Here is a 54,236-nt window from a genome sequence, read left to right on the forward strand (position 1 = left end):
GGGATCAGCCGGCCGGTCACGTCCACGATCCGGATCAGTCCCTCGTAGAAGGCTGGTCGGTCGGGGCGATAGGACTGCACGACCGGCTGGTAGGCCAGAAGGCCGTCGCCCCGCCTGACCGCATCCTCGACGGTGGCGATCGTCAGGGCGGACTGCCGGTCGACCGTGAAGTCGATTGGCGAGGTGCGCGGCCCGCGCCCGGATGGGGCGCCGCCGCGGGTTGCCGGATCGTCGTTTCGGGACACGCTGTCCTCCTTTCATTCGTCACTGATCCCTGACCAGAATGCTCTAAGATCAGGTAAATGCGTCCGGAAATGCGAGGATGAGGTTAACGGATGATGACCGACGATGCGCCCGTGCGCTGCCCCTGGTGCGGCACCGACCCGCTGTACACCGCGTATCACGACACCGAATGGGGGGTGGCGGAACGCGACCCGCGGGCGCTGTTCGAAAAGCTGGTGCTCGACGGGTTTCAGGCCGGGCTGAGCTGGATTACAATAATGAGAAAGCGGGATAATTTTCGGCGCGTCTTTGACGGGTTCGACCCCGAAAGGCTGGCCTGCTGGACCGATGCCGACGTCGCGCGGGCGCTGGCCGATCCCGGCATCGTGCGCCATCGCGGCAAGATCGAGGCGGCGGTGGGGAATGCGCGCGCGTTCCTCGCCGTGGAAGATCGCGAAAGTTTTTCCGATTTCCTGTGGCGCTTCACCGGCGGCGAGCCGATCGTGAACCGGTTCGCCACCCAGTCCGACGTGCCGACCGAGACGGTAGAATCGCGCGCCATGTCCAAGGCGCTGCGGGCCGCGGGGTTCCGCTTTTGCGGCCCCGTCATCACCTATGCGTTCATGGAGGCGACGGGCATTGTCAACGACCACCTGACCTCGTGCCACCGGCACGGGCAGGCATGAGCGTCACTTTGCGCGCAGCTGGTCCACCACCGCCAGCGCGGCGGGCGACGCCCAGTCGGCGTCGCCGATCATGCGCGCGACCTCGTTGCCTTCGGCGTCGATCAGGATCGTGACGGGCATCGCCAGAACACCCATGCCGCGCGCCAAGGCCATCCGCTCGTCCGTCAGCATGGGCAGGTTCTTCACCCCGGTCTCGTCCATGAACTTGCGGATCGCGGGCGGCGGGTTGCGCCCGGCGGCGATGGTCAGGACGGCGAAGTCCTCGCCGCCGCGCTGCGCCTGAAGCGCGTCGAGCGACGGCATCTCCTCGCGGCAGGGGGCGCACCACGTCGCCCAGAAGTTCACCAGCAGCGCCTTGCCCTTCCAGTCGGCAAGGCTGACCTGCTTGCCCGCCGCGTCGGTGAACTGCACGTCCGGCACGGGTTGAACGGCGTCGGTCAGCTTGGTCAGCCCGGCGTCGCGGGCCGCCTGCCAGTCCACCGGACCGGCGGCCGCGGGCAGGGCCCCGGCCACGTTTGCAGCGACAAGGAGCGACGTATAAAGGGCGATGGACCGCAGCAGCATGTGACCTCCGGCAAAGGACGAACCGATGACCGACGCGCCCAGCACCCCCACGACAGCCGATGCCAACAGCATGTGGGGCGGGCGCTTCGCCTCGGGGCCGGACGCGATCATGGAGGCGATAAACGCCTCGATCGGGTTCGACCAACGAATGAGCGCCCAGGATATCCAGGGCAGCCGGGCCCACGCGGCGATGCTGGCCGCGCAAGGCATCATCAGCCCTACCGATGCCGAGGCGATCGGGAAAGGGCTGCTCACCGTCTTGTCAGAAATCGAGCGCGGAGAGTTCGCGTTCAGGACCTCGCTCGAGGACATCCACATGAATGTCGAGGCGCGGCTGAAGGAAGTGGTGGGCGAGCCCGCCGGCCGGCTGCACACCGCGCGGTCGAGGAACGACCAAGTGGCGACCGACTTCCGCCTGTGGGTGCGCGATCAGTGCGATGCGGCGATCGGTGGTTTGCAGGCGCTGGTCGCGGCGCTGGTGGCGCAGGCGGATGCCGGCGCCGACTGGGTGATGCCGGGCTTCACCCACCTGCAGACCGCGCAGCCGGTGACGTGGGGCCATCACATGATGGCCTATGTCGAGATGTGCGGCCGCGACCTGTCGCGTTTCCGGGATGCCCGCGCGCGGATGAACGAATCGCCCCTGGGTTCGGCGGCGCTTGCGGGCACGGGCTTCCCGATCGACCGGCATGCCACGGCGGCCGCGCTGGGGTTCGACCGGCCGACGGCCAATTCGCTCGACGCCGTCAGCGACCGCGACTTCGCGCTGGAGTTCCTTGCCGCCGCCAGCATCTGCGCCATGCACCTGTCGCGTCTGGCCGAGGAACTGGTGATCTGGTCCTCGGCGCAGTTCCGGTTCGTCGCCATGTCGGATCGCTGGTCCACCGGGTCCAGCATCATGCCGCAAAAGCGCAACCCCGACGCGGCCGAGCTGATCCGGGCCAAGATCGGCCGCGTTCTGGGGGCGACGGTGGCGCTGTTCACGGTGATGAAGGGCCTGCCGCTCGCCTATTCAAAGGACATGCAGGAAGACAAGGAGCAGGTGTTCGACGCCGCCGACACGCTGATGCTGGCGCTGGCGGCGATGACCGGGATGATCGGCGACCTGACCGTCAACCGCGACCGGCTTCAGGCTGCGGCGTCGAGCGGCTTTTCCACCGCGACCGATCTGGCCGACTGGCTGGTGCGCGAGGCGGGGCTGCCGTTCCGCGACGCCCATCACGCCACCGGTGCGCTGGTCGCGGCGGCCGAGGCGCGGGGCGTGGACCTGCCCGACCTGAGCCTTGCCGAGATGCAGGCGGTTAACCCGGCGATAACGGATGCGGTCTATGACGTGCTGGGGGTGCATAACTCGGTTGCGTCGCGGATGTCCTATGGCGGGACCGCGCCCGATCAGGTGCGCGCGCAGGTGAAGCGGTGGCAGGAAATCATGGGGGAATGGGCATGACATTCGGGGCGACGATGCGAAAAGGGGCGGCGCTGGTCGCGGCCGGCGCGCTGGTGGCGGGCCTCGGCGCCTGTGGCGTCGACGGGCCGCCGCGCGCGCCGGGGCGGATGTCGGGCGCGGCGGCGAACCAGCCCCCGCGCGCACCGGTGACGCCCGGCCAGACGGTCTCGTCCGAGCCGTTGCCGGTGACGGTTTCGGGCTACGCGACCGTCGGCGCATCCTACGGCGCCTGACGGTGGGGGGCGTCCCGCAGGGCGCCTGCCTGGCGGATCACGTTCTCGCTTGGCCGCAACGTGGCGGTTCACAAATCCGCGGGGTCGCGGCAAGATTGTCGCACAAGGTGCGCCACAGAATGCGCCCGATCGTTGAGGAGAGCAGGATGGACGTGATCGCAACCCGGGGCACCGCAGGGGCCCGCATCAATCGACCCGCGCTCGCGCGGCTGGGCGTCGTCGTCGCACTCGGCGCGCTGTCGGCCTGCGGCGGCGGGGGCAGCGGCAAGGGCAGCTCGATGGAGGAGATCCCGGTCGTGTCGGACAAGGTCTATGTCTACAACCCGAACGCCCGCCACGCGCCGGTGTCGCTGTCAGGTTCCGACCTGATCGGATTGGAGCCGCGTGTTCGCTGACCCCATCCTTTCGGGGCTCACCCCACTCAGGCTGGCTTGGCTGGCGCTGGCGCTTATCGGCGCGGGCGTCTCGGTCGCCTATGGCCCGGGGCTGCCGAAAGGGCAGGGCGCGGTTGCGGGCGCCACGCTGGCGCTGTGGTGCGGGGTGGAAACCACCGTGCGCCGGAACTGGGCGGCGCTTCTGGCGCTGCCCGCGCTGGCGCTGGGGATCGGCTGCGCGCTGCCGTTTTATCTGTTCCTGCGCTCGGCCAGGATCGGCTGATGGACCACTTCAACTATCTCAACGACGAACTTCACGCCGAAGGCGTCCCCCTGTCGCGGATCGCGGCAGAGGTGGGCACGCCCGTCTACGTCTATTCCGCCGCGACCCTCACCCGGCATTTCCTGATGTTCCGGCAGGCGCTCGACTGGACCGGCCACCTGATCTGCTTTGCGGTCAAGGCGAACTCGAACCTCGCGGTGCTCAAGCTGCTGGGCGATCTGGGCGCGGGCATGGACGTGGTGTCGGGCGGCGAATACGCGCGGGCGCGGGCGGCGGGCGTGCCGGGCGAGCGGATCGTCTTCTCCGGCGTGGGCAAGACCCGGGCCGAGATGCGGCAGGTGATCGAGGGCGGGATCCGCCAGGTCAACGTTGAAAGCGAGCCCGAGCTCGCCGCCCTGTCCGAGGTCGCGACAACCCTTGGCGCCACGGTCCCGATCGCCGTTCGCGTGAACCCCGACGTGGACGCAAGGACCCACGCCAAGATCGCCACCGGCAAGTCCGAGAACAAGTTCGGCATCCCCATCGCCCGCGCGCGCGAGGTCTATGCGATGGCCGCGCGGCTGCCGGGCCTGCAGGTCGTCGGCATCGACATGCATATCGGCAGCCAGCTGACCGATCTCGACCCCTACCGGCAGGCCTACGCCAAGATGGCCGAACTGTGCCGGGCGCTGCGGGGCGACGGGCACGCGATCATGCGGCTGGACATGGGCGGCGGGCTTGGCATCCCCTACCGCCGCGACAACACGGCCCCGCCGCTGCCGTTGGAATACGGGCAGGTGATCCGCGACGCCGTGGGCGATCTGGGCTGCGAGATCGAGATCGAGCCGGGCCGCAACATCGTCGGGAACGCCGGCGTCCTTTTGTCCGAGGTGGTGTTCCTGAAGCATGGCGAGGGCCGGGATTTCCTGATCCTGGACGCGGCCATGAACGACCTGATCCGCCCGGCGATGTATGACGCGCACCACGACATCGTGCCCGTCGCCCGGCCCGAGGTCGGGGCGCCGGTCGCGCCCGTGGACGTGGTGGGCCCGGTCTGCGAAACCGGCGACACCTTCGCGCGCGGGGTCGATCTGCCCCGGCTCGGCGCGGGCGATCTGGTGGCGTTCCGGTCGGCCGGGGCCTACGGCGCGGTGATGGCGTCCGAATACAACTCCCGCCCGCTGGTGCCCGAGGTGCTGGTCGCGGGCGACCGCTACGCCGTGATCCGTCCGCGCCCCACCATTGACGAGATGCTGGCGCGCGACGCGATACCGCCATGGCTCTGACCCCGCGCGCGCCCTTGTCGTCGGAACCGGGACGCGCGCGCCGGGCGGTTGGCCTGACGCTCGCCGGGCTGTGGTGGGAAGGGGCGCTGCGCGCGTTCTGGCCCGCGCTCACGGTGCTGTCGCTGGGCCTGGCACCGCTGGCGCTGGGGGTGCTGGGACTGCTGCCGCCGCGGGTGGCGGTGGGCGTCGCGGCGGTGTGGGCGCTTGCGCTTTGCGCCGCCGCCGCATGGGGCATCGCGCGGTTTCGCCGCCCGCAGCGCGCATCCGCCCGCGCGCGGGTCGATGCGACCCTGCCGGGCGCGCCGTTGTCGGCGCTGGCCGACCGCATGGCGTTGGGCACGGACGACGAGGGCGCGCAGGCGCTGTGGCGCGCGCATCTGGCGCGCATGCACGCGGCCGCATCCGCCGCCTGCGCGGTCCCGCCCGACGCGGGCCTGACCCGGCGCGACCCTTTCGCGCTGCGGCTCATCGGGATGACCGCGCTGGCGATGGCGATCCTGTTTGGCGGCACCGCGCAGATGGGGCAGGGCTGGGCCGCGCTCGCCTCGACCTGGCGCCCGGCGCAGGTGACGCCGCAGCCCCCGCCCGAAGCCGGCCCGGGGTGGGAGGGGTGGGCCACGCCCCCCGCCTATACCCGCCGCCCGACCGTCTATCTGAACGCCGTCCCCCAGGGCGGCACGGTCGAACTGCCCGAGGGGTCGAAGGTCAGCCTGCGGCTTTACGGCAGCGGCGCGGTTGTGGCGCAGGACATCGGCGCGGCGGTGGCGGGTCCCGAAGCCGACCCCGACGCACCCGAGTTCATGGCCGAGCGTGACGGCACGCTGACCGTCGCCGGCCGGTCGCTGGATATCCGCGTGCTGCCCGACGATGCGCCGCAGGTGGCGGCGGGCCGCACGCCCGAACGCCGGGCCGACGGCAAACTGGTGCAGGACTTCACCGCCAGTGACGACAACGGGATCGAAAGCGGGCAGGCGGTGGTCACGCTCGACCTCGCCGCGACCGACCGCCGCTTTGGTCTAGCCGTCAATCCCGAGCCGCGCGACCCGGTCACGCTGGACCTGCCGCTGCCGGGCGCGGGCCAGCGCCGCGACGTGCGCGGGCGGCTCAACACCGATCTTTCGCGCCACCCCTGGGCCAACCTGCCCGTGACGATCGTTTACCGCGTGACAGACGGCATCGGCCAGACCGCCGAGACCGCGCCGCAGCGCCTCGCCCTGCCCGGGCGCCGCTTCTTCGACCCGACCGCCGCCGCGCTGATCGAGCTGCGCCGCGACCTTTTGTGGTCGCGCGAGAACGCGGCCAACACGGCGCGGCTGCTTCGCACGATCGTCTGGCAGCCCGCCGGGGCCGAACCCGACATCGCGCCCGAAACCGCGGCGGTGCTTGCCGCGACGGTCGCCTCGCTCGAGGCGGGGACGCCCGATCCCGCCACCCGCGACAAGCAGGCCGAGGCGCTGTGGACGCTGGCCGTGCAGCTTGAGGATGGCGGGCTCGACGACGCGCTGCGCCAGATGCAGCAGGCGCAGGAGCGCCTGTCCGAGGCGATCCGCAACGGCGCGAGCCGGGACGAGATCCAGAAGCTGATGGACGAGCTGAAGGCCGCGACCGACGCCTATACCGACATGCTGGCCGAGCGTGGCGAGGACCCGGCGCAGCGCTTCGACCGTTCGCCGCAGGAAGGGCGCACGATTACCGGCGACCAGATCCAGCAGATGATGGACGAGATCCAGCGCCTGATGAACGAGGGCCGGATGGCCGAGGCCCAGGAGCTGCTGGAGCAGTTCAACCGGATGATGGAAAGCCTGCAGGTCACCCAGTCGGAAGGCGAGGGGGGCGGCCCGGGATCGCGGCCGATGGAGCGGCTGGGCGAGGCGCTGCGCGAGCAGCAGGACCTTGCCGACGAGGCGATGCGGCAGGCGCAGGACAATCCGTTCGGCGGTGTGGGCGATCACGGCGGCGAGGGTCAGCAGGGCGGCGAGGGCGAACAGGGCGGGTCGGACGAGGGCGCGCCTTCTGACGGGCAAGGGGCCGGGCAACCGTCGGGCGGCGACGGCGCGACCCCGGGCGAACCCCGCGGCGGGGCGGCGCAGGGTGGCGGGCAGGGATCGCTTGCCGACCGCCAGCGGGCGCTGCGCGACGAGATCGCGCGCCAGCGCGGGCTGCTGCCGGGGCGGGGCACGCCCGAGGGCGGGGCGGCGGGCGATCGGCTCGACGATGCCGCGCGGGCGATGGATGAGGCCGAGGAGGCCTTGCGACAGGGCGACCCCGCCGCCTCGCTCGACAGCCAGGCCGATGCGATCGAGGCGATGCGTGAGGGGATGCGGGCGCTGGCCGACCTGCAGCGTTCGCAGGGGCGCGGCCTTCAGGGCGAGCCGGGCGAGAACGCAGAAGCGCAGGGCGAAGGCGACACCGGCCGCCCCGGCGAGGGCCGGGGCGACGGCACGGCGCAACTCGCCCCGCCGGGCACCGACCCCTTGGGCCGCGACATGGCCGGAAACGGCGGATCAATCACCACCGGCGATCCGCTGGCTGACGGCGGCGACCCGAACCGCCACGCCCGCGACCTGCAAGACGAGATCCGCCGCCGCAGCGGTGAACAGGACCGCCCCCGCGACGAGCGCGACTATCTGGGGCGGCTGCTGGATCGGTTCTGAGGGTGCTGCCGGTCGATACAGCGGCAAAGCGAACGCTGCGGCCTCAACGGGTCTTGCGCGGCGCGGACTGGAACCTGCGGACGGTGGGCCCATTGATCCCCTCCCGCGACCGACCATTCGGCAGGCCGCCGCAAACCAGCAGAGTGTTCCTGCTTCGCCATCCGATGCGGGCCCGCGCCACCGGCAGGCCGGTCCGAAGGTTCAGCCGTGAGATAACGGAAGCTGTGGCGTCCCTGCGGACACCTTTGCATCGACCGTCAGCCGCAACAAACGGCTGCAGCATGTGCCTGCGTGACCCCGTCGCTCATTGCCGGACCTAATGCGCTGACCATCGACGCATCACTTCTGCCGTGGCGTTCCAGCGGCAGGCGCCCGATCCGCGACACGCGCATCAACCGCCGTGCCTCAGCGCCGCAGTCCGTCGATCAGGCCGTCGGCGCGCGATTGCAGCCACGCGCGGCCCTCGTCCGCCTGTTCGCGCAGGTCCATCAGCGTCGCGCCGAACGCGCCCTGATCCGCCATTCGCGGCGCCAGCGCATAAAACGCAAGCGCCAGCAGCGCGACCATCAACGCCAGAGCGAAGCCGCTGTCGTAGGCCCCGCGCCGGTCGCCGCGGCGCCGGGCACGCGCTTCCGGCGGGACCGCATAGGGGATCGCGGCAGTCCGGGCGGGTGCAGGAGCGAGCGGCGCGGGGTGCTGGTTCGGCGGCGTGATGAGGGCTGACTCATCGTGGAAGGTCCCCTCGCGGAACAAGTGCGCCGCAGCGATGCCGGGCACGACAGGGGCGGGGTCGTCGCGATCCAGCGGGTCGGACTGGGGGTCGTTCCGTCCCGGTTCCCGCTCGTGATGGCCGCTGTGGTCACCCGCAAGCGTCTCGTGGTCGTGCAGCAGCACGTCGTCGGCTGACGCGTCGGTGTCGGTCAGCGCGGGCGGTGCCACGGCATCGTTCCGGCGCGCGTCGACTGCCGGGTGTCCGATAGGGTCCTCGGCCCCAGGCCGGTCGGCGGGGAGGGCGTCGGGCCGGTCCGGGGTGGGGTGGGTCAGAGTGGTGGCGGGCCACAGCGCGTCGTCCTCGTCACCGAACAGGTCGGGGCCGGACCGGGGCAGGATGCGGGTCGCCGCGTCCGTCGCCAGGTCGGCGCCGGGGGCGGGCAGGGGCGGCGGGGAATAGTCGGGGTCGTCGCCCGCACCGGCATCTTCGCCGCCGGTGCCATCCTCAAGCTCCTCACCCGCGCCCAGGTCGCGGCGGCGGGCCGAGATTTCGCGCCCCGCTTCCTCGCGCAGGATCGACAGGATCGATTCGCTGAGCGGCCGGTTCAACGGCGGTCGGTCGGTCGCGTCGAACGGCTGCGGGACATCCTCGCCATCACCCTGCCCGCCAGCAGCCCCCGCGTTCGGGAACGTCCCGCCCGGGGGCGTGGGGACCAGCCGCAGCGGCTCCGCCTCGGCCTCGGGCGCCTGCCGCCAGCTTTCGCCGCAGGCGGAACATTCCACGACGCGTCCGGCGGCGGGGATCTGGGATCCGTCGATCTCGTATTGCGCGCCGCAGCGCGGGCAGGTCAGCCGCATCCGTCCCTCGTCCCTTGGGGCCAGAACCGCCCGGCCCAGCCTCCGCAAGGCAACCATAAACCCGGCCATGCCGACGACAACGGCCCGGCCGCGCTTTCTGGCATTCGCCGCCGGGACGTTCTATCAACGCCCGGTCCGGTCGCCAAGAAGCCGCACCCGCAAGGGTATCGCCAAGGCCCGCGGACCGCGGCGCAAAGGAGAAACGCGTGATCGACATGCAGGACGTGAGCTTCGGCTATGGCGGCGGGGCAGAGCTGTTCCGCGGCCTGTCGCTGAACCTTCCGCCGGGCTCGTTCCACTTCCTGACCGGGCCGTCGGGGTCGGGCAAGACCACGGTCCTGCGGATGGCCTATGCCGATCTTCTGCCCCGGGGCGGCACCGTGACCGCGTTCGGTCAGAACGTCGCCGCGCTGGACCGCGACGGGATCGCCGCGCTGCGCCGCCGGGTGGGGGTCGTCCACCAGGACACGCAGTTCCTCAACCATCTGCCGGTGGCCGAAAACGTCGCCCTGCCGCTGACCGTGTCGGGGCAGCCGATCGACCTGCCGGCGATCCGCGACCTTCTGTCGTGGGTCCAGCTTGCGCCCCAGGCGCGCGCCCTGCCGCCGTCCCTGTCGGGCGGCGAACGCCAGCGCGCGGCGCTGGCGCGCGCGGTGATCCTGTCGCCCGACGTGATCCTTGCCGACGAACCCACCGGCAACCTCGACTGGGAGATGTCGATGCGGCTTCTGCAATTGCTGGTCGAGCTGAACCGCTCGGGCAAGACGGTTCTGCTGGCGACCCACGATCTGAACCTGATCCGGGCGGCGAAAAGTCACGTCCAGGCGCGGGTGCTGCGGATCGCGGGCAAGCGGCTTCAAGCGGCGGGGGCGGACCTGTGAAGATGCCGTTCCGCAAGATGTCGGCGCGACTGCCGATCGGACCGGTGCGCGGGCTGACGCTCGCCACCCTGTGGCGCGGCCTGACCAGCCGCGAGGGGGGGATGGCCGACCGGATCGTGCCGCCCACCGGCCACACCGCGACGCTGACGCTGTTCAGCGCGGGCGTCATGGCGTTTCTTGCCGTGTTCGCGCTGGCGCTGGCGCTGGCGACCGGCCGTCTGGCCGACCGCTGGGCCGAGGGGCTGGCGCAGACCGCGACGGTGCGCGTGACCGCCCCGGCCGAGGCGCTGGAGGCGCGGACCGCCGCCGCGCTTCAGGTCCTGACCACGACGCCCGGCGTCGGCTCGGCCCGCTCGCTGGCCCCCGAAGAGGTCGAGGCGCTACTCGCCCCCTGGTTCGGCCCCGACATGCCGGTGGACGCCCTGCCGATCCCGCGCCTGATCGAGGTGGCGATGGACAGCGGCGGCATCGACCACGAGGCGCTGCAACTGCGGCTCGAGGCCGAGGCGCCCGGCGCCGTGCTGGACGATCACACCGCCTGGCGCCGCCCGCTGGTGACGGCGGCAAGCCGGCTGCGGACGCTCGGTTGGCTGTCGCTGATCCTGATCGGGGCCGTTTCCACCGCCATGATCACGCTCGCCGCGACGGCGGCGCTGGCCGCGAACGGGCAGGTGATCCAGGTGCTGCGGCTGATCGGCGCGCGCGACATCACCATCGCCACCGCCTTCGTGCGCCGCTTCACCCGCCGCGCGGCGCTGGGCGCGGCGGCCGGCACCGTCGCGGGTATGCTCGCGATCGCGGCGCTGCCCGACATGAGCGCCGCCGGCGGGTTCCTGACCGGGCTCGGGTTCCAGGGCTGGGGCTGGCTCTGGCCGCTGCTGATCCCGCCGGTCGCGGGCGCGGTCGGGTTCTTCGCCACCCGCCGCGCCGCGCTGCGGATGCTGCGCGAGGTGCGCTGATGGCCGGATACGCACCCGAGGATCGGCGTTTCGACACACGCGAGGCACCCGGCGGCACCGCGCCCGTCATGCGCGACGTGGCTGACCCCGCCTATCGCCCCGGAACGCTGCCGGGTCTTTGGTGGCTGCGGACCGCCGCCTACTACCTGCACGTGTCGCTCGCGACGCTGCTGATCGGCATCTGGGGATTGCCCAAGGCCATGCGGCGCGGGCGGACCGGCGCGCTCGAGGTGTCGCAGGTCTGGATCGACTACATGCTGCGCGCGGCGCGCCTGCATTTCGGGGTCCGGGTCGAGGTGCGGGGCACGCCGCCCGACTTCGACTGCATCGTGGCGGCCAAGCATCAAAGCTTCCTCGACATCCTCGCGATCGCCCAGGCCTGCCCGCAACGCGCCTTCATCATGAAGCGCGAGATCATGCGGGTGCCGATCATGGGCTGGTTCGCGCGCGAGGTCGGATCGGTCCCGATCGACCGCGCCCGTGGCCCCGCGGCGCGCGCCGCGATGGTCGCGGCCGTGCAGGAGGCGATGAAGCGCGGGCTCGGCCAGCTCATCATCTATCCCGAGGGGACGCGCACGGTCCCGGGCGAGCGGCGGCCGTGGAAGGGGGGCGTGGTCACGCTGTACGCGGCATCCGACCTGCCGTGCCAGCCCGTCGCCACCAACGCGGGCATGTTCTGGCCCAAGGGCGGGATGCGCGTCCGGCCCGGCGTCGCGGTGATCGAGTTCCTGGACCCGGTGCCCCCTGGCCTGCCCGCATCGGCGCTGCTGCCGCGCGTCGAGCCCACGGTCGAGAACGCATCCGACCGCCTGATGTCGGCCGCGGGTCTCGCCATTCCGCCGCGCTGAGCGCGGGCGGCGGTCAGTTCCGGCAGATGCGGACGGCGGGGTCGAGGCGCTTGTACTCGGCGGCCGAGATCTTGGTCATCGACAGCGAATGGCGCCATTCGTCCTGCCACTTCCGCAGGATGCCGGCGCGGTAGTACTGCGCCATCATTTCGTCCACGATCGGCGGCACGATCTGGGTGCCGGGGATGCGCGGGGCGTGGAACCCGACGGTCGCGCCGGGGCCAAGGCAGGCGTTCGGCAGCGTGATGTAGATCGTGCAGGCCGACCGGCAATATCCGCGCACCTCGACCGGCCGGCCGGACGCGGCAAGTTTGTCGCGGCGCGAGATCGCCTGCATGACGTTGCCGCCCTTGTTGTTCATGATGACGATCGGCTCGGCGGCGACCGCCGTCGGCATGAACTGGTTCGGCACCGGCGAATGCGGGATATGCGGCGGGATCGGCCCCGGATTGCCCGAAGGCGCGGGCATCGTTTCTGGCGACATGTCAGGCGCCGGGGCGCAGGCCGCAAGTGCCAGCATCGCCGCAATGATCAGGGACAGGGTGCGCTTCATCCCCGCAGTCTGCCGCAGCCGCGCCACGATGCAACCCCGCACCGACCACGATCAAGCGAGCGGCGCTTTGCGTCCGGCCCGCCGCGCGCTATATCCGCCCCCATGACCCAGACCCTGGCCCAGAATCCCCCGCTTTTGCGTCCCGATCTTGCGCGCGCGGCCGTTCCCGCCGACGCGCGCCGCGACGGCCAACCGACCATCGGCATGGTCAGCCTTGGCTGCCCCAAGGCGCTGGTGGACAGCGAGCGCATCCTGACGCGGCTGCGGGCCGAAGGCTATGCGATCAGCCCCGACTATCAGGGCGCGGATGCGGTGATCGTGAACACCTGCGGCTTTCTCGACAGCGCCAAGGCCGAAAGCCTCGACGCGATCGGCGAGGCGCTGGTTGAAAACGGGCGCGTGATCGTGACCGGCTGCCTGGGGGCGGAACCCGACTACATCACCGGCGCGCATCCCAAGGTGCTGGCCGTAACCGGGCCGCACCAGTACGAGCAGGTGCTGGACGCGGTTCACGCCGCCGTGCCGCCCGCGCCCGATCCATTCGTGGACCTGCTGCCCGCGTCCTCGGTGCAGCTGACCCCGCGCCACTACGCCTATCTCAAGATTTCCGAGGGCTGCAATCACCGCTGCAAGTTCTGCATCATCCCCGACATGCGCGGCCGCCTCGTCAGCCGCCCGGCCCATGCGGTCGTGCGCGAGGCGGAAAAGCTGGTGCAGGCCGGCGTGCGCGAGCTGCTGGTGATCTCGCAGGACACCTCGGCTTACGGGCTGGACCGCCGGCACGAGACCGAACGCGGCCACCGCGCCCACATTACCGACCTCGCCCGCGACCTCGGCTCGCTTGGGGCGTGGGTGCGGCTGCACTATGTCTATCCCTATCCGCATGTCCGCGACCTGATCCCGCTGATGGCTGACACGGCGGCGGCGGGCGCGGGGGTGCTGCCCTATCTCGACATTCCGTTCCAGCACGCGCACCCCGACGTGCTGAAGCGCATGGCCCGCCCCGCCGCGTCTGCCCGGACGCTCGACGAGATCGCGGCATGGCGCGCGGCCTGCCCGGACATCACCCTTCGCTCGACCTTCATCGTCGGCTACCCCGGCGAGACTGAGGCGGAGTTCCAATACCTCCTCGACTGGCTCGACGAGGCGCAGCTGGATCGCGTCGGCTGCTTCAAGTACGAAAACGTCAGGGGCGCGCGCGCCAACGACCTGCCGGACCATGTGCCCGACGAGGTGAAGCAGGACCGCTGGGACCGCTTCATGGAAAAGTCGCAGGTGATCTCGGCGGCGAAGCTCGCGGCCAAGGTCGGGACGCGCCAGCAGGTGATCGTGGACAGCGTGGACGCGGACGGCGCGACCTGCCGCACCATGGCCGACGCGCCCGAGATCGACGGCAACCTGTTCATCGACAAAGGGTTCGAGGCGATGAAGCCGGGTGACCTGGTGACGGTGACGGTGGATGAGGCGTCGGATTACGATCTGTGGGGGACCGCTTGACGGCAGGCTGGAACCCCGACGGCCGCCCCCGCAAGCCCGAGTTGATCGGCATCGGCGCGCAGAAGGCGGGAACCACCTGGCTCAGCCAGATGCTGGCGCAGCACCCGCAGGTCTGGTCGCCGCCGTTCAAGGAAGTCCAGTTCTTCAATCACCGCTTCGTCCCCGAGCATCGCGCGTGGCTGCCCTGGCATTTCCGCCGCGGCCGGCAGAACATCGCGAAACGCTACGAGGCGAAGGGGCAGGACGTGCCCCCCGACCTCGCCGCCTATCTCGACCGCGTGACGCGGGGCGAGATGTTCACCAACCACTGGTACAAGCAGGTCTTTGCGCCCGCTCCCGCCGGCACCAAGGCGCTGGACGTGACGCCCGAATATTCGACCCTGCCCGACGAGGGCGTCGATTTCGTGGCCAAGTTCCTGCCGCGTGCGAAGTTCGTCTATATCGTCCGCCACCCCGTGGACCGGGCGATCAGCCAGTTGAAGATGAACCTGTCGCGCAAGAACCGCAGGCCCGCGTCGGTCGATGACTGGCTTGCCGAGGCGGCGGACCCCGTGCTGTTGGACCGGGGCGACTACGCGACCTACGTGCCGCGCTGGAACGCGCGCTTCGGGGCCGACCGGCTGCTCTACCTGCCCTTCGGGCGGATCGCGTCCGATCCCTTGGGCCTGATGCGGCAGGTCGAGCTGTTCTTCGGCCTTGCCCCCCACGACTACCGCAACCTCGGCAGCCGCGTCTTCGCCTCGACCTCGACGCTGTCGGTCCCGGACGAGGCGCGGGCGGCGCTGCGCGCCCGGATGGAACACCAGTTCGCGTTCCTGGACACCCAGTTCGGCCGCGACTTCACCGCCCGCATCCGCTGACCGACCCGTTAGCGGGACGGCCGCCTGCGCGCACCGGACGCCGCGATCCCTTGCGTCGCGGCGCTTCAACTCAGCGCCGCGATCGCCTAGACAGGCCGCAACCAGCGGACAGGAGCGGATCATGGCCCAACAGTTTGTCTATCACATGGAAGGCGTGTCCAAGGCCTATGGCTCCGGCAAGAAGACCTTCGAGAACATCCACCTGAACTTCCTTCCGGGCGTCAAGATCGGCGTCGTGGGCGTCAACGGCGCGGGGAAATCAACGCTGCTGCGGATCATGGCCGGGATCGACAAGGACTTTTCCGGCGAGGCCTGGGCCGCCAAGGGCGCGACCGTCGGCTACCTGCCGCAGGAACCGCATCTTGACCCCGCGCTGAACGTGCGCGGCAACGTCATGGAGGGCGTGCGCGCCAAGCAGGCCAAGCTCGACCGCTACAACGAGCTGGCGATGAACTACTCGGACGAGACCGCCGACGAGATGGCGCAGCTGCAGGACGAGATCGACGCCTCGAACCTGTGGGACCTCGACACGCAGGTCGACATCGCGATGGACGCGCTGCGCTGCCCGCCCGATGACGCCGACGTGGAAAGCCTGTCTGGCGGCGAGCGTCGCCGCGTCGCGCTGTGCAAGCTGCTGCTGGAACAGCCCGACATGCTGCTGCTGGACGAGCCGACCAACCACCTTGACGCCGAGACGATCGCCTGGCTGCAAAAGCACCTGATTGAATATCCCGGCACGATCCTGACCGTCACCCACGACCGCTATTTCCTCGACGACATCACCAGCTGGATCCTGGAACTGGACCGCGGCCGCGGCGTGCCGTGGGAAGGCAACTATTCCTCGTGGCTGGAACAAAAGGCCAAGCGGCTGGAGCAGGAGGCGCGCGAGGACAAGGCCAAGCAGAAGTCGATGGAACGCGAGCTGAACTGGATCCGCGCCGGCGCCAAGGCGCGGCAGGCCAAGCAGAAGGCCCGGATCAACGCCTATAACGAGATGGCGTCGAAATCCGAGCGCGAGAAGATCGCCAACGCCCAGATCGTCATCCCGAACGGCGAGCGGCTGGGCGGCAAGGTGTTCGACGTGACCGGCCTGAAAAAGGCGATGGGCGACAAGCTGCTGATCGAGGATTTGTCGTTCTCGATCCCGCCGGGCGCGATCGTGGGCGTAATCGGCCCGAACGGCGCCGGCAAGTCCACGCTGTTCCGCATGCTGACCGGCGGCGAGCAGCCCGACGAGGGCCAGATCGTGGTCGGCGAGACGGTGCAGCTGTCCTACGTGGACCAGTCGCGCGACGCGCTGAACCCCGAAGCGACCGTGTGGGAGGAAATCTCGGGCGGGGCGGAGATCATCGCGCTGGGCGACGCGACCATTGCGAGCCGCGCCTATTGCGGCGCGTTCAACTTCAAGGGCACCGACCAGCAGAAGAAGGTGGGGCTGTTGTCGGGCGGTGAACGCAACCGCGTCCACATGGCGAAGCTGCTGAAATCGGGCGGCAACGTCCTGCTGCTGGACGAGCCGACCAACGACCTTGACGTGGAGACCCTGCAGGCGCTGGAAGCGGCGCTGGAGGACTTCGCCGGCTGCGCCGTCATCATCTCGCACGACCGCTTCTTCCTGGACCGCCTGTGCACGCACATCCTCGCGTTCGAGGGCGACGCGCATGTGGAGTGGTTCGAGGGAAACTTCGAAGCGTATGAGGCTGACAAGGTGCGGCGGCTGGGGCCGGACTCGATCGAGCCGAAGCGGGTGAAGTATAAGAAGTTTACGAGATAAATAACTTGCGCGCCTTTTCGTTTGGAAGGATAAAATTTTGACACCTGGCTTCAGCGAACGTGCGTTTGAGTTCTGCTATAATCATACATACGTGCAACGAAACGCCGCAATCATAGCCACATACCCACATATTCCCTCACAGAGACAGGAGAAAACCCTTGGTTACGACGTTGAGTTTCGCATAACGCAAGGCAATTTCTCCTATATGATTTTCATTCAGCACAAGGTTTCACATTACGCAGAGCGGCGAGCAGGTAAAAATGCGGCATTTTACAACCGGTACAACGCACCATACTACCGGTTCCGAGTTGATAACGATCAGCATCAAAGATTGCAGGAGCTCAGTCGCGCGCGGGGAAATACGTTCTACTGCGCTCCCCTATTTTACTCGCGCAACGATCTGCACGAAAATTTCCAGAACGACTCCATCATCGATAGCGTTGTTCTTCTTGACCCACTAGACGTCGGACCTGCGGTTGGTCCAAACCACAATATTACTTATGATGCCGCAGGCGGAAATGCGACAATGCACTCCCAACCACAGAGATTTGAGAGATCCTTCACTGGAGATGTGCTTAAAATTCCCTCGCTGCGAAAGGCTGCGGTCACGAGTGAGGAGGTAAGGGCGCAGGCCGACCTTATCTTTGACATATCGGCGAATGTCGACGAGGCGAGAGAGGTGCGGCGCGAGTACGGCGACCTTCCGCGAGTGCAGCAGGCGCAAATTTTGCTTGGTCAAGTTTATGGCGTGACTTGGCTTATCATCTAAGCATTCAAACCTTATTTAGGGTGCGAGCATGAGAAATCCTCACCGCACCTTCCCCCGCCACCCCGCCGGCCGCTTCCCCACCCAGTCGAAGAACCGCCGCAGCCCCTCGTGTGCCCGTAGCGCCTCCACCGACGCGTAGTTCCGCGCCAGTTCCGTCTCGCTCAGCGTCTTGTGGATCGTGCGGTGGCAGACGTGGTGCAGCAGCACCGTCTCGCCGCCCTTGCCGCCGCGCAGCTTGGGGATCAGGTGGTGGCGGCTTTGCGGGACGCCCGGCGGAATCGGGCGCAGGCATAGCGGGCAGGTGGGGTGGTCGTCGGTCATGGCCGGGACCAACGCCCGGGCCACCCGCCGGGTGCCATCGCGCTGCTCGGTGATAACGCGCGCGCCTGCGGCCCGCCGTTCAGGACCCTGCCCAGGTCGGGCGGCCCGGGCCAAGCCGCCCTACGAAGTCAGCTGCTTCGCCTTCCCGCAGCCCGACCCGCGTGCAGGGCGGATCACCGGCGTTGCGGGTTCGGTCGCCGGTGCCGCCGCCGGGGCGGGGGAGGCGGTCGTGGTGGTGGGCGGCGTTGTCGCAGTCGGGGCCTGCTGCGCCAGGGCAGGCGCGGCGGCCAGCAGTGCGGCGATCGTCGCGGCGGCGCATTTACGGAAAGTCATGGCTCTCTCCTGTCAGGCGGTGAGGGTCCGAGCATGCGCCCGAATCACCCCCCGCCCAAGGGAAAACGCCAGCCGCCTATGTGTCCGGTCCTACGACCAGTCCCACGGCCGCGTAAAGCTGCCCAGCCGCTGCTTCACGGCTGCCTCGTCGCAGCCGGGATCGCGGGACAGTTTCGCGACCAGCCCGCGCTTCTTGTCGTCCGCCACCTCGACCACGTGGCTGCCGCTGCCCTCCAGCGCCGCGTCGTAGACGCGCTTGATTGCCATCTTGCGCAGCTCGGGCTTGAAGACCTTGCCGACGGCGGTCTTGGGCAGCTCGGACATGATCTCGATGTGCTTGGGCACCGCCGCGCGTTCCGCGATATGGGCGCGCGCGTGTTCCAGCAGGTCGTCCTGCGACACGGTGGCGCCGCCCACTAGTTCGACATAGGCGCAGGGCAGTTCGCCCGCGAAGGCGTCGGGCTGGCCGATCGCGCCGGCGAACGCCACCGCCGGGTGGGACGCCAGCGCCTCCTCGATGACGGCGGGGTCGATGTTGTGGCCGCCGCGGATGATCAGGTCCTTGGCCCGACCCGTGATCCAAAGGTAGCCGTCGGGATCGAGCCGGCCCAGGTCGCCCGTGCGCAGGAACCGTCCGTCCGCGAACAGGTCGCGGTTCTGGTCCGTCTCGGTGTAGGTCGAGCCCTCGAAAACGCCGGGGTTCGACACGCAGATCTCGCCGATCTCGTCGGTGGCGCACTGGTGGAAGCCGTCGGGCGTGCGGCGCAGGATGCGGACCTCGGTGTAGGGCAGGGGGATGCCGACCGAGCCGACCTTCTTCAGCCCGTCCACCGGGTTGCAGCTGACAAGGCAGGTCGCCTCGGTCAGGCCGTAGCCTTCGGCGATCTCGACGCCGGTCGCGGCCTTGAAGCGGTTGTAAAGCTCGATCGGCAGCGGCGCCGACCCGGAAATCGCCGAGCGCAGCGACGACACGTCGGCATCGACGGGCCGCTGCATCAGCGCGGCGATCGCGGTGGGAACGGTGATCAGGAAGGTGCCGCGCCAGCGTTCGATCAGTTTCCAGAAGTTGTCGAACACGCCGTCTCCGCGATAGCCCGCGGGCGTCGGCATGACCAGGTGCCCGCCGGAATGGACGCAACTCATCAGGATCGGGTAGGCCGCGAACACGTGGAACATCGGCAGCGGGCACATCAGCACGTCGGTCTCGTCAAACAGCAGCGTGCCGCCGAGAAAGCCGTTGTAGATCATGCCCGACGCCTTGTGCTGCGCGAGCTTGGGCGTGCCGGTGGTGCCGCCGGTGTGGAAATAGGCGGCGACCCGGTCCTCGGGCCGGTCCTCGAACGACAGCGCGTCGTGGCGATGGCGCGCGACCGCGCCCTCGAAGTCCATGACGCGGGCCTTGTGCGCGGCCTTGATGCGCGGGCGCAGCAGCGGGACCAGCCACCTCTTCGGCGGCGCCAGATAGCGGTTCAGGTCGACCTGCAGGATCGTCTTGACGTTCGGGGCCAGGGCCACGGCGTCGGCGGCCTTTTGCGCCACGTCGGTCTTGGGGAATGCTTTCAGCGTCACCAGCACCTTGGCCCGCGTCTCGCGCAGGATGCCCGCGATGTGCTCGGCCTCGAGCAGCGGGTTGATCGGGTTGACGATCCCCGCCGTCGCCCCGCCAAGCAGCGTGATGACCGCCTCGGGGCAGTTCGGCAGAAGATAGGCGACGCAGTCGCCCGGCCCGACGCCCAGGTCGCGGAACAGGTTCGCGGCCTCGGTCACGCGCTCGTGCAGCTCGGTCCAGGTCAGGGTGCAGCTGCGCGAATGCGGATCGGACAGCAGCTGGAAGCTGACCGCCGGGCGCGACCCGAACCGTTCCTGCGTGCGCGTCACCGCCTGGTAGATCGTCGCGGGTACGTCGCGCGCCGCATAGGGCTCGCTTTCCACACGCGCGCGATCCTCGATGCTGCTGAACAAGGCCATCTGTCCCCTCCCTGCCGGTCCGGCTCGACCATGGTCCGAAAGCGGGACCGTCATCAAGCTTTCGCGTCCGAAACCTGCGCGCGAGGCCGCCGGGGACGCAGCGTCAGCAAGACGCATCAAAAGCCCGACAACCAGAGATTGAGTAGCGGGTTCCGTCCGCGGTAGAACACCGGTAGAAGCCGACGGTCGAAAAACGGGACAGATGATGAAGCTTTCAGGAATGCTGGGCGCATGCGTCCTTGGCGCGGTTGCGCTGACGGGCTGCACGCCCGCGCCGTCCGCGCACGGCGACGATCCCCACGCGATGCAGCTGCTCGCGCCCGGCAAGGCGACCTGCCTTGCCACGACGCCGGGCCAGAACGCCGCGGCGGTCGAGTCCACGAACCGGATGCGGTCGGCGTCCGGCCTTGCGCCCGTGGCGGCCGACAGCCGCCTGGCCGAGGCCGCGGCGCGCCACGCCTGCGACATGGCGCAGCGCGGGCGGATGACGCATATCGGCAGCGCGACGCCCGGGCCCGCGCCCCGCGTGAAGGCGCTGGGATATGCGCCGACGATCACGGCGGAAAACATCGCGGCGGGGCATTTCGACCTGACCCGCGTGCTGGCGGAATGGAACGCCTCGTCCGGGCATCTGGCCAACATCGTGATCCCGCAGGTCCGTCACGTGGGCATCGGTCAGGCGATCGGCGCGGACGGCAAGACGAGGTTCTGGGCCGCGGTCTACGCCGCGCCGCGCTGAGCGACGCGGCTGATAAACCGCAGCCGCCGCCGACGGACATGTTTCCGCCGCCTGTCCGTCGCATTCCTGTCAGCCATCGCCGGTAGCACCGGCGACGATGACAGGTATCAAAGGCCGCCCCATGCGTTTCACCCTTTCCCGCACATCCGCGATCGCGATCCTCGCCAGCTGCGCCCTGGCGCATGCGGTGGGCGCGCAAACCGCAGCTCCGGTTCCCGCGCCCGCGCCGGCGGCACCCGCCGCACCCGCGCCACAATCTGCCCCGCAATCCGCCGCATCGGCCGGCACCGCCGCCCCGACCGATACAAGGGTTTTCCCGGCGACCCTCGCGGGCCACGCGAAGCTTCCCGCCTTGTCCCTTATCGCGCCGCCGGCGGACGCGCCGCGCGATCTGTGGGTCTCGGGCAAGTTCACCGGCAAGGCCCGCAACGACAAGCCGATGTCGGTCGAAGGCGACGTGGGCCCCGCCTACGGCGCCCACAAGACCGGCGTCTCGCTGCCCTTCATCGGCCAGCCGGTGCAGGGGATGTCGGGCCTCGCCATGAACCGGGCCGGGGACGGCAGCTGGTACGCGCTGACCGACAACGGCTTCGGGTCGAAGATCAACAGCCCCGACGCGATGCTGTTCTTCCACCGCATGAAACCCGACTTCGACGCGGGCACCGTCGCGCGCGAGGAAACGGTGTTCCTGCGCGACCCCGACCACAAGGTCCCGTTCCGCATCGCGAACGAGGGGACGGACGCCCGCTACCTGACCGGCGCCGACTTCGATCCCGAAAGCATCCAGTTCCTGGATGGCGAGATCTGGATCGGGGAAGAGTTCGGGCCCTCGATCCTCAGGATCGCGCTGGACGGCCGGGTGCTGTCGGTCCACCAGACGATGGCGGACGGCAAGCCGCTGACCGGCCCCGACACCCCCGGCACCGTCGTGCCCGCGCAGCCCGGCAAGGACTTCACCGTCCAGCGTTCCGGCGGGTACGAGGGGATGGCGCTTCAGCCCGGCACGAACCTTCTGTGGGCGATGCTGGAAAAGCCGCTGCTGGGCCCCGACGGGCAGCCCGGCGCGGACGGACTTCAGGTGATGACCTTCGACACCGCGCGGGCCGACTGGACCGGAGATGTCCACCGCTTCCGCCTGTCCGACGGCGCGACCGCGATCGGTGACTTCAACTTCATCGACGACACGCGCGCGCTGGTGATCGAGCGTGACAACGGCGAGGGCGATGCCGCCCGCGCCTGTGCCGAGGGGGCCGCCGACAAGTCGGCCTGCTATCCGCAGCCCGCGCGGGTCAAGAACATCGTCCTGATCGACACCGCCCAGACCGATGCGGACGGCACCCTGCGCCGGATCGGCCAGATCGACCTGCTGGCCATCGCCGATCCCGAAGGCCGCGCGCTGCCCGGCACCGCGCGCGAGGATGGGACGCTCGCCTTCCCGTTCTTCACCATCGAGGACGTGGCGCGCGTGGACGACACCCACATCCTTGTCGCCAACGACAACAACCTGCCCTATTCGGGCGGGCGCGAGATCGGGCGCGCGGCCGACAATGAGTTCATCCTGCTGTCCGTGCCCGAGCTTCTGTCGGCGCGCTGACGGGAAACGCGGCTTGGGGCCGGGGCGCGTCGCGCGCGCCCCGGCCCCCTTTGCTGGCAATTCAGACGTCGGCCAGATCGACCGTTCGCAGAACGTCGTCCGGATCGACCCGGAACCGCTCGCGCCCGCCCTCGGCCACGACGAAACCGTAACGGATCCCCAGCGCGTCGGTGAAATCCTTGAGCACGTGGTTGAAGCGGTAGGGCGGCTGGATCGTGATCAGCGCGCCCGACCCGCTCATCGCCAGAATCGCGTGCGCCAGCGCGCTGCCCTCGACCGACACCACCACGCCCGCGCCCGACAGCCGCGTCGCGATCTCGGTGGCGGTCGCGGCCATGGGGTCCACGATCGTGAAGCCGCGCGCGGCCAGCGTCTCGGCAATCTCGGCCTCGTTATCAAGCAACCGCAGCGCCTGGCCCGAGGTGCCGCGAAGCAGGAATACCCCGTGCCTTTCTTCGGACGCGGGGGTGGCCAGCGAACGCGCAAGCCTGTGCCGCACGTCCTGCAGCCGCCGGCGGCGGTCGGCGTTCATGCCGTGATCCTCGAACACCCAGGCGGTCCCCAGCCGCGTGTCCCCCAGCGCCGGCATCGTCAGGCCCGTCATCCGGCGATAGTCGTGGGCGTGGGGCCAGCCGGCGCGGTGCCGGCTTTCGACCTCGTGCGCGGGGGCGAAGTCCCGCGCCATCAAGGAAGTGGCGGCATCGTCCAGGACGTAATGGCCGAAGAAGATGTCGCTGACCGGCGTGCCGACCAGCGCCGCGACCTCGGTCCGGGCCCGCACCGCGCGCGGCAGGCGCGGCGGGCGGTCCATCGTCATTTGGTACCGGGTGCCGCCCGCATAGAGGCTGCCCCCCGCCAGCACCGCATCGTCGAACCGGAACGCGTGGGTCGCCGCGTGCAGGACCTCGCCCGCGGTGATCCGACGCAGTTCCGCGGCCGGATCGCTCATCGAGTGGTACCCGCGGACGCGGTCGATCTGGCCGGGCAGGTGGAACGCGGCCGGCCGCTCGGCCGTCTCGGCCGGGCAGACGACCACGACCTCGGCGGCCGCGTCGGGCAGTTCGCGAGCACGGCCAAACGCCTTGCGGACGAGATGCGACGGGGCGGCAAAGTTCATCGTGGTTCCGTGATGCGCCGAAGGTTGCACGCGCGCCGCCGGTGCTTAGCACGACCTCGGCCCGCTTGTCGCCGGGATCGTGCGGCGAAGATGCCCCGAATGCAACCGATCCGCCCGGCAGCCGTTCTGTTTCCAGCAACGGAGAACCGACATGACCGACACCGCCGAAATCGAAACGAAGTTCTGGAACGCGCTCAAGGACCACGGCATCGTCATGCTGGGTCTCGACGGCCTGGAAGACGGCTTTGCCCGCCCCATGGCCGCCGTCGTGGACGAGGAGCGCAGCCCGATCTGGTTCTTCGCATCCTCCGACAGCGCCATCGTGGACGCGGCCGCGGGCGGCGGGCGGGCGAGCGCGACGCTGTCGGCCAAGGGGCAGCTTTACGCCTCGATCCAGGGGCGGCTCAGCGTGACGGATGACCGCCAGACGATCGAGCGGCTGTGGAACCCCGGTGCCGCCGCCTGGTTCGAGGGCGGTATGGACGACCCCAAGGTGCGGCTTCTGCGGCTGGACGCCGAGAACGCCGAGATCTGGCTGGACGGCAGCAGCATCGCCGCGGGCGTGAAGTCGCTGCTGGGGATCGACCCCAAAGAGGACTACAACGACAAGCAGGCCCGCGTGCAGCTGTGACCGCGAAGCACGAACGCGCCGGGCTGGACCAGGGCGCGCGCGTGGGTGCCTTGCCCATCCTGATCCTGCTGCTGGCCATCGCCTTCGCCCTGTCGCCGCTGGCGAGCGACGGTTTCAACGGTTTCACCCGCGAGCAGTTTCCGGTCGTGAACGCCTTCTGGCCGGTGCAGCCGGTCGGGTGGGCCTTCTCGATCTGGGGGGTCATCTATCTGTGGCTGATCGCGGGCAGCGCCTTTGGCGCGGTTCGCGCGGCGCGGTCGCCCGACTGGCGGCCGATGCGGGGGCCGCTGGCGCTGAGCCTTGGCGTCGGCGTTTTCTGGATCGCCGCCGCCAACTGGTCGCCGCCGGTTGCGACGGGGATGATCGTCGTGATGGCCTCGGCCGCGATCGCGGCGATGCTGCGGTCCGGCAGCACGGACCGGCTGTGGCAGTCGCTTCCGGTCGGTCTTTACGCGGGCTGGTTGACCGCCGCCACCGGCGTCGCGATCGGGGTCGTGCTGAGCGGCCATGACGTGCTGTCACCGCAGGCGGCGGCGCTGGTCATGCTGCCGGTGCTGCTGGTCGTCGCGCTGCTGGTTCAGATGCGACGCTCGGACGTCTGGTCTTATCCGCTGGCGGTCGGCTGGGCGCTGATCGGCGTCATCGCGGCGAACTGGCCGGCGCGGAACTGGCCCGTGATCGGCATCGCCGTCATCGGGATCGTGGTGCTTGCGGCGGTCGCCTTGCGCGGCAGGCGGTCCGGTCGCCGCTGATAGCCTCAGACCGCCGGCGGCGGACACCTCCGCCAGTCCGGCGGATCTGAGACGACCGCCTCAGCAGTCGGCTAACGACAGTCGCATTTTCAGGATTGTGGTGCCGCAGAAGGGACTCGAACCCCCGACCCCATCATTACGAATGATGTGCTCTACCAGCTGAGCTACTGCGGCGTGCGGCGGGGCTTAGCAGCTAACCCCGGCCAAGAAAAGGGGTCAGTCGCGTCTGACCGCCTCGGATTGATCGAACGGTTCGACGTCGGGCCGAACGAAAGGTTCGACCTGCCGGATTTCGACGACGACCGGGTCGCGGTCATTGACGTCGCGCGCGGCCGGTGCCGCCTGATGTTCGTGCAGCGGCGCGGTCTGGGCGATTTCCGGGGCGATCCGCGGCTCGCTGGCGGGCGGCGCGACGAGTTCGGGATCGGTCACCGTGATCGACGGCTCGTAGTCGCTTTCGCGCGGCACGATGCCGGGCGCGGTGTGCGCGACGGGCGTGGTCAGGGTGATCGGCGCGTGCAGGGCGGGCGCGGGCGCGGCCTCGCGCAGACGCGGGCGCGGGTCGGGTTCGTCGCCGACCATGCCGGGGATGTCATGCGCATGGTCGTGGTCATGGTCATGCGCGTGGCGCGCCGCCGTGTCGCCGCGCGCCGGTTCGTGCCCGACCAGCAGCGGCAGCAGCGTCGCCGCCGTGCCTGTCGAGGCCATGCGCAGGTCGGCCGGCGGCTCGCGCCAGCTGAGCGTGTCGAAGCCGCCGCAGCTGTCGCAGACCGGCGACCAGTCCGCCATCACGTTCTGGCACCTGTCGCAGACCCATTGCGGGCCGCGGCTCGCGGTCAGCGCGCGGGCGAGCCAGGCGCGGACCACGCTGTCCTCGGCCCCTTCGCCGCGCTCGATCGCGGCCATGATCGACAGCGACCGCACCGTCGGGTGCGTCTGCGCCAGATCGCCGAGCGCGCGGCGCGCGCCCGGGAAATCCTCGGCCGAAAGCATCAGCTCGGCCTGCAGCAGGCGCGATTCCTCGTGCCCGGGGGCCTGCCGGATCAGGTCCTCGAACCGGCGCAGGCGCTGTGCGGGCGTCTCGTCCGGGACGATCTCGGCATAGGCGGCTGCGATCGAGGGGTGCGGCTGCACCGACCAGGTCTTTTGCAGCACGCGGGTCGCGTTGCGGGTGTCGCGCCGGGCGATATAGCTGCGCGCCGCCAGCACCGAGGCGGGCACCAGGTCGGGCGAGGCGCGGTTCGCGCTGATCGCCGCCTCGCGCGCGCTGATCGAATTGCCTTCGGCCAGCACCTCGCGCGCTTCCTGCAGCGCCAGAACCGCGTCGCGGCGCATGTGGACGTCCTGCGGCAGCGCGCCCTGCTTGCGCTTGTCCTTGAGGACGGCGCGCGCGCCCTTCCAGTCATGCTCGCGGGTTTGCAGCGTCAGCAGCGTGTCCTGCACTTCCGTATGTCCGGGGCGCAGCGCATAGGCCTTTTGCGCCAGCGCCAGCGCGGTCGCCGTATCCCCCAGCGCCAGCCGCTGCTGCATCAGGCCGCGCACGGCCGGGAACCGGGTGCGGTCGTCGGCCAGCATCGTGCGATAGGCGTCCTCGGCCGCCCGCGCGTCGCCCGCGACCTCGGCCGCCTGCGCCGACAGAAGGTTGGTGATGTGGGGCTGGTGCAGGTATTTCGCGGCCTTGCGCGCCTGTTCCTGCGCCAGCCTGCCTTCGCCCGACGCCACGGCCAGCATCCCCTCGGCCAAGGCGTGATAGCCCTTGCGCTCGCGGCGGCGCGCGAAATAGCGGTCGATCGCGGTCTCGTCGCCCGCCACGAAGCGCACGAAGGCGATGGCAAAGCGCAGCAGCTGCACGATGATCCAGCCCGCGATCACGACAAGCAGCGCCAGCGCCAGCGCCTGCAACGGGCGCAGCGTGTATTCGACGCCGTCAAAGACGATCCGCAGGACCCGGTCGGTCTCGGCCAGGTGCATCGCCCCCAGCGCCGCCGCCAGCACGACGCTGAAGAAGAACAGGATCTTCAGAAGCGATAGCAGCATGTCGGCGTTCCTCAGTTCGAGACGGGCGCGGGCGCCGGTGCGGATGCAGGCGCGGGCGGGGTGGTTTGCGGCGCGGCGGGGGAAGTCGGGCTCGCCGCCGTTGCGGCGGGGGCGGTCAGCCCGGCGACCGCGCCGCTCGCTGCCTGCCACGCACGGGCCTGGTCGGTCCAGCCCTTCATCGCCGCCCGGCCGGGTTCGGGCAGGCCGTCGATCTCGGTCAGGGCGGCGGCGATGTCGCCGCGCGCGACCGCCGCATCGGCCCGCGACAGGATCGCGTCGGGGTCGCCGCCCTCGCGCGGCTCGACCGAGCGGGCGCCGGTTTGCGCGCGAAGGAAGTTGCCAAGGGCGCTGCCGCCGGTGTCGCCCGCGCCAAGCGAGGCGCCAAGCCCGGCCCGCGCCGCGTCCGCGAAGCTGGCCTGCAACTGGTCCAGGGGCACGATCTCTGCCGTCAGCGCCTGCGGCACGGCGACGCCCGCCTGTTCCAGCTGCGCCACCGCCGCGTCGCGGCCACCCGTCGCGCCCGGCTGTCCGGTCGTCAGGGCCGACGACAGCGTCGCGGCGGCGGCGGCCGTGCGGGCGCGGCGCGCCGCTTCGGCGGATGCGTCCTTCAGCGCCGCGGCCTCGGCCCGGACGCGGGCCAGTTCCGCCGTCGCGGCTTCGGTCGCCTGCCGCAGTTGCGCCTGCGCCTGGGCCACGCTGTCTGCGACCTGCTGCACGCGCTGCGCGGTTTCAGGGTCGATGGTGGGGCGCGCCGACAGCTCGTCCAGCGCGGCTTTCTGGCTGTCCAGACGCTGCGCCAGATCAGCGGGCAGGGCGGCGCGCAGGTCGTCCACGGCTTGCCCCAGCGCGGCGATCTGCGACGCCTGCGCCGAGAGCGTCGCATTCAGGTTCGCGGGCGTGTCCGACGCGGGCGATTCCGCGATGATGCGGCGCGCGGCCTCGGCACCGGCCTCGGCACCTGCTGCGGCGGCGGCCTGCGACAGCGACTGCACGGTTTCCTGCCCCAACTCGGGCGTGGGCATCGCGGCCAGGGCCGAGCGGACGGCGGGGTCGGCGGCGGCGGTCGCGGCTTCGGCCGCGCGCGCGGCGATCCCTTCGGCCTGGGCGGAAAGTTCGCCCTGCGCGGCGGCGATGGCCGCGGCGGCGGCATCGGTGCGGACGTTCGCGAGCGCGGCGTCCACCGTGGCCTGCGTCCGGGCCTGCAGGTCGGCGCTGAGCGCGGCGGCGTCCACGACCGGCGCAGGCGGTCCGGGCTGCCACGCGGCGGGCAGGCGCGGCAGCGCCCACCAGGCCGCGCCGGCGCCCAGCGCGGCGGCGATCACCCCGCCGAGGACCAGACCGCCGAACCCGCCAGAGCGTCGCGCCTTGGGCGCGGGCCGCACGGCGGCGGGCATGGGGGAGACGGGCATGGGGGAGGCGGGCAGGGAAGAAACGGTCGCAGGCTCGAACGCCCGGGCAGGCTCGGCACGCCCAGCGTCGGACGGGGGGGCGGAGGGTTCGTCCAGCCGCCCGGCCGCGTCGGCGCGGAACCTGTCGTCGCGCTCACCCTCGAACGCGTCCGCCATCTCGGCATCGCTCAGCCGCGCGCTGTCGGGATCGGAGGGTCCGCTTGCCGCGAGGCCGGCATCCGTCTTGCGCGCAGCCGGAGGCAAGCCGTCGTCGCCGTCACCGACCAGGCTCGATCCGATCGGGGGCAGGGCGGGCGCATCCGCGTCCGCGCCGCCCGGGGCATGGCGGGCGCCGGCTGCGTCCAGGTCACGCAGCGTCAGGACCGGCGGCGATGCCGCCTGCCGCCCCGAGCGGGCGGGGTCCCCATCACCCTTGATGTCCATGTTCCCGCCTTCGGCGATCCGGGTCTCGTCGCGGCCATCGGCGTCGCGGTCGGGGCTGTCAGGGGTCTCAGGGGTCATCGTGGTCGTCCCAAGGCTTCAAGGATGGCGGAGCGGCGGCGCCGGTCCGGTCAGGCATGGTCGCGGCCGGTGTCGGGCTTGCGCTGTGGCCTGTCGTTTCGGACCCGAACCTATGACGGCCAGCACCGACGCTCAACCCACGGCGATCGCGGAAGTTTCAGCCCGCAAGCGACAGGATCGCCGCCGTGACGCCGGGTTCATCGGGGGTCGCGGCGATGGCGCGGGCGGCGGCCCCGGTGGTCCAAGCGTCCGCCGCCGCGCGGCTGATCGCGGCGATCATCAAGGGGGCGCGGGCGCTTCGGGTCGCGTCGGCGGCGATCCGCGCCGACCGGGGCGACATCACGGGCACGATCACCGGCCCGGCGAGGTCCAGCAGCGCGCGCGCCGCATCGCCAAGCGGCTGCGCCTGCTGGTCGTAGACCACGATCCCGGGCACCGGCAGCTCGGCCGCGACATGGACGCCGCGCGGATGCAGCCAGCCGCCGCCAAGGCCGCGCAGCAGCGGCATCAGCCCGGCCGCGTCGCCCGGCCCCGATGTCACGTCGAACCCGGCGCGGCGCGCGGCCTCGGCCGTCGCCGGTCCCACGCAGATGGCGGGTCGCCCCAAGCCGGGCCCGGCGGCGGCGATCGCGTGGGCCGAGGTGAAGACGAGCCCCCTTGCGGCCGCCAGCGCGGCCTCGTCGTGCGCGACCGCGACCACCCGCATCAGCGGAGCGACCAGCACTTGAAGCCCGTGCCCCCGCAGCACGGCGGCGAGCCTGTCCGCGCCCGGCTGCGGGCGGGTGACGAGGACGGCGGGGCGGTCGCCCGGTTGCGGGAACGTGGCGGGGGTGTCGGGCATGGTGCGCGGGCGCTTCCGGTGATAACCCACGCCTGCCTTAGGCCCCTTCCCGTGACGGCACAAGAATGACGCTGACCTTTCTGGGCATCGAAAGCAGTTGCGACGACAGCGCCGCCGCCATCGTGCGCGCGGGCGACGGCGCGGCCCTGATCCTGTCGTCGGTCGTCGCGGGCCAGTCGGCGCTGCATGCGGATTTCGGCGGCGTGGTGCCGGAAATCGCCGCCCGCGCCCATGCCGAGCGTCTGGACCTGTGCGTCGAACAGGCGCTGGCAGAGGCGGGCGTGGCGCTGCCCGACCTTGACGGGATTGCGGTCACGGCGGGGCCGGGGCTGATCGGCGGGGTCATGGCGGGGGTGATGCTGGCCAAGGGGATCGCCGCCGGGACCGGGCTGCCGCTGGTGGGCGTGAACCACCTTGCCGGGCACGCGCTGACGCCCCGGCTGACCGACGGGGTCGCGTTTCCGTACCTCATGCTGCTGGTATCCGGCGGCCACTGCCAGTTCCTGCGGGTGGACGGGCCCGACGATTTCACCCGGCTTGGCGGCACCATCGACGACGCGCCCGGCGAGGCGTTCGACAAGGTCGCGAAGATCCTGGGCCTCGGCCAGCCCGGCGGGCCCGCGGTCGAGGTCGAGGCGGCGTCGGGCGACCCCTCGCGCGTGCCGCTGCCGCGTCCGTTGCTGGATCGCCCCGGCTTCGACATGAGCTTTTCCGGCCTGAAGACGGCAGTGCTGCGCGCCCGCGACGCGGCGGTGGCGGCGCATGGCGGCCTGCGCCGGGCCGACCGCGCCGACATCTGCGCGGCGTTCCAGCGGGCGGTTGCGGACGTGCTGTCCGAAAAGACCCGGCGCGCGCTCGCCGCCCACCCCGTGCCGACGCTCGCCGTCGCGGGCGGGGTCGCGGCCAACGCCACGATCCGCGCGGCGCTGGATGCGGTCGCGCGCGCGGCGGGGGTCGCCTTTGTCGCCCCGCCGCTGGCGCTTTGCACAGACAACGGCGCGATGATCGCCTGGGCGGGGATCGAGCGGTTCCGCCTTGGCCACCGCGACGGCATGGACCTTGCCGCCCGCCCGCGCTGGCCGCTGGACAGACGCGCCGCGCCGATGCTGGGCGCGGGCAAGCGCGGGGCGAAGGCATGAGCGGGGCCGGGGCATGAGCGGGATAGCTGTCCTTGGCGCGGGCGCGTTCGGCACCGCGCTTGCGGTCGCGCTGTCGGCGAACGGGCCGGTCGCGCTGTGGGGCCGCGACGTGGGCTTCGGGCGCGAGAACCCGCGCCTGCCGGGCGTGACGCTGCCCGATGCGGTGACGGCGACCGACGATCTGGACGCCGCGCTCGCCCCCGTCGTCCTTCTGGCGATCCCGGCGCAGGCGCTGGCGGCGTTCGTAGCGGAACACGCGGCCGCGCTGGACGGCCGCGCCGTCGTCAGCTGCGCCAAGGGCATCGACCTTGCCACCGGCCGCTCGCCCGTCGGGCTGATCGCGCAGGCCTGTCCCGCCGCCACCCCGGCCGTCCTGACCGGCCCCAGCTTCGCCGCCGACATCGCCCGCGGCCTGCCCACGGCGCTGACGCTCGCCTGCGCCGACGCCGCGACCGGCCGTCGCCTGCAGCACGCGCTTTCCACCCCCGCCCTGCGGCTTTACCGGACCGAGGACGTGGCAGGGGCCGAGCTTGGCGGGGCGCTGAAGAACGTCATCGCCATCGCCGCCGGCGCCGCGATCGGCGCAGGCTTCGGCGACAGCGCCCGCGCGGCGATCGTGACGCGCGGCTTTGCCGAGATGACCCGCCTTGCTGTCAGCATGGGCGCGCAGGCCGACACGCTCGCGGGCCTCTCCGGCCTCGGCGACCTGATCCTGACAACCACCTCGGACCTGTCGCGCAACTTCCGCTTCGGCCTGTCCTTGGGCCGGGGCGAGCCGTTCGGCGCGGGGATCACGGTCGAGGGGGCGGCCACCGCCCGCGCGGTCGTGGCACTCGCGGCGCGAAAGGGCATCGAGATGCCGATCTCGACCCAGGTCGCGGCGCTTGCCGAAGGGCGGCGCGGCGTGGAAGAAGCCATGGAAGCCCTGCTCGCCCGCCCCTTGAAGGAGGAATGATGCCCCTGTTCGCCGTGATCTGCCGGGACAATCCCGGCGCGCTTCAGACCCGCCTGGACACCCGCCCGGCCCATGTCGATTGGCTCAAGGCGGGCCCGGTGCGACTGGCCGGTCCGCTGGTCGAGGACGGCGAGATGCGCGGCTCGCTTCTGGTGATCGAGGCGGACGACATCGAGGCCGCGAACGCCTGGGTCGCGACCGATCCCTACACGGCGGCGGGGCTGTTCGCATCGGTCGAGGTGATCGAATGGCGGAAGGTCATCGGATGAAACGCTGGCTTTTCAAGTCGGAACCCGACGTGTTCGGCTGGGACGACCTCGTCGCCAAGGGCGCGAAGGGCGAGGAATGGAACGGCGTGCGCTCGTTTCAGGCCCGCAACATCATGCGCGAGATGAAGATCGGCGACCGCGGCTTCTTCTACCATTCCAACATCGGGAAAGAGGTCGTGGGCATCGTCGAGGTGATCGCCGAGGCGCACCCGGATTCGACCGCCGATGACCCGAAATGGGAATGCGTGGACCTGAAGGCGGTCGAGCCGCTGCCCGCCCCCGTCACGCTGGCGCGGATCAAGGAGGACCCAAGGCTGGCCGAGATGGTGCTGGTCAAGAACTCCCGCCTGTCGGTGCAGCCGGTGACGGCCGGGGAATGGGACATCGTTCTGAAGCTCGCGAGGGATGAAGGCAAGGACTGACGCGGCCGCCGCGCCCGGCGCCACGATCACGCGCCACGGTCACGCGTCACGATCACGCGCCACGATGACGCAGCGCGCGCGGGTTGCCGTGGCCCCGCCCGGGCACTAGATGCCGCGCAGCACGAGGGAGAAGACATGGCGCAGGGCCCCACCTCAACCCCGACCCGCCGGGCGGCCGATCGTGGCGCGGGCGGATCGGTCGGGCCTGCCGTCCGCGTCGGCGCCGACCGCCCCGCGACGAAGCGAGTCGGCGCCTTGTCGGCGCTGTGGCCGTTCCTGAAACCCTACCGCGCGCTGATGGCGGCGGCGCTGGTGGCGCTGGTCGTCACCGCGTCGATCAGCCTGGTCCTGCCGGTCGCGGTGCGCCGGATCGTGGACGGCTTCGATCAGGGGGCGCAGCTTCTCGACAAGTATTTCCTGGCCGCGATCGGGATCACCCTGCTGCTCGCAGTGGGCACGGCGCTGCGCTACGCGCTGGTGACGCGGCTGGGCGAGCGGGTGGTGGCCGACATCCGCAAGGCGGTGTTCGACCGCGTGATCGGGCTGTCGCCGGGCTTTTTCGAAAAGGTGATGACGGGCGAGATCATCAGCCGCATCACCACCGACACCACGTTGATCCTGTCGGTGATCGGCTCGTCGGTGTCGCTGGCGCTGCGGCAGGTGCTGGTCGCGCTGGGTGGGCTGGTGATGCTGCTTCTGACCTCGGCCAAGCTGACGGGGTTGCTGCTGCTGCTGGTTCCCGTGGTCGTCGCGCCGATCTTCCTGCTGGGCCGCCGCCTGCGGGTGCTGGCGCGCGAGAACCAGGACTGGATCGCCAGCTCGTCCGGCACCGCGTCCGAAAGCCTGCTGGCCGCGCAGACCGTGCAGGCCTTTACCCACGAGACGCTGACGCGGGCCGGGTTCGCGGACGTGACCGAGCGGTCGTTCAGCTCTGCCCGCACCCGGATCAACACCCGCGCGGTGATGACGGCGCTGGTGATCTTTCTGATCTTCGCGGGCGTGACCGGGGTCCTGTGGATCGGCGCCCGCGATGTCCGGGCGGGGCTGATGACGGTGGGCGAGCTGGTCCAGTTCGTCATCTACTCGATCATGGTCGCGGGTTCCGTCGGCGCCCTGTCCGAGGTGTGGGGCGAATTGCAGCGCGCCGCCGGCGCGACCGAGCGGCTGGGCGAGCTGCTGGCGACCGAGGACACGATCCGCGACCCCGCCGACCCCGTGCCGCTGCCGCAGCCGGTCGCGGGCCGGATCGAGTTCCGGGGCGTGTCCTTCCGCTATCCCTCGCGCCCGGACGCGGCCGCGCTTGACGACATTGACCTGGTGATCGAGCCGGGCGAGACGGTGGCGCTGGTCGGCCCGTCGGGCGCGGGCAAGACGACCGTGATCCAGCTGGTCCAGCGTTTCCGCGATCCCGACGCGGGCGCGATCGCCATCGACGGCGTGGACCTGCGCCGGATGGCGCGGGGCGATTTCCGCCGCGCCATCGCCCTGGTCCCACAGGACCCGGTGATCTTCGGCACCACCGCGCGCGACAACATCCGCTTCGGCCGTCCCGACGCCACGGACGAGGAAATCGTGGCCGCCGCCAAGGCTGCGCGCGCCGACGATTTCCTGCGCGCGCTGCCCGACGGCTACGACAGCGACCTGGGCGAGCGCGGGGTCCTTCTGTCTGGCGGGCAGCGCCAGCGCATCGCCATCGCCCGCGCAATTCTGCGCGACGCGCCGATCCTGCTGCTGGACGAGGCGACCAGCGCACTCGATTCCGAATCCGAGCATCTGGTGCAGGAAGCGGTCGAGCGGCTTGCGCGCGGGCGCACCACCATCGTCATCGCGCACCGGCTTTCGACGGTGAAGAACGCCGACCGGATCGTGGTCATGGACCACGGCCGCATCGTGCAGCAGGGCACGCATGACGCGCTGATCGAACAGGGCGGGCTGTATGCCCGGCTGGCGCGGCTTCAGTTCTCGCAAGGGATTGCGGCCTGACGCTGCGCACCCCCTTGCCCCGCACGCCCGCTTTTGGCACGGGATCGGTCATGTCAGTCAAAGCACCCGTCACCGCCCTTTACGACGCCGGCGTCCGCGACGGGCGCGTCCGGGACGACGCTGCGCAGCGCCGCGTCCTGCCCGCACTCGACGCGATCGTGCGGGGTCTGGCGCAAACCCCCGCGCCGCGCGCGCAAGGCGGCGGGGGCTGGTTCGGCCGGATGTTCGGCGCGCAGGCCGCCCCCGCGCCGCAGGGTCCGCGCGGGCTGTACCTGTGGGGCGGGGTCGGGCGCGGCAAGTCGATGCTGATGGACCTGACCGTGCAGGCGGCCCCCATCGCCGCCAAGCGCCGGGTCCATTTCCACGAGTTCATGCAGGACGTGCAGGCGGGGCTGGCGGCCGCGCGCAAGACCGGCGCGCAGGACGTGGTGCGGCCGGTGGCCGAACGGATCGCGGCGGAAACGCGGCTTTTCTGCTTTGACGAGATGCAGATCACCGACATCGCCGACGCGATGATCGTGGGGCGGCTGTTCCAGCTGCTGTTCGATGCGGGCGTGACGGTCGTCACGACCTCGAACCGGGTGCCCGAGGACCTCTACAAGGACGGGCTGAACCGGCAGCTGTTCCTGCCCTTCATCGCCCTGATCCGGCAGCGGCTGGACGTGGTCAAGCTCGACAGCGACCGCGACTTCCGGCAGGGGCGCGCGGGGGGCGAACAGGTGTGGTTCGCGCCGCTGGACGCGCTGGCCACGCGCGCGATGGACGCGGCCTGGGACGACCTGACCGACTGCGCCGCGCCGGTGCCGCTGCGGCTGGGCGTCAACGGGCGCACGGTGGAACTGCCGCAGTCCTGCGGGCGGGTCGCGCGGGCGTCGTTCGACGATCTCTGCGGCAGGCCGCTCGGACCGGCGGACTACCTTGCGGTGGCCGAGGCGGTGGACGTGCTGATGATCGACGGGGTGCCGCGTCTGGGGGCGCAGAACTTTGACCGGGCCAAGCGGTTCGTCACGCTGGTCGATGCGCTTTACGAGGCGAAGGTGCGCCTGTTCGCCAGCGCCGCCGACGAGCCCGAGCGGCTGTACCCGGCCGGGACCGGCAGCTTCGAGTTCGAGCGCACGGCGAGCCGCCTGCGCGAGATGCGCGCGGCGACATGGGGCAGGACCGAGGCTGCGGAAGCCACCGCCTGAACGCAGGCCCGAACCCTCAGCCGTTGTCCCGCAGCACCCGCCCGGCAAGATACAGCGACCCGCAGATCAGGATCCGCGCGCCGGGATCGGCGGCCGCGATGCCGGCGACGGCCGCCGCCACGTCGTCGGCGGTGCTGGCCGGCAGGCCCGCGCTTGCCGCGGCCATCGCGGTCTCGCTTGCGGGCAGGGTGTTCCGTTCCCCCGGGATCGACACCGCCGTCAGGCTGGTTGCGACGTAGGCCAGCGGGCGCATGTAGCCCACCACGTCCTTGGTGTTCAGCATCCCGCAGACGAGATGCGTGGGCTTCGGTCCCATCGCGGCCAGTGTCGCGGCCACCGCCTCGCCCCCCGCCGGGTTGTGGCCGCCGTCCAGCCACAGCTCGCAGCCATGCGCCGCTGCCGCATCGACCAGCGGCCCGCGCGCCAGCCGCTGCATCCGCGCGGGCCAGACCGCGCGGGTCGTGGCCGCCGCCGCCTCGGCCTGGCCGAAGCCAAGCTCGCGCAGCGCGGCGATGGCGGTGCCGGCGTTGTCGATCTGGTGCGGGCCGGGCAACACGGGCAGGGGCACGTCCACCAGCCCGCGTTCGTCCTGAAACACCAGCGCCTCCCCTTCGCGCGCGGCGGTCCAGTGCTGGCCCTCCGCCGACAGGCGGGCGCCGAGCCGGGCGGCGGCAAGTTCGATCACCTGCATCGCGTCATCCCGCTGGCGCGCGACCACGCAGGGCACGCCGCGCTTCAGGATCCCGGCCTTTTCGGCGGCGATCTTCGCCAGCGTGTCGCCGAGATACTGGGTGTGGTCGATGCTGACCGGGGTGATGACCGTCAGGCGCGGCGCGTCGATCACGTTGGTTGCGTCCAGCCGCCCGCCCAGGCCCACCTCCAGCAGCGTGAAATCCGCCTGGACGCGGGAAAATGCCAGAAAGGCGGCGGCGGTCGTGACCTCGAAGAAGGTGATGGGGCGGTCCGCGTTCACCCGCTCGACCTCGGCCAGCGCGGCGGCGAGGTCGGCGTCGGAAATGTCGCCGTCCGGCAGGCGGATGCGTTCGTTGAACCGCGCCAGATGCGGCGAGGTATAGGCGTTCACGCGCAGCCCCGCCGCTTCCAGCCCGGCCCGGATCATCGCCTGGGTGGACCCCTTGCCGTTCGTGCCGGCGATGTGGATCACCGGCGCAATGCTGCGTTCGGGGTTGCCGAGATCGGCCAGCAGCACCCGCAGCCGGTCCAGCGACAGGTCGATGACCTTGGGATGCAGCCGCGTCAGCCGGTCGAGCAGGGCGTCGGACGCGTCGGCCACGGCGGGTGGCCCGCTCAGGTCGTCTGCGGCAGGGCGGGGGTGACGGCGGGCTGTTCCTCGCCCATCTCGAGCGCTGAGGGGATCACGCCGGGCGCGGGCAGGTCGGCCACGACGGGGGCGGATTGCCGGGTCAGCATCCGCAGGATCGACACCAGTTCCTCGCGCAGCTTCTTGCGGTGGGTCACGCGGTCCAGCATCCCGTGTTCCAGCAGGTATTCGGCGCGCTGGAACCCTTCGGGCAGCTTCTCGCGGATCGTCTGCTCGATTACGCGGGGCCCGGCGAAACAGATCAGCGCATTGGGTTCGGCGATCTGCACATCGCCCAGCATGGCATAGCTGGCCGTCACGCCGCCGGTCGTCGGATGGGTCAGGACAACGACGTAAGGAAGGCGCGCTTCCTTGAGCATCTGCACCGCGACGGTCGAACGCGGCATCTGCATCAGCGACAGGATCCCTTCCTGCATGCGCGCGCCGCCGGCGGCCGAAAACAGGACCAGCGGCCGCTTCAGTTCGACCGCGCGCTGGGCCGCGGCGATGATGGCGTTGCCGACATGCATCCCCATCGACCCGCCCATGAAGCTGAAGTCCTGCGCGGCCGCGACGATGGGCGTGCGCCCCATCTCGCCCTCGGCCACAAGCATCGCTTCCTTCTCGCCGGTGGCCTTTTGCGCGGCCTTCATCCGGTCGGGGTATTTCTTCTGGTCCTTGAACCCCAGCGGGTCGATCACCGGCTCGGGGACCCGCACCTCGTTGAAGACGCCGCCGTCGAACAGCGCGGTAAAGCGCGCGCGCGGGCTGATCGCCAGGTGGTGGTCGCAGTTGGTGCAGACGTTCAGGTTGTCGGCCAGTTCGCGGTGAAACAGCATGGTCCCGCATTCGGGGCACTTGGTCCACAGGTTCTCGGGAACCTCGCGGCGCGAGAACAGCGAGTTGATGCGCGGGCGAACATAGTTCGAGATCCAGTTCATCCAGGGCACCTTTCAAGCGGTCGGCAGATCGGGTCTGGCGTGAGATAGGCCGGGCGGCGGCAGATTGCAATTCCGCCCCCGCAGCCGTTACCTGCCGGGATGGCCGCGACCCTGCAGATCATCGCCTACAACGCCGTCATGCTGTCGCTGTGCGCGCGCGTGCTGATGCAGCCCCGGCTCGAGCCGTCGGCGCGGCTTGCCTGGGTGCTGGTGATCGCGGTGATCCCGTTCGCGGGCATCCTCGCCTATGTCATGTTCGGCGAGATCCGGGTCGGCCGGGCCGAGATGCGGGCGCGCAGGGGGGCGCGGCTGCACGTCTCGCGCATCTACGACCATTCGGCCCCGCCGTGGCCGGACCTGCCGCCCTGGGCCGAGCCGGTCGCGCGGTCGGGGCAGGCGGTGGGCGGACTGCCGATCGCGGGCGGCAACCGGCTGATGCTGCTGCCCGAGGATGACAGCGCCTTCGATCCGATCATCCGCGCGATCGACGGGGCCACGCACCACGTCCACCTGATGTTCTACATCTGGCTGGCCGACGTGTCGGGCGGCCGGGTCGCCGCCGCGGCGATCCGCGCGGCCGGGCGCGGCGTCGCGGTGCGGGTGATCGTGGACGAGGTCGGATCGCGCCCCTTCATGCGCTCGCCCTGGTGGGCGCGGATGGTCGAGGCGGGGGTGGAATGCCGCGCCGCGCTGCCCGTGGGGTTTCCGCTGCTGCGGGCGCTGGAACAGCGGCTGGACCTTCGCAATCACCGCAAGATCGTGCTGATCGACGGCCGCATCGCCTTTACCGGCAGCCGCAACTGCTCGGACCTCGCGTTCCGCCACAAGCCGCGTTTCGCGCCCTGGATCGACATCCTGATCGAGTGCGAGGGTCCGGTCGTCCGGCAGATGCAGACGGCTTTCGTCGTGGACTGGGTGGACGCGGGCGGGGATTACCTGCCCGACCTGCTCGCGCCACAGGGAACCGGCGGCGATGCCCCCGGCGACGCGGCCTGCGACGGCAACGTGCCCGCGCAGATGATCCCCACCGGCCCCGACCGCAGTTATGGGTCGATGTCCGAGACATTCGCGACGCTGGTCCACGGCTCGCGCGAGCGGGTGGTGATCTGCACGCCCTACTACGTCCCGGACGAGCCGCTGGATTCCGCCATCCGCTCGGCCGCGCGGCGCGGGGTCGAGGTCCACCTGATCCTGCCCGAGCGCAACGATTCGATGATCGTCGCCGCGACCAGCCAGGGGTTCTGGAACGGCCTCATGCGCGCGGGCGTCAACCTGCACCTGTTCCGGGGCGGGCTGCTGCACGCCAAGGTCGTGACCGTGGACAGCCGGATGGCGATCATCGGCAGCGCCAACCTCGACCGCCGCAGCTTCGAACTGAACTATGAGCTGAACATGTTCCTTGCCGATCCGATCACGGTCGCGGCGCTGGACATCAGGCTGCGCAGCTATCTCGACCGCTCGCGCAAGGTCGATATTGACGAGGTGCGGGGCTGGCCTTGGTACCAGCGGCTGCGAAACAACATCCTCGCGCTGGCGTCGCCGCTGTTGTGAAGGGGCCGGGGCCGTTGACGAACCTTGCCAGCCAGACCTGCGTTCCCTGCACCGCCGGCACCCCGCCGATGAACGCGGACGCGGTCCGCGCCGCACTGGCCGGGCTGCCCCTCTGGACCTTGTCGTACGACGGCCGCGCGATCCTGCGCCGGGTCGAGGTCAAGGGGTTCGCCCGCGCCGCGCAGCTTGCCAACGTCGCAGCCTGGCTGGGCGAGTAACAGGGCCACCACCCCGACGTGCGCTTCGGCTGGGGCTATTGCGAGGTCGCGTTCACCACCCACGCCGCGGGCGGGATCACCCGCAACGACCTGATCTGCGCGGCCCGGCTGGACGCGCTGCTGGCCATGTGAGCCGCCGCGTTTTCTCGCCCGCCCCCATGCGCGGCTTGCCCCGCCCTGCACGCGGCACTATTCCCGAATGCAGCCAAGGGGACGCGCCATGAAGAATACCCGCTTCGACAAGTCGAAACTGCCCAGCCGCCACGTGACCGAGGGTCCGGCGCGCGCCGCGCATCGCAGCTACCTCTACGCAATGGGGATCACCGAGGAGGAGATCCACCAGCCGCTCGTCGGCGTGGCGACCTGCTGGAACGAGGCCGCGCCCTGCAACATCTCGCTGAACCGCCAGGCGCAGTCCGCGAAGATGGGCGTGAAGAAGGCGGGCGGCACCCCGCGCGAGTTCACGACCATCACCGTGACCGACGGGATCGCCATGGGGCACGAGGGGATGCGCTCGTCCCTCGCCTCGCGCGATGCGATCGCGGACACGGTTGAGCTGACCATGCGCGGGCATTGCTATGACGCGCTGGTGGGCCTTGCGGGCTGCGACAAGAGCTTGCCGGGGATGATGATGGCGATGGTGCGGCTGAACGTACCGTCGGTGTTCGTCTATGGCGGATCGATCCTCCCGGGCAGGTACAAGGGCCGCGACATCGTCGTGCAGGACATGTTCGAGGCGGCGGGCCAGCACGCGGCGGGCCTGATCTCGGACGCCGAGCTTGCGATCATGGAACGGATCGCCTGCCCGTCGGCCGGGGCCTGCGGCGGGCAGTACACCGCCAACACCATGGCCTGCGTGAGCGAGGCGATCGGGCTGGCGCTGCTCAACTCCTCGGGCGCGCCCGCGCCCTACGAATCGCGCGACGCGTTCTGCGACGCCTCGGGCGTGGCGGTGATGAACCTGCTGGAGCGCAACATCCGCGCCCGCGACATCGTCACCCGCAAGAGCCTTGAAAACGCGGCCCGCGTCGTCGCCTGCACCGGCGGGTCCACGAACGCGGGGCTGCACCTGCCTGCCATCGCGCACGAGGCGGGGATCGACTTCGACCTGTTCGACGTCTGCGACATCTTCCACGACACGCCCTATTTCGTGAACCTGCGGCCCGGCGGCGACTATGTCGCCAAGGACCTGTTCGAGGCGGGCGGCATCCCCGTCGTGATGAAGGAGCTCGCGCGCGAGGGGTTGCTGCATCTCGACTGCATGACCGTGTCGGGGCGCACGCTGGGCGAGGAACTGGACACCATCACCGGCGAGCCGGACGGCAAGGTGATCTACCCCATCGCGGCGCCGATCACCAAGACCGGCGGCGTCGTCGGCCTGCGCGGCAACCTCGCCCCGGACGGCGCGATCGTGAAAGTCGCGGGTATGTCCGAGGCCGATCAGGTCTTCACCGGCCCCGCGCTGGTCTTTGAATGCGAGGAGGACGCGTTCGAGGCCGTGCAGGCGCGCAACTATCAGGAAGGCTGCGTCTTCGTGATCCGCAACGAGGGTCCTGCGGGCGGGCCGGGGATGCGCGAGATGCTGGCCACGACCGCCGCGCTGTCGGGGCAGGGCATGGGCAAGAAGGTTGCGCTCATCACAGACGGGCGCTTCTCAGGGGCGACGCGCGGGTTCTGCGTGGGCCATGTCGGGCCGGAAACGGCGCATGGCGGGCCGATCGCGCTGCTCAGGAACGGCGACGTTATCACGATCAACGCGATCACGGGCGACATCTCGGTGGCCCTGGACGATGCCGAGCTTGCCGCGCGCAAGGCCGCGTGGACAGGGGCGCGCAAGACCGACTATGCCAGCGGCGCGCTGTGGAAATACGCGCAGCTGGTGGGCGGCGCCCGTCACGGTGCCGTCACGCATCCCGGTGCAAAGGTCGAGACGCATGTCTACATGGACCAGTAAGGGCACTGAATGCCGCGTCTGACCCGTCGCCTGCTTCGCGATTTCATGCGCGCCCGCGCCGTCCAGCGCTGGGAACGGCTGGCGCGCGAGGTGGACCGCATGCCGCTGTCCAGCCTGCGCGGGCTGGACGACGAGGCGCGGACCCTGCGCCGCAGCCTGAACCGGATCGTCGCGCGCTCGAACGCGCGGCTCGACATCCAGCGCCCCGGGGCCGAGCCGCTGGACCTGCCCGCGGGCACCACCTGGCGCTGGCGGCCGCAGCTGATGGCGGCGCGAACCTCGCCCCGCGGGATCGCCGCGCCGGAAAACGGCACCCGCCTGGCCGAAGAGGCGGCGATCTGGCACGACTGCCCCGACCGGGCGCTGATCCTGCGCCAGATGCGCAACAGCCGGTCGGCCGAGCTGTCGCCCTATGGCCTGCTGCTTGAAATCCTGGGCTTTTCCGGCAACTTCCTGTCGATCTCGATCGACCTGCCCGACGCTGCGCTGAAGGGACTGACGCGCAGCCGGATCGTGCGCCTCGCCTCGGTCATCTCGGTCGAGCGGCCGATGAACATCTATGCGCGGCTGAACGTCGGCCACGGCCCCAACACCGACCAGCTTCTGCGCCACCTGGGCGATCTGCAGCCCGGCCAGACGACCTCGTTCGTGACCGAGTTCGACATGTACAAGATCGAGATGAACGAGAAGCGGCTGGAAAAGATCTGGCTCGACCTCATCTTCGAATCGCCGCACATGAACGCAGTGCGGATCGGCGATCTGTTCCTGTCCCACCATCAGCGCGCCGAGGTCTGACGATGCGGACAACCTTTACCCATGGCGGCCTGCGGGGCGGCGTCTGGCAGGGTATCCTGCATGCCGACAAGGCGCCGGGGCGGCTGCTTCTGGTGCAGAACGGCGTGACGGCGGGCGTGGCCACGGTCACGCCGGCGGGGAACGACAGTTTCCACGTGTCGGTGCCGCTGCCAGCCGATCGGCTGTCGGACGGGGTCCACACCTTCATCCTGATCGCCGATGACGGGCAGGGCGACGACGCCCAAGGCGATGGGCAGGGCGGCGACGGGCCGATGCCCGGGGCCGAGCGGCTGGGCGTGCTGCCCATCGTCGCGGGCTATGTGCTGGAAGAGGACCTGCGCGCACAACTCGAGCTGCTGCGGGCGGAAGTGGACCTGCTCAAGCGCGAACTGCGCCGTCTGGCGCAGCGCTAGGTCGCGGTTTCCGCCACCGCCGGTGCGTCGGTGAAATAGCGGTATCCCCCGACCTCGACGAAGCCGAGCCGGTCGTAAAGGGCAAGCGCGCCCGCGTTTGCGCGCGTGACGGCCAACGCGACCCGTGGGGCGCCGTGGCCTGTGGCGAAATGGCCTGCCCGCCGCATCAGCCATGCGGCAACCCCCTGGCGGCGGAATTCGGGCGGGACGACCAGCGCGTGGACCATTGCGACCGGGCCGTGGACCGCCACGAACCCCACGCCTGCGGCGCGGTCGCGGATCCGGCCCAGCAGCGCGGTCTTGGGACCGGGCGCGCGGTCCATCGCCGCCCGCCGCGCCGGGCCGATGCCGTTTTCGGCCCACAGGTCGGTCTGGATCGCCAGCGGCGGCCAGATCGTCAGCGCCGTCACCGGCGGGATCGGAAGCTCCATGAGCCGCGTGGCCGGCGCTTCCAGGATCGCGGTCGCGTCGCGCCCGACCATGCCCCGGCCGTCCAGCGCGCGGGCAAGCGCCGCGTCGCCATCCTCGACCATGAAGCGCGGGCCGTCGCCGCGGCCGCGTTGCAGCGCCGCGACCCGTTCAATGTCGTCGGCTGTCCAGGCATCGATCACGCGGGCCGAGTTCAGCCGGCCGCCGCCGTCGGGGGCGCGGGTGACGCGGAACCCGCCCACCGTCTCGAAATCCGGCGCGGGCCAGGTCGCGTCGAATGCGGCCCTGAGTGCCCTGTCCATCGGGGCGGCCGTCAAGCGGGCATCCCCAGCGCGCGCCTGAGGTCGGCGGCGGCGCGCGCGACCTCGTCCCCGTCGAGCCCGCGCACGACAAGGTTCGTGCCCAGCCCCTGCGAGCCGCTGAACGGGTAGCTGCCGAGCGACAGCGCCGGATAGGCGTCCGCGACCCGCGTCAGGTCGTCGGCCACGTCGGATTCGGGGCGCAGCACCTCGATCGTTTCGCTGACCGGCGCGCGGCCCGACGGCAGGTGCGGCACCAGCCATTCGACCATGGCGCGGAACACCGACGGCACCCCCGCCATCACGTGGGTGCGCCCGATGACGAAGCCCGGCGCCGCCGAGACCGAGTTCAGGATAAGCGTCGCCCCCACCGGCACCCGCGCCATCCGCAACCGGCTGGGGGTGACCTCGACCCCCAGCGCGCCCCAGCGGCTGGTCATGGCGGCCCGCGCGTCCTCGTCGATCCGCAGCTCGACGCCGAAGGCTGCGGCCACCGCGTCGGCGGTGATGTCGTCGTGGGTCGGGCCGATCCCGCCCGAGGTGAACACCAGGTCCCACGCGCCCCCCAGCGTCCGGTCCAGCGCCCTCAGCGCCGCGACGATGGCGTCGTGGTCGTCCGCGACCACCCGCACCTCGCGCAGGTCGATGCCCACCGAGGTCAGCACGCCCGCCAGATGGTGCGAATTGCTGTCCTGCGTGCGGCCCGACAGGATCTCGTCGCCGATGACCAGGATTGCGGCCGTGGGGTTGTCGGACTGCATCGTACGCTCCTTTTCCGGCCATAATGCGCGGGCGCGGGTCTGGAACAAGGGGCGGGCGGACGCTATCTGGGATGAAATCGAAAGGACGACCGATGAACGAAGCGCGCGTCACCCGCGAGGGCATCCGCATTCACGGCCCCGAGGATTTCGCGGGCATGCACGCCGCTGGCCGCGTCGCGGCGACGATCCTGGACGAGGTGGGCGCGCTGGTGCAGCCGGGCGTCACCACGGGCGAGCTGGACGATTTCATCCGCGCGCGGGTCGAGGCGTCCGGTTCGACCAGCGCCACCATCGGCTATCGCGGCTACCAGCACGCAAGCTGCATCAGCGTGAACCACGTCGTCTGCCACGGGATTCCGGGCGACAAGGTGCTGGCCGACGGCGATATCCTGAACATTGACGTGACGGTGATCGTGGACGGCTGGTATGGCGACAGTTCGCGCATGTACGTCGCGGGCACCCCCGGCGTAAAGGCGCGCCGCCTGATCGAGGTGACGCACGACAGCCTGATGAAGGGGATCGACGCGGTGCGCCCCGGCGCCACCTTCGGCGACATCGGCCACGCGATCCAGTCCTACGCCGAAGGCCACCGCATGTCGGTCGTGCGCGACTTCTGCGGCCACGGCCTGGGCCGCGTGTTCCACGCGCCGCCGAACGTCCTGCACTACGGCCGGCCCGGCAAGGGCCCGGTGCTGGAGGAGGGGATGTTCTTTACCATCGAGCCGATGATCAACCTTGGCGGTGCGGACACCAAGATCCTCGCCGACGACTGGACGGCCGTCACCCGCGACAAGTCGCTGTCGGCGCAGTTCGAACATTCCATCGGCGTGACCTCGGACGGGTGCGAGATCTTCACCCTGTCGCCGGGCGGGGTGTTCGTCCCCGCCATGTAGGCGCTGTACGCAGGACCCGACGAGCGTTTTCGTGACGCAAGGTCACGCGCTGGCTGCGCCCTCGATCCCGCTGGACAGGCCCGCCGAACGGGCGTGCAATCGCGTGACGCAAGGGGATGCGGCGCGGGGGGGTGGCATGTCAGGGGCGACGTTCGACTATGTGATCGCGGGTGGCGGGTCGGCGGGCGCGACGCTCGCCTCGCGGCTCAGCGAGGATCCGGCGGTGCGGGTCTGCCTGCTCGAAGCGGGGGGCGGGGGCGACCATATCCTGATCCGCGCGCCAATGGGCGCGGTCGGGATGGTGCCGGGGCGCGGCAAGCTGTGCAACTGGGCCTATCGCACCGTTCCGCAGCCGGAGCTGAACGGGCGACGCGGTTTTCAGCCGCGCGGCAAGGCGCTGGGCGGGTCCAGCGCCATCAACGCAATGCTGTATGTGCGCGGGCACCGCAGCGACTATGACGGCTGGGCCGATCTTGGCTGCGACGGCTGGTCGTGGGACGATTGCCTGCCCTACTTCCTGCGGTCCGAGGGCAACGAGAACGGGGCCGACAGCTTTCACGGCGGCGACGGCCCGTTGCAGGTGTCGAACCAGAAGCACGCGCGCCCGATCACCCGCGCCTTCATCGAGGCGGCGACGACCTGCCAGCACCGCGAGGTCGCCGACTTCAACACCGGCGAGAACGAGGGGGCCGGCCTTTACCAGGTCACGCAGTTCCACAGCGGCCCGCGCCGGGGCGAACGCTGCTCGGCCGCCGCCGCCTATCTGTTTCCGGTCCGCGCGGCGCGGCCGAACCTGACCATCGTGACCGGCGCCCATGCCAACCGCATCCTGATGGACGGCAAGCGCGCGGTCGGGGTCGAATACCGCAAGGGCCGCGCCACGATGACCGCGCGGGCGCGGCGCGAGGTGATCGTGGCGGCGGGGGCGTTCAACTCCCCCCAGCTGCTGCTGCTGTCGGGGATCGGCCCGGCGGAGGAGCTGGCCCGGCACGGGATCGCCGTCGTCCACGATCTGCCCGGCGTGGGCAAGAACCTGCAGGACCACCTTGATTTCATCATGGCCTACACGTCCAGGGACACCGACAACTTCGGGATCGGCTTCCGGGCGGCGCTGAACATGCTGGGCCACGTCCGCCAGTGGCGGAAGGACCGCGCCGGGATGGTGTCCACCTGCTTCGCCGAAGGGGCGGCGTTCCTGAAAACCGACCCGGCGCTCGACAGGCCCGATATCCAGCTGCACTTCGTCATCGGGATCGTGGACGATCACGCGCGCAAGCTGCACTACGGCCACGGCTTCAGCTGCCACGTCTGCGCGCTGCGGCCCTACAGCCGGGGCGAGGTGTTCCTGCAAAGCGCCGATCCGCGCGCGGCGCCGGGCATCGACCCGCGCTACCTGTCGGACCCGCGCGACCTTCGGACCACGATCAAGGGCGCGAAGATGATGCGCCAGATCCTGCAGGCGCCGGCGATGGCGAAATACCGGCACAAGGAACTGTTCGGGCTGCGCGACGGCATGTCGGACGCGGACTGGGAACGCCATATCCGCGCGCGGGCCGACACGATCTATCACCCGGTCGGCACCTGCAAGATGGGGATCGACGACATGGCGGTGGTCGATCCGTCGCTGCAGGTGCGCGGGGTCGAGGGGCTGCGGGTGGTCGATGCGTCCGTCATGCCGACGCTGATCGGCGGCAACACCAACGCGCCGACGATCATGATCGCGGAGCGCGCCGCCGACCTGATCCGCGGGTTCGAGGCGCCCGCGCGGATCGCCGCCGAATGAAAAAGGGGCGGAGCCGTTGCCGGTTCCGCCCCTTTTCAGACCGGGTTCAGCCCCGCCTCAGGGCGTCATGACGCACTTGAAACAGTCCGAGCGGTTGTCGCGGAACGTCTCGTAGAAGCCGGGGCCGTCGTCCAGTGTGCCGCGATGGGTGATGATGTGGCTGGGGTCGATCTCGCCCGCCTCGATCCGCTTGAGCAGGCGGTCCATGTAGGCGCGGGTGTTGGTCTGCCCGCCGCGCAGCATCAGCCCCTTGCCGAACGCGGCCCCGATCGGGAACTTGTCGGCGACGCCCGCGTAAACGCCGGGGATCGACACCGCGCCGCCCTTGCGGCAGCACATGATCGCGTCCCGCAGCGCGTTCGGACGGTCGGTTTCCAGACCCACCTTGGCCTTGGTCTTGTCGTAAAGATCGCCGATCACCGACGTGCCGTGCGCTTCCAGCCCCACCGCGTCCACGCAGCGGTTGGGAAGCTTGCCGCCCGTCAGCTCCATCAGTGTCTTGTAGCTGTCCTGCCTGGACAGGTCGATCGTCTCGGCCCCCGCCTTGCGCGCAAGTGCGAGCCGGCCTTCCTCGAAGTCGAGCGCGAACACCCGTTCCGCGCCCAGCATGAAGGCCGAGTGGATTGCGAACTGCCCGACCGGGCCGCAGCCCCAGACCGCGACGATGTCGCCGGGACCGGTGCCGATCTGCTCGACCGCCTGGTAGCCGGTCGGGAATATGTCGGTCAGGAACAGCACCTTTTCGTCGGGCAGGCTTTCGGGGACGGCAAGCAGCCCCACGTCGGCGTGGGGCACCCGCGCCAGTTCCGCCTGACCGCCCGCATAGCCGCCGAACAGGTGCGAATAGCCGAACATGCCGCCGCCCGACTGGCCGTAGACCGCCTCGACCTTTTCATGGTCGGGGTTGGTGTTGTCGCACAGCGAGAACGCGTCCACGCGGCAGAAGTCGCAATGCCCGCAGGCGATGTTGAAGGGCACCAGAACCCGGTCGCCGACCTTGTGCTTCGTGACGCCTTTGCCTGTCGCCACGATCTCGCCCATGAACTCATGGCCCAGGATGTCGCCCTTGCGCATTTCGGGGATGAAGCCGTCATACAGGTGCAGGTCGGATCCGCAGATCGCGGTCGAGGTGACGCGGATGACGACGTCGCCATCTTCCTCGATGGTGGGGTCGTCCACGTTGTCGACCTGGACCTTGCCCTTGCCCTGAAAAGTGATCGCGCGCATGGATGCTTCCCTTGTGCCTGTTCGCGGGGGGAAGGTTGCGGCGGGGCGTCAGGTTCCGCTGACATTTGTTGGAACGTCCGCCAGCGACAGCCGCGCGGCGACCGCGGCGCGTTCCGCGTCAGACATCGACGACCACCGCGCGATCTCGTCCAGCGTGCGCCCGCAGCCGGTGCAGATGCGGGTCGCGGGGTCGAGCGCGCAGAGCTTGCGGCAGGGGGACGGGACAGCCGTCGCGGTCATGCCGATCCGCCGGTCGCGCGGTTCATGCGGCGCCGAGATGGCGCAGGCGGTCCAGCGCGCCTTGCAGGATGTAGCCCGCCGCCACGTGGTCGATCACCTGCGCGCGGCGCGCGCGCGACGTGTCCGCCTCAAGCAGCGCGCGTTCGGCGGCGACGGTGGACAGACGCTCGTCCCAGTACCCGATCGGCAGATCGGTGAGGTTGCGAAGGTTGCGGGCGAAGGCGCGGGTGGACTGGGCGCGCGGCCCCTCGGTCCCGTCCATGTTGCGCGGCAGGCCGAGGATCAGCCCGGCCAGCCCCCGGTCCGCGACGATCGCCAGCAGCGCCGCCGCGTCGGTGGTGAACTTGACCCGGCGGATGGTGGACAGGGGCGAGGCGACCTGCCGCAGCCCGTCGCTGACCGCGACGCCGATGGTCTTGGTGCCAAGGTCCAGCCCGGCAAGGCCGCCGGTGCGCGGCAGGGCGGCGGCGAAGTCGGCCATGTCCTCGAAGATCATCGCAGCCCCGCCTGTGCCGCCGCCGCATCCAGCGCTTGAAGCCCGACCGCATCGCCCGCCAGCGCCGCGCGGCCCTGTGCCAGCGCCTCGCGCGCGCCGTTCGCGTCACCCTGGACGGTCAGCGCCACGACCAGCCGTCCCCACTCGGCCCCGCTGCCGCCCTGCGCGGTCAGGCGGTCGCGCAGGGACTGGACCATGCCCGCGATCATATCGGCCCGGTCGGCGTCGGTCATCGCACCGGCGGCGTCCACGTCGGCGGCGGTGGGACCGGGAAGAGCGGGGGAGGAATTGCCCGCAAGCCCGGCTTTCGACGCGGCGTCCGTGACAGTGGCCAGCGCCACCGGATCGGCGGCGAAGCGGGTCCGCGCCTCGGTCCATATCTCTGCCGCATGGGCGCTGTCGCCGGTGCCTGCGAGGGCCGAGATCAGCTGCGCCCATTCGGCCGCCGTGCCGCCCTGCAAGGCAAGCTGGCCTTCCAGCCGCGCCGCCATCTCGGCCAATTCATCCGGGGTGGACGGCGCACCGGCTTGGGTCGCAGCCGCATCCGGCGGCACATAGTCGGGCTGGCCCGCGAGCCAGGCGAGGTCGGCGATGGTCGAGCGGACGATCCCCATCCACGGAAGGTCAGCCGGCGCGGTCGCCAGCAGGTCGGCCCAGATCGGAAAGGTGCGGTCGGGGCGGCCGTTTTGCGCCAGCAGCAGCCCGCGCAGGAACCGCGCGTCGGGGCTGTTCGGGTCGGCCTTCAGCGCGCGGTCGATCTGCGCCTCGGCCTCGGGCGTGATGATCCCGCCCGCCGCCTGCGCCATCAGCCCGGCGAGCCCGGCAAGGTCGGTTGCCGTGGCATCGGCGCCGCGCAGCGCCAGCAGCTGTTCCTGCGCGGCACGGGCGGCGGGCAGGTTCCCCAGCGCGGCCTCGTGCTGGACCAGCAGGGTCAGCCCCTCGGCATCGGGGCGGCTTGCGACGGCCGCGCGCAGGTCGGCCACGAGTTTCTCGTATTCGGGGTCGGCGGGCCGGGGGGGCGGCTTCGGTGCCCGCGCCTCTGCCTCGGCCTGCGAGGGGCGGGCGTCGTAGCGCGCCTTTGCCGCCGCCACCCGCGCACCCAGCGGATCGTCGGCCCGGCCCGGCGCGCCAAGGTCGAGCGTGTAAAGCGCCGCCGATCCACACAGCGCCAGCGCCAGCAGCGCCAGCGGCAGCGCCGCGCCGCGGGGGTCGGCGCGCGAGCCCGCAGCCGACGCGGCGCGGTCGGCGTCCAGCACCTTGCGCCCGATCTCGGTCCGCAGCCGCGCGGCATCCTCTTCGCCCAGCACGCCCCGCGCGCGGTCGCGACCCACCTCGCGGAGCTGGTCGCGATAGACCTGCAGGTCGTAGGCGGCGGCGGGGCGGCGCTCGCCCCGGCCGCGCAGCAGCGGCAGCGCGATCGCCCCGCCCACCACCGCAATCATTGCCGCCACGACGATCCAGAACATCCGCGCCCTCCGAGGTCGGGGGGACAGATAGGCGCTTTGGCGATCGAACGAAAGCGGGCGGGGCCATGTGTCGCGCCCATGGCCAGCGGCGCCGCGACGCGGCAAGCTGACCCTGCACCCACAGCCGAAGGACATGCCCGATGAGCCGCGATCCCGACCTGGAAGGCTGGATGCTGGGCGAACTGACCGGCGTGCCGGGGATCAGCACCCGGCCCATGTTCGGGGGCTTGGGCATCATGCGCGGCGGCAACCTGATCGCCGGGGTTCGCGCGGGCCGGTTGATGCTGCGGCTGGGGCCCGAGGGCGCGGACGAGGCGCTGGCGCTGCCGGGCGTCACGCCGATGGTCCACGGCGGCCGCCGGATGCGCGGCTACGTGTTCGTCGAACTGGACGCGGCGGACGACGAGACGCGGGACCGGCTGGTCGCGCGGGCGATCATGTTCAGCGAGACGCTGCCCGACAAGGTGGACAAGCCCACCGGCGCGGGACCACGCGCGGGCGGAAAGCCCCGCAAGGCCGGGCCGCGCGCAAGCAGGACGGGCGGCTGAGCGCCTCAGCCCTGGGTCGCGGCCCGCACCTCTTGCACCACCGACGCCAGCCCCTGGGGCGGCGCGCCGCGCAGCATCTCGCCGCCGATGATGAAGGTCGGCGTGCCCATGACCCGCATCCGCTCGGCCAGCTGCGCGTTCGACCGGATCTCGGCGCTGACATCCTCGGTGTTCATGCGGTTGATCAGCGGCTCGGGCTCAAGCCCCATGTCGCGGGCGAGCGTGGAGAGCGATTCGATCGTGACCGCGCCGCGCATCGCGATCAGGCGGTCGTGCGCGTCCTTGTAAACCTCGCCGCCCTGCGTCTGCTTGACCGCGATCGCAAAGCGCGAGGCGAGGTCGCTTTCCTGCCCGAGGATCGGAAACTCTTTCAGGATCAGGCGAATGTTGCCGTCGTCGTTGACGGTCTTTTCCATGTCGTCCGACACCCGGCGGCAGACGCCGCAGCGATAGTCCACGAACTCGACCATGGTCAGGTCGCCGTCGGGGTTGCCGCCGACCCAGCTGTGCCCGTCGTCAAAGATCGCGGCCTCGTTGGCCTGGACCAGCAGGCGGTCGTTCTTGACCTCGTCGGCCATGCGCTTGGCTTCCAGCCCGTTCACCGCCTCGATCAGGACCTCGGGGTTGGCCATGATATAGTCGCGCACCGCGTCGCCGAACGCGGCCTTTTCGGCATCCGACATCGCGGCCGGATCGAACGCCGCGGCGGGCAGGGCGGTCAGCGGCAGGGCGGTTGCGGCCAGCAGCGCGGCCGCCTTGAGCAGTCGGGTCATGGTCGGTCCTTTCACGAGCTTGTGCAGATTTGGCGCGGGACCGCCCCGCACGCAACCCAACGCTTGCGTGAACTTGACCCGCGCGGGCGGGACGGTCCACAAGCGGGACCGCAAGGGCGGCGGTCGGGTTCGAGAGTCGGGACCGAGGGCAGGGGGGCAGTCGATGCGCAACTCCGTCAGGGGACAGGTCGATGCGTTCATCGTGATGGACGTGATGGAGGCCGCGCGGGCGGCCGAAGCCGCGGGCCGCCACATCATCCACATGGAAGTGGGCCAGCCATCGGTCGGGGCGCCGGCGGGCGCGCGCGCGGCGCTGGCGGCGGCGCTGTCGTCACCCCTGGGCTACACCGTCGCATTGGGGTTGCCCGAACTGCGTCAGGGGATCGCGGCGCTGTACCGGCGCTGGTACGGCGTGGATCTTGATCCCGCCCGGGTGGTGGTCACGGCGGGGTCGTCGGGGGCGTTCATCCTTGCGTTCTCGGCGCTCTTCGACGCGGGCGACCGGGTCGCGCTGGGTGAGCCGGGGTATCCGAGCTATCGCCAGATCCTCAGGGCCATGTCGGTCCAGCCGGTGGGGATGCCCACGCTGGCCGAAAACCGCTTCCAGCCGGTGCCGGCCGACATTCCCGAGGGCGTGCGCGGCGTGATCCTCGCCTCGCCCGGGAACCCGTCGGGGACGATGCTGGGGCAGGCCGAGCTTGCCGCGCTCGCGCGCGCCACGGCCGCGCGGGGCGCGGCGCTGGTTTCGGACGAGATCTACCACGGGCTCAGCTACGGCGACCGCGCGGTCAGCGCGCTCGAGGTCACGGACGATGTGGTGGTGGTCAACAGCTTCTCGAAGTACTTCGGCATGACCGGCTGGCGGATCGGCTGGATGGTGGTGCCGCCCGACATGGTCCGCACCGTCGAGCGGCTGGCGCAGAACCTGTTCATCTGCCCCTCGCACGCGAGCCAGGTCGCCGCGCTGGCGGCGCTCGACTGCATCGACGAGGCCGAGGCGAACCTGGCCGTCTATGCCCGCAACCGGGCGATGATGCTGGACCGGCTGCCCGCGATCGGTTTCGACCGCATCGCGCCGCCCGACGGGGCCTTTTACGTCTATGCCGACGTGAGCCACCTGACAGGCGACAGCCGCGCGCTGGCGGCCGAGATCCTCGACCGTGCGGGCGTCGCGGTCACGCCGGGGCTGGACTTCGACCCGGTGCGCGGGGGGCGGACGCTGCGGTTTTCATACGCGCGGGGCAGCACCGACATCGCCGAGGGGCTGGACCGGCTGGCGCGCTTCATGGCGACGCGATGACGGGGTTCCGCCTGATCGCTGTGGTCGCCGCCCTGTGCTGCGCGGCCGTGCCGGCGGGCGCGCAGACCGGCGCGGATTCCGCGCCGCCCGCGCAAATCGCGGCTGCGCGCGAGACCCGGTTCGACCCCGCCGCCTCGTCCATCACCGCCCAAGGGCGGGACCGGGGCGATCCCCGCCCGCTGCAACTGTCACTCGCGGTCGGGAACCGCGCCCCGTTCCGCGTCTATCTGCTGGATGCGCCGCCCCGGATGGTGGTCGAGATGAAGGGGCTGTCGCTGCCTACCGGCCCGTCGCCCGTGACGGGGGCCGAGCTGCTGGCGGGCCTGCGCTGGGGGCCCGGCCTGCCCGGATGGGGCCGGATCATCGCCGAACTGCCCGCGCCCTACGCGGTCGAGCGGGCCACGATCCTGGGCCCGGATGCGGGCGCGGGCGCGGCCATCTTCCTTTCGCTGGTCCCAGTGGACGGCAAGGAGTTCGCCCCCCGCACCGACGTGATGACCGCGCTGAAGGGCTTGCCCGAGCCCGCCGCGCATACCACCCCGTCGGCAACCGGGGCCTCTGCCGGGCCCGGTGACGGGCGGCTGCGGGTGATCGTGGACCCGGGTCATGGCGGCATCGACCCCGGCGCGCAGGTGGACGGCGTGTCCGAGGCGGCCTTGATGCTTCAGTTCGCGACCGAGCTTGCGGCGGCGTTGCAGCACGCGGGCATCGACGCGCGGCTGACGCGGGGCGACGACCGCTTCATCGCGCTGGAACGCCGCACCACGGCTGCACGCGGCGCGCGCGCGGACCTGTTCGTGTCGCTTCACGCCGACATGCTGCCCAAGGCGCAGGCGGCGGGGGCCACGATCTATGTCTGGAACCCCGCGTCGAACGACCGCGCCGCGCAGGACCTCGCCGCCCGGCACGACCGCGACGACATGCTGGCGGGCGTGGACCTGGACGGCACCGACGACCGCGTGGCGCGCGCGCTGATGGACCTGGCCCGCACCCGCACCCAGCCCGCGAGCGAGGCGTTCGCAAGCCACCTGTCCAGCGAACTGGCGCTGTCCGACATCGGGATGCACCGCCGCCCGGTGCAGGGGGCCGCGTTCTCGGTCCTGAAATCGCCCGACATTCCGTCGGTGCTGGTCGAGATGGGGTTCCTGTCGGACCCGGTGGACCGCGCCAACCTTCTCAACCCCGCGTGGCG

At 70.8% G+C, this 54,236-nt stretch carries 54 protein-coding genes, 1 tRNA gene and 1 pseudogene (2 of these 56 only partly in view); 35 read left to right on the top strand and 21 right to left on the bottom strand.

Translation table 11 applies throughout. The features are described 5' to 3' along the window. Positions 1-176, bottom strand: partial view of an EAL domain-containing protein gene (locus tag FNF32_RS14315; RefSeq protein WP_246087876.1) — the start only. 610 nt of this gene lie to the left of the window's left edge; 176 of the gene's 786 nt are visible here — the first part of the coding sequence; it begins with the start codon at positions 174-176; its stop codon lies beyond the left edge, outside the window. A gap of 162 nt (positions 177-338) precedes the next feature. Between FNF32_RS14315 and FNF32_RS14320 the strand changes: the two genes are divergently transcribed. Further along, positions 339-908, top strand: a complete 570-nt coding sequence (locus FNF32_RS14320; protein WP_131674842.1) for a DNA-3-methyladenine glycosylase I — start codon at positions 339-341, stop codon at positions 906-908. A 3-nt stretch (positions 909-911) separates the two neighbouring features. On the opposite strand, the gene FNF32_RS14325 is transcribed toward FNF32_RS14320, so the two are convergent. Then, complete coding sequence (locus tag FNF32_RS14325) at positions 912-1,472, bottom strand: TlpA disulfide reductase family protein (protein WP_131674830.1); 561 nt, start codon at positions 1,470-1,472, stop codon at positions 912-914. Positions 1,473-1,497: 25 nt separating this feature from the next. Between FNF32_RS14325 and argH the strand changes: the two genes are divergently transcribed. The 6 genes from argH to FNF32_RS14355 all read left to right on the top strand — a co-directional run bounded on the left by argH (position 1,498) and on the right by FNF32_RS14355 (position 7,728). Continuing rightward, the gene (gene argH, locus FNF32_RS14330; RefSeq protein ID WP_131674829.1) at positions 1,498-2,919 is read left to right on the top strand and encodes an argininosuccinate lyase; all 1,422 of its coding nucleotides are present in this window, start codon (positions 1,498-1,500) and stop codon (positions 2,917-2,919) included. Beyond that, positions 2,916-3,152 (top strand): hypothetical protein, encoded by a 237-nt coding sequence (locus FNF32_RS14335; RefSeq protein ID WP_185961973.1) that lies wholly within the window; start codon positions 2,916-2,918, stop codon positions 3,150-3,152. Before argH ends, FNF32_RS14335 begins: the two co-directional genes overlap by 4 nt. 146 nt (positions 3,153-3,298) lie before the next feature. Then, positions 3,299-3,547, top strand: coding sequence for a hypothetical protein (locus FNF32_RS14340; protein ID WP_131674827.1), 249 nt, complete (start codon positions 3,299-3,301; stop codon positions 3,545-3,547). Further along, positions 3,537-3,809, top strand: a complete 273-nt coding sequence (locus tag FNF32_RS14345; protein WP_246087850.1) for a DUF2834 domain-containing protein — start codon at positions 3,537-3,539, stop codon at positions 3,807-3,809. The genes FNF32_RS14340 and FNF32_RS14345 overlap by 11 nt, the downstream gene beginning before the upstream one ends. After that, complete coding sequence (gene lysA, locus FNF32_RS14350) at positions 3,809-5,074, top strand: diaminopimelate decarboxylase (protein ID WP_131674826.1); 1,266 nt, start codon at positions 3,809-3,811, stop codon at positions 5,072-5,074. The genes FNF32_RS14345 and lysA overlap by 1 nt, the downstream gene beginning before the upstream one ends. Then, on the top strand, positions 5,065-7,728 hold the full coding sequence (locus FNF32_RS14355; RefSeq protein ID WP_131674825.1) for a DUF4175 domain-containing protein: 2,664 nt from the start codon (positions 5,065-5,067) through the stop codon (positions 7,726-7,728). The genes lysA and FNF32_RS14355 overlap by 10 nt, the downstream gene beginning before the upstream one ends. 405 nt (positions 7,729-8,133) lie before the next feature. On the opposite strand, the gene FNF32_RS15485 is transcribed toward FNF32_RS14355, so the two are convergent. Further along, positions 8,134-9,366 carry a zinc-ribbon domain-containing protein gene (locus tag FNF32_RS15485; protein ID WP_246087851.1) on the bottom strand — a complete coding sequence of 411 codons (1,233 nt, stop codon included), beginning with the start codon at positions 9,364-9,366 and terminating at the stop codon, positions 8,134-8,136. Positions 9,367-9,503: 137 nt separating this feature from the next. Here FNF32_RS15485 and FNF32_RS14365 point away from each other — a divergent pair, with 137 nt between their 5' ends. The 3 genes from FNF32_RS14365 (at position 9,504) to FNF32_RS14375 (ending at position 11,985) form a co-directional block, all read left to right on the top strand. Continuing rightward, positions 9,504-10,178, top strand: coding sequence for a cell division ATP-binding protein FtsE (locus FNF32_RS14365; protein ID WP_131674824.1), 675 nt, complete (start codon positions 9,504-9,506; stop codon positions 10,176-10,178). Between the two features lie 101 nt (positions 10,179-10,279). Further along, on the top strand, positions 10,280-11,137 hold the full coding sequence (locus tag FNF32_RS14370) for a cell division protein FtsX (RefSeq protein ID WP_131674840.1): 858 nt from the start codon (positions 10,280-10,282) through the stop codon (positions 11,135-11,137). Continuing rightward, entirely contained in the window at positions 11,137-11,985 is an 849-nt protein-coding gene (locus tag FNF32_RS14375; protein WP_246087852.1) for a lysophospholipid acyltransferase family protein, read from the top strand. Before FNF32_RS14370 ends, FNF32_RS14375 begins: the two co-directional genes overlap by 1 nt. A 13-nt stretch (positions 11,986-11,998) precedes the next feature. Here FNF32_RS14375 and FNF32_RS14380 read toward each other — a convergent pair whose 3' ends face one another. Continuing rightward, entirely contained in the window at positions 11,999-12,538 is a 540-nt protein-coding gene (locus FNF32_RS14380; RefSeq protein WP_246087853.1) for a hypothetical protein, read from the bottom strand. 114 nt (positions 12,539-12,652) lie between these two features. Between FNF32_RS14380 and rimO the strand changes: the two genes are divergently transcribed. The 4 genes from rimO to FNF32_RS14400 all read left to right on the top strand — a co-directional run bounded on the left by rimO (position 12,653) and on the right by FNF32_RS14400 (position 17,438). Next, positions 12,653-14,035 (top strand): 30S ribosomal protein S12 methylthiotransferase RimO, encoded by a 1,383-nt coding sequence (rimO, locus tag FNF32_RS14385; RefSeq protein WP_221930742.1) that lies wholly within the window; start codon positions 12,653-12,655, stop codon positions 14,033-14,035. Continuing rightward, on the top strand, positions 14,032-14,895 hold the full coding sequence (locus FNF32_RS14390) for a sulfotransferase family protein (RefSeq protein WP_246087854.1): 864 nt from the start codon (positions 14,032-14,034) through the stop codon (positions 14,893-14,895). The genes rimO and FNF32_RS14390 overlap by 4 nt, the downstream gene beginning before the upstream one ends. Positions 14,896-15,016: 121 nt before the next feature. Further along, the gene (gene ettA, locus FNF32_RS14395; protein ID WP_425467913.1) at positions 15,017-16,669 is read left to right on the top strand and encodes an energy-dependent translational throttle protein EttA; all 1,653 of its coding nucleotides are present in this window, start codon (positions 15,017-15,019) and stop codon (positions 16,667-16,669) included. A 37-nt stretch (positions 16,670-16,706) separates the two neighbouring features. After that, entirely contained in the window at positions 16,707-17,438 is a 732-nt protein-coding gene (locus tag FNF32_RS14400; RefSeq protein ID WP_143796701.1) for an adenylosuccinate lyase, read from the top strand. 39 nt (positions 17,439-17,477) lie between these two features. On the opposite strand, the gene FNF32_RS14405 is transcribed toward FNF32_RS14400, so the two are convergent. From FNF32_RS14405 to FNF32_RS14415, 3 genes are all read right to left on the bottom strand, one after another. Further along, entirely contained in the window at positions 17,478-17,759 is a 282-nt protein-coding gene (locus FNF32_RS14405) for an HNH endonuclease family protein (RefSeq protein WP_131674821.1), read from the bottom strand. A 120-nt stretch (positions 17,760-17,879) separates the two neighbouring features. Beyond that, positions 17,880-18,092, bottom strand: coding sequence for a hypothetical protein (locus FNF32_RS14410; RefSeq protein WP_131674820.1), 213 nt, complete (start codon positions 18,090-18,092; stop codon positions 17,880-17,882). 90 nt (positions 18,093-18,182) lie between these two features. After that, a complete protein-coding gene (locus tag FNF32_RS14415; protein ID WP_131674819.1) occupies positions 18,183-20,060 on the bottom strand; it encodes an acyl-CoA synthetase in 1,878 nt (625 codons plus the stop codon). 205 nt (positions 20,061-20,265) lie between these two features. Between FNF32_RS14415 and FNF32_RS14420 the strand changes: the two genes are divergently transcribed. Continuing rightward, on the top strand, positions 20,266-20,799 hold the full coding sequence (locus FNF32_RS14420; RefSeq protein WP_246087855.1) for a CAP domain-containing protein: 534 nt from the start codon (positions 20,266-20,268) through the stop codon (positions 20,797-20,799). Between the two features lie 121 nt (positions 20,800-20,920). Then, positions 20,921-22,393: an esterase-like activity of phytase family protein gene (locus FNF32_RS14425; RefSeq protein ID WP_131674818.1), complete on the top strand. Its 1,473-nt coding sequence runs from the start codon at positions 20,921-20,923 to the stop codon at positions 22,391-22,393. Positions 22,394-22,454: 61 nt separating this feature from the next. Here the strand turns inward: FNF32_RS14425 and FNF32_RS14430 are convergent, their stop codons facing one another. Beyond that, positions 22,455-23,510, bottom strand: coding sequence for a glycosyltransferase 61 family protein (locus tag FNF32_RS14430; RefSeq protein WP_131674817.1), 1,056 nt, complete (start codon positions 23,508-23,510; stop codon positions 22,455-22,457). Between the two features lie 151 nt (positions 23,511-23,661). Here FNF32_RS14430 and FNF32_RS14435 point away from each other — a divergent pair, with 151 nt between their 5' ends. Next, a complete protein-coding gene (locus FNF32_RS14435; protein ID WP_131674816.1) occupies positions 23,662-24,141 on the top strand; it encodes a pyridoxamine 5'-phosphate oxidase family protein in 480 nt (159 codons plus the stop codon). Beyond that, positions 24,138-24,893, top strand: coding sequence for a hypothetical protein (locus FNF32_RS14440; RefSeq protein WP_246087856.1), 756 nt, complete (start codon positions 24,138-24,140; stop codon positions 24,891-24,893). Before FNF32_RS14435 ends, FNF32_RS14440 begins: the two co-directional genes overlap by 4 nt. A gap of 98 nt (positions 24,894-24,991) precedes the next feature. Here FNF32_RS14440 and FNF32_RS14445 read toward each other — a convergent pair. The 4 genes from FNF32_RS14445 to FNF32_RS14460 form a co-directional block, all read right to left on the bottom strand. Beyond that, positions 24,992-25,067 (bottom strand) — tRNA-Thr (locus tag FNF32_RS14445). Positions 25,068-25,109: 42 nt separating this feature from the next. Next, the gene (locus FNF32_RS14450; protein ID WP_131674834.1) at positions 25,110-26,930 is read right to left on the bottom strand and encodes a heme biosynthesis protein HemY; all 1,821 of its coding nucleotides are present in this window, start codon (positions 26,928-26,930) and stop codon (positions 25,110-25,112) included. A gap of 11 nt (positions 26,931-26,941) precedes the next feature. Continuing rightward, positions 26,942-28,840, bottom strand: coding sequence for a hypothetical protein (locus FNF32_RS14455; protein WP_143796702.1), 1,899 nt, complete (start codon positions 28,838-28,840; stop codon positions 26,942-26,944). A 157-nt stretch (positions 28,841-28,997) separates the two neighbouring features. After that, positions 28,998-29,681: a uroporphyrinogen-III synthase gene (locus FNF32_RS14460; RefSeq protein ID WP_131674537.1), complete on the bottom strand. Its 684-nt coding sequence runs from the start codon at positions 29,679-29,681 to the stop codon at positions 28,998-29,000. Between the two features lie 65 nt (positions 29,682-29,746). On the opposite strand from FNF32_RS14460, the gene tsaD reads away from it, so the two are divergent. The 6 genes from tsaD (at position 29,747) to zapE (ending at position 35,636) form a co-directional block, all read left to right on the top strand. Then, positions 29,747-30,820, top strand: coding sequence for a tRNA (adenosine(37)-N6)-threonylcarbamoyltransferase complex transferase subunit TsaD (gene tsaD, locus FNF32_RS14465; protein ID WP_131674533.1), 1,074 nt, complete (start codon positions 29,747-29,749; stop codon positions 30,818-30,820). Positions 30,821-30,833: 13 nt separating this feature from the next. Continuing rightward, entirely contained in the window at positions 30,834-31,775 is a 942-nt protein-coding gene (locus tag FNF32_RS14470) for an NAD(P)H-dependent glycerol-3-phosphate dehydrogenase (protein WP_131674532.1), read from the top strand. Then, on the top strand, positions 31,775-32,044 hold the full coding sequence (locus FNF32_RS14475; RefSeq protein ID WP_131674531.1) for a YciI family protein: 270 nt from the start codon (positions 31,775-31,777) through the stop codon (positions 32,042-32,044). The genes FNF32_RS14470 and FNF32_RS14475 overlap by 1 nt, the downstream gene beginning before the upstream one ends. Beyond that, the gene (locus FNF32_RS14480) at positions 32,041-32,466 is read left to right on the top strand and encodes an EVE domain-containing protein (RefSeq protein WP_131674530.1); all 426 of its coding nucleotides are present in this window, start codon (positions 32,041-32,043) and stop codon (positions 32,464-32,466) included. Before FNF32_RS14475 ends, FNF32_RS14480 begins: the two co-directional genes overlap by 4 nt. 135 nt (positions 32,467-32,601) lie before the next feature. After that, positions 32,602-34,449, top strand: coding sequence for an ABC transporter transmembrane domain-containing protein (locus tag FNF32_RS14485; protein WP_131674529.1), 1,848 nt, complete (start codon positions 32,602-32,604; stop codon positions 34,447-34,449). Between the two features lie 50 nt (positions 34,450-34,499). Next, on the top strand, positions 34,500-35,636 hold the full coding sequence (zapE, locus tag FNF32_RS14490; protein ID WP_131674528.1) for a cell division protein ZapE: 1,137 nt from the start codon (positions 34,500-34,502) through the stop codon (positions 35,634-35,636). 16 nt (positions 35,637-35,652) lie between these two features. Here the strand turns inward: zapE and FNF32_RS14495 are convergent, their stop codons facing one another. Then, positions 35,653-36,930, bottom strand: a complete 1,278-nt coding sequence (locus FNF32_RS14495) for a bifunctional folylpolyglutamate synthase/dihydrofolate synthase (RefSeq protein ID WP_246087857.1) — start codon at positions 36,928-36,930, stop codon at positions 35,653-35,655. Between the two features lie 14 nt (positions 36,931-36,944). Beyond that, entirely contained in the window at positions 36,945-37,898 is a 954-nt protein-coding gene (gene accD / locus FNF32_RS14500) for an acetyl-CoA carboxylase, carboxyltransferase subunit beta (RefSeq protein WP_131674527.1), read from the bottom strand. A gap of 99 nt (positions 37,899-37,997) precedes the next feature. Between accD and cls the strand changes: the two genes are divergently transcribed. The 6 genes and pseudogenes from cls (at position 37,998) to FNF32_RS14525 (ending at position 42,829) form a co-directional block, all read left to right on the top strand. Further along, the gene (gene cls / locus FNF32_RS14505; RefSeq protein ID WP_131674526.1) at positions 37,998-39,449 is read left to right on the top strand and encodes a cardiolipin synthase; all 1,452 of its coding nucleotides are present in this window, start codon (positions 37,998-38,000) and stop codon (positions 39,447-39,449) included. A 14-nt stretch (positions 39,450-39,463) separates the two neighbouring features. Then, positions 39,464-39,667: a hypothetical protein gene (locus tag FNF32_RS15700; protein ID WP_246087858.1), complete on the top strand. Its 204-nt coding sequence runs from the start codon at positions 39,464-39,466 to the stop codon at positions 39,665-39,667. A 12-nt stretch (positions 39,668-39,679) separates the two neighbouring features. Then, positions 39,680-39,799 (top strand): annotated as a pseudogene (locus tag FNF32_RS15705) (4a-hydroxytetrahydrobiopterin dehydratase); the annotation flags it as partial. An 88-nt stretch (positions 39,800-39,887) separates the two neighbouring features. Further along, positions 39,888-41,621, top strand: a complete 1,734-nt coding sequence (ilvD, locus tag FNF32_RS14515; protein ID WP_131674525.1) for a dihydroxy-acid dehydratase — start codon at positions 39,888-39,890, stop codon at positions 41,619-41,621. 9 nt (positions 41,622-41,630) lie between these two features. Continuing rightward, positions 41,631-42,416, top strand: a complete 786-nt coding sequence (locus FNF32_RS14520; protein ID WP_131674524.1) for a DUF6478 family protein — start codon at positions 41,631-41,633, stop codon at positions 42,414-42,416. Between the two features lie 2 nt (positions 42,417-42,418). After that, positions 42,419-42,829 (top strand): hypothetical protein, encoded by a 411-nt coding sequence (locus FNF32_RS14525; protein WP_131674523.1) that lies wholly within the window; start codon positions 42,419-42,421, stop codon positions 42,827-42,829. On the opposite strand, the gene FNF32_RS14530 is transcribed toward FNF32_RS14525, so the two are convergent. Together FNF32_RS14530 and FNF32_RS14535 are read right to left on the bottom strand one after the other, a co-directional pair. Beyond that, entirely contained in the window at positions 42,826-43,560 is a 735-nt protein-coding gene (locus FNF32_RS14530) for a GNAT family N-acetyltransferase (protein ID WP_131674522.1), read from the bottom strand. The genes FNF32_RS14525 and FNF32_RS14530 overlap by 4 nt on opposite strands. An 11-nt stretch (positions 43,561-43,571) precedes the next feature. After that, positions 43,572-44,318 carry a competence/damage-inducible protein A gene (locus FNF32_RS14535; RefSeq protein ID WP_131674521.1) on the bottom strand — a complete coding sequence of 249 codons (747 nt, stop codon included), beginning with the start codon at positions 44,316-44,318 and terminating at the stop codon, positions 43,572-43,574. Positions 44,319-44,410: 92 nt separating this feature from the next. Between FNF32_RS14535 and map the strand changes: the two genes are divergently transcribed. Beyond that, positions 44,411-45,211, top strand: coding sequence for a type I methionyl aminopeptidase (gene map / locus FNF32_RS14540; RefSeq protein WP_131674520.1), 801 nt, complete (start codon positions 44,411-44,413; stop codon positions 45,209-45,211). A 136-nt stretch (positions 45,212-45,347) separates the two neighbouring features. Continuing rightward, positions 45,348-46,994: a GMC family oxidoreductase gene (locus FNF32_RS14545; protein WP_131674534.1), complete on the top strand. Its 1,647-nt coding sequence runs from the start codon at positions 45,348-45,350 to the stop codon at positions 46,992-46,994. Between the two features lie 57 nt (positions 46,995-47,051). Here the strand turns inward: FNF32_RS14545 and FNF32_RS14550 are convergent, their stop codons facing one another. The 4 genes from FNF32_RS14550 to ccmI are packed head-to-tail and all read right to left on the bottom strand — an operon-like array spanning position 47,052 to position 50,423. After that, positions 47,052-48,221: a zinc-dependent alcohol dehydrogenase gene (locus FNF32_RS14550; protein WP_131674519.1), complete on the bottom strand. Its 1,170-nt coding sequence runs from the start codon at positions 48,219-48,221 to the stop codon at positions 47,052-47,054. Positions 48,222-48,269: 48 nt separating this feature from the next. Next, positions 48,270-48,461, bottom strand: coding sequence for a DUF1289 domain-containing protein (locus FNF32_RS14555; protein ID WP_131674518.1), 192 nt, complete (start codon positions 48,459-48,461; stop codon positions 48,270-48,272). A 22-nt stretch (positions 48,462-48,483) separates the two neighbouring features. Then, positions 48,484-48,957, bottom strand: coding sequence for a Holliday junction resolvase RuvX (gene ruvX, locus FNF32_RS14560; RefSeq protein WP_131674517.1), 474 nt, complete (start codon positions 48,955-48,957; stop codon positions 48,484-48,486). Next, positions 48,954-50,423 (bottom strand): c-type cytochrome biogenesis protein CcmI, encoded by a 1,470-nt coding sequence (gene ccmI, locus FNF32_RS14565; protein WP_131674516.1) that lies wholly within the window; start codon positions 50,421-50,423, stop codon positions 48,954-48,956. Before ccmI ends, ruvX begins: the two co-directional genes overlap by 4 nt. Before the next feature lie 140 nt (positions 50,424-50,563). Between ccmI and FNF32_RS14570 the strand changes: the two genes are divergently transcribed. After that, complete coding sequence (locus FNF32_RS14570) at positions 50,564-50,971, top strand: TfoX/Sxy family protein (protein WP_131674515.1); 408 nt, start codon at positions 50,564-50,566, stop codon at positions 50,969-50,971. Positions 50,972-50,976: 5 nt separating this feature from the next. Here FNF32_RS14570 and FNF32_RS14575 read toward each other — a convergent pair whose 3' ends face one another. Then, positions 50,977-51,744, bottom strand: a complete 768-nt coding sequence (locus tag FNF32_RS14575; RefSeq protein WP_131674514.1) for a DsbA family protein — start codon at positions 51,742-51,744, stop codon at positions 50,977-50,979. A gap of 163 nt (positions 51,745-51,907) precedes the next feature. On the opposite strand from FNF32_RS14575, the gene FNF32_RS14580 reads away from it, so the two are divergent. Then, positions 51,908-53,044 carry a pyridoxal phosphate-dependent aminotransferase gene (locus FNF32_RS14580; protein ID WP_131674513.1) on the top strand — a complete coding sequence of 379 codons (1,137 nt, stop codon included), beginning with the start codon at positions 51,908-51,910 and terminating at the stop codon, positions 53,042-53,044. Further along, on the top strand, positions 53,041-54,236 hold the 5' portion of the coding sequence (locus tag FNF32_RS14585) for an N-acetylmuramoyl-L-alanine amidase family protein (RefSeq protein WP_131674512.1). Its footprint extends 106 nt past the window's final position; the window shows 1,196 of its 1,302 coding nt (coding positions 1-1,196); its start codon is at positions 53,041-53,043; the stop codon falls past the right edge of the window. Before FNF32_RS14580 ends, FNF32_RS14585 begins: the two co-directional genes overlap by 4 nt.

This window comes from Paracoccus marinus, assembly GCF_007018965.1.
GTDB classification, from domain to species: domain Bacteria; phylum Pseudomonadota; class Alphaproteobacteria; order Rhodobacterales; family Rhodobacteraceae; genus Paracoccus; species Paracoccus marinus.

What these genes read in the sequence shown, in the direction of transcription:
- FNF32_RS14410 (WP_131674820.1), bottom strand. Translation starts at nt 18,092, where the DNA reads ATGACTTTCCGTAAATGCGCCGCCGCGACGATCGCCGCACTGCTGGCC.
- FNF32_RS14320 (WP_131674842.1), top strand. Translation starts at nt 339, where the DNA reads ATGACCGACGATGCGCCCGTGCGCTGCCCCTGGTGCGGCACCGACCCG.
- FNF32_RS14425 (WP_131674818.1), top strand. Translation starts at nt 20,921, where the DNA reads ATGCGTTTCACCCTTTCCCGCACATCCGCGATCGCGATCCTCGCCAGC.
- ettA (WP_425467913.1), top strand. Translation starts at nt 15,017, where the DNA reads ATGGCCCAACAGTTTGTCTATCACATGGAAGGCGTGTCCAAGGCCTAT.
- FNF32_RS14535 (WP_131674521.1), bottom strand. Translation starts at nt 44,318, where the DNA reads ATGCAGTCCGACAACCCCACGGCCGCAATCCTGGTCATCGGCGACGAG.
- FNF32_RS14460 (WP_131674537.1), bottom strand. Translation starts at nt 29,681, where the DNA reads ATGCCCGACACCCCCGCCACGTTCCCGCAACCGGGCGACCGCCCCGCC.
- tsaD (WP_131674533.1), top strand. Translation starts at nt 29,747, where the DNA reads ATGACGCTGACCTTTCTGGGCATCGAAAGCAGTTGCGACGACAGCGCC.
- ruvX (WP_131674517.1), bottom strand. Translation starts at nt 48,957, where the DNA reads ATGATCTTCGAGGACATGGCCGACTTCGCCGCCGCCCTGCCGCGCACC.
- FNF32_RS14545 (WP_131674534.1), top strand. Translation starts at nt 45,348, where the DNA reads ATGTCAGGGGCGACGTTCGACTATGTGATCGCGGGTGGCGGGTCGGCG.
- FNF32_RS14570 (WP_131674515.1), top strand. Translation starts at nt 50,564, where the DNA reads ATGAGCCGCGATCCCGACCTGGAAGGCTGGATGCTGGGCGAACTGACC.
- map (WP_131674520.1), top strand. Translation starts at nt 44,411, where the DNA reads ATGAACGAAGCGCGCGTCACCCGCGAGGGCATCCGCATTCACGGCCCC.
- lysA (WP_131674826.1), top strand. Translation starts at nt 3,809, where the DNA reads ATGGACCACTTCAACTATCTCAACGACGAACTTCACGCCGAAGGCGTC.
- FNF32_RS14485 (WP_131674529.1), top strand. Translation starts at nt 32,602, where the DNA reads ATGGCGCAGGGCCCCACCTCAACCCCGACCCGCCGGGCGGCCGATCGT.
- accD (WP_131674527.1), bottom strand. Translation starts at nt 37,898, where the DNA reads ATGAACTGGATCTCGAACTATGTTCGCCCGCGCATCAACTCGCTGTTC.
- FNF32_RS14380 (WP_246087853.1), bottom strand. Translation starts at nt 12,538, where the DNA reads ATGAAGCGCACCCTGTCCCTGATCATTGCGGCGATGCTGGCACTTGCG.
- zapE (WP_131674528.1), top strand. Translation starts at nt 34,500, where the DNA reads ATGTCAGTCAAAGCACCCGTCACCGCCCTTTACGACGCCGGCGTCCGC.
- FNF32_RS14340 (WP_131674827.1), top strand. Translation starts at nt 3,299, where the DNA reads ATGGACGTGATCGCAACCCGGGGCACCGCAGGGGCCCGCATCAATCGA.
- FNF32_RS14415 (WP_131674819.1), bottom strand. Translation starts at nt 20,060, where the DNA reads ATGGCCTTGTTCAGCAGCATCGAGGATCGCGCGCGTGTGGAAAGCGAG.
- FNF32_RS15485 (WP_246087851.1), bottom strand. Translation starts at nt 9,366, where the DNA reads ATGGCCGGGTTTATGGTTGCCTTGCGGAGGCTGGGCCGGGCGGTTCTG.
- argH (WP_131674829.1), top strand. Translation starts at nt 1,498, where the DNA reads ATGACCGACGCGCCCAGCACCCCCACGACAGCCGATGCCAACAGCATG.
- FNF32_RS14450 (WP_131674834.1), bottom strand. Translation starts at nt 26,930, where the DNA reads ATGCTGCTATCGCTTCTGAAGATCCTGTTCTTCTTCAGCGTCGTGCTG.
- ccmI (WP_131674516.1), bottom strand. Translation starts at nt 50,423, where the DNA reads ATGTTCTGGATCGTCGTGGCGGCAATGATTGCGGTGGTGGGCGGGGCG.
- ilvD (WP_131674525.1), top strand. Translation starts at nt 39,888, where the DNA reads ATGAAGAATACCCGCTTCGACAAGTCGAAACTGCCCAGCCGCCACGTG.
- FNF32_RS14555 (WP_131674518.1), bottom strand. Translation starts at nt 48,461, where the DNA reads ATGACCGCGACGGCTGTCCCGTCCCCCTGCCGCAAGCTCTGCGCGCTC.
- FNF32_RS14475 (WP_131674531.1), top strand. Translation starts at nt 31,775, where the DNA reads ATGCCCCTGTTCGCCGTGATCTGCCGGGACAATCCCGGCGCGCTTCAG.
- FNF32_RS14520 (WP_131674524.1), top strand. Translation starts at nt 41,631, where the DNA reads ATGCCGCGTCTGACCCGTCGCCTGCTTCGCGATTTCATGCGCGCCCGC.
- FNF32_RS14550 (WP_131674519.1), bottom strand. Translation starts at nt 48,221, where the DNA reads ATGCGCGCGATCACTTTTCAGGGCAAGGGCAAGGTCCAGGTCGACAAC.
- FNF32_RS14355 (WP_131674825.1), top strand. Translation starts at nt 5,065, where the DNA reads ATGGCTCTGACCCCGCGCGCGCCCTTGTCGTCGGAACCGGGACGCGCG.
- FNF32_RS14480 (WP_131674530.1), top strand. Translation starts at nt 32,041, where the DNA reads ATGAAACGCTGGCTTTTCAAGTCGGAACCCGACGTGTTCGGCTGGGAC.
- FNF32_RS14530 (WP_131674522.1), bottom strand. Translation starts at nt 43,560, where the DNA reads ATGGACAGGGCACTCAGGGCCGCATTCGACGCGACCTGGCCCGCGCCG.
- cls (WP_131674526.1), top strand. Translation starts at nt 37,998, where the DNA reads ATGGCCGCGACCCTGCAGATCATCGCCTACAACGCCGTCATGCTGTCG.
- FNF32_RS14420 (WP_246087855.1), top strand. Translation starts at nt 20,266, where the DNA reads ATGAAGCTTTCAGGAATGCTGGGCGCATGCGTCCTTGGCGCGGTTGCG.
- FNF32_RS14580 (WP_131674513.1), top strand. Translation starts at nt 51,908, where the DNA reads ATGCGCAACTCCGTCAGGGGACAGGTCGATGCGTTCATCGTGATGGAC.
- FNF32_RS14435 (WP_131674816.1), top strand. Translation starts at nt 23,662, where the DNA reads ATGACCGACACCGCCGAAATCGAAACGAAGTTCTGGAACGCGCTCAAG.
- FNF32_RS14325 (WP_131674830.1), bottom strand. Translation starts at nt 1,472, where the DNA reads ATGCTGCTGCGGTCCATCGCCCTTTATACGTCGCTCCTTGTCGCTGCA.
- FNF32_RS14370 (WP_131674840.1), top strand. Translation starts at nt 10,280, where the DNA reads ATGGCCGACCGGATCGTGCCGCCCACCGGCCACACCGCGACGCTGACG.
- FNF32_RS14470 (WP_131674532.1), top strand. Translation starts at nt 30,834, where the DNA reads ATGAGCGGGATAGCTGTCCTTGGCGCGGGCGCGTTCGGCACCGCGCTT.
- FNF32_RS14335 (WP_185961973.1), top strand. Translation starts at nt 2,916, where the DNA reads ATGACATTCGGGGCGACGATGCGAAAAGGGGCGGCGCTGGTCGCGGCC.
- FNF32_RS14455 (WP_143796702.1), bottom strand. Translation starts at nt 28,840, where the DNA reads ATGACCCCTGAGACCCCTGACAGCCCCGACCGCGACGCCGATGGCCGC.
- FNF32_RS14430 (WP_131674817.1), bottom strand. Translation starts at nt 23,510, where the DNA reads ATGAACTTTGCCGCCCCGTCGCATCTCGTCCGCAAGGCGTTTGGCCGT.
- FNF32_RS14575 (WP_131674514.1), bottom strand. Translation starts at nt 51,744, where the DNA reads ATGACCCGACTGCTCAAGGCGGCCGCGCTGCTGGCCGCAACCGCCCTG.
- FNF32_RS14405 (WP_131674821.1), bottom strand. Translation starts at nt 17,759, where the DNA reads ATGACCGACGACCACCCCACCTGCCCGCTATGCCTGCGCCCGATTCCG.
- FNF32_RS14525 (WP_131674523.1), top strand. Translation starts at nt 42,419, where the DNA reads ATGCGGACAACCTTTACCCATGGCGGCCTGCGGGGCGGCGTCTGGCAG.
- FNF32_RS14375 (WP_246087852.1), top strand. Translation starts at nt 11,137, where the DNA reads ATGGCCGGATACGCACCCGAGGATCGGCGTTTCGACACACGCGAGGCA.